The 55147-nt window shown below is 61.7% G+C and carries 56 protein-coding genes; 26 read left to right on the top strand and 30 right to left on the bottom strand.

Going from position 1 to position 55147, the window contains the following annotated elements; all coding sequences use genetic code 11:
* Positions 1-80 precede the first annotated feature (80 nt).
* Both Q1K29_RS15360 and Q1K29_RS15355 read left to right on the top strand, forming a co-directional pair.
* Positions 81-1433: a mechanosensitive ion channel family protein gene (locus tag Q1K29_RS15360; protein WP_300395965.1), complete on the top strand. Its 1353-nt coding sequence runs from the start codon at positions 81-83 to the stop codon at positions 1431-1433.
* 45 nt (positions 1434-1478) lie between these two features.
* A complete protein-coding gene (locus tag Q1K29_RS15355) occupies positions 1479-2090 on the top strand; it encodes a trimeric intracellular cation channel family protein (RefSeq protein WP_300395964.1) in 612 nt (203 codons plus the stop codon).
* Positions 2091-2161: 71 nt separating this feature from the next.
* On the opposite strand, the gene ctrA is transcribed toward Q1K29_RS15355, so the two are convergent.
* The 12 genes from ctrA to Q1K29_RS15295 form a co-directional block, all read right to left on the bottom strand.
* Complete coding sequence (gene ctrA / locus Q1K29_RS15350; RefSeq protein ID WP_300395963.1) at positions 2162-2881, bottom strand: response regulator transcription factor CtrA; 720 nt, start codon at positions 2879-2881, stop codon at positions 2162-2164.
* 124 nt (positions 2882-3005) lie between these two features.
* Positions 3006-3857 (bottom strand): AAA family ATPase, encoded by an 852-nt coding sequence (locus Q1K29_RS15345; protein ID WP_300395962.1) that lies wholly within the window; start codon positions 3855-3857, stop codon positions 3006-3008.
* Between the two features lies 1 nt (position 3858).
* A complete protein-coding gene (locus Q1K29_RS15340) occupies positions 3859-4866 on the bottom strand; it encodes a flagellar biosynthesis protein FlhF-like protein (RefSeq protein ID WP_300395961.1) in 1008 nt (335 codons plus the stop codon).
* 139 nt (positions 4867-5005) lie between these two features.
* Entirely contained in the window at positions 5006-5266 is a 261-nt protein-coding gene (gene fliN / locus Q1K29_RS15335) for a flagellar motor switch protein FliN (protein ID WP_300395960.1), read from the bottom strand.
* 95 nt (positions 5267-5361) lie between these two features.
* On the bottom strand, positions 5362-5715 hold the full coding sequence (locus Q1K29_RS15330; protein ID WP_300395959.1) for a hypothetical protein: 354 nt from the start codon (positions 5713-5715) through the stop codon (positions 5362-5364).
* Positions 5712-6656 (bottom strand): FliG C-terminal domain-containing protein, encoded by a 945-nt coding sequence (locus tag Q1K29_RS15325; RefSeq protein ID WP_300395958.1) that lies wholly within the window; start codon positions 6654-6656, stop codon positions 5712-5714. The genes Q1K29_RS15330 and Q1K29_RS15325 overlap by 4 nt, the downstream gene beginning before the upstream one ends.
* On the bottom strand, positions 6653-7237 hold the full coding sequence (locus Q1K29_RS15320; RefSeq protein WP_300395957.1) for a hypothetical protein: 585 nt from the start codon (positions 7235-7237) through the stop codon (positions 6653-6655). Before Q1K29_RS15320 ends, Q1K29_RS15325 begins: the two co-directional genes overlap by 4 nt.
* A gap of 228 nt (positions 7238-7465) precedes the next feature.
* Positions 7466-7741 carry a DUF1153 domain-containing protein gene (locus Q1K29_RS15315; protein ID WP_300396079.1) on the bottom strand — a complete coding sequence of 92 codons (276 nt, stop codon included), beginning with the start codon at positions 7739-7741 and terminating at the stop codon, positions 7466-7468.
* A 209-nt stretch (positions 7742-7950) separates the two neighbouring features.
* Positions 7951-9129 carry a tRNA 2-thiouridine(34) synthase MnmA gene (gene mnmA, locus Q1K29_RS15310; protein ID WP_300395956.1) on the bottom strand — a complete coding sequence of 393 codons (1179 nt, stop codon included), beginning with the start codon at positions 9127-9129 and terminating at the stop codon, positions 7951-7953.
* Between the two features lie 92 nt (positions 9130-9221).
* Entirely contained in the window at positions 9222-10631 is a 1410-nt protein-coding gene (locus tag Q1K29_RS15305) for a tetratricopeptide repeat protein (protein ID WP_300395955.1), read from the bottom strand.
* A 75-nt stretch (positions 10632-10706) separates the two neighbouring features.
* Entirely contained in the window at positions 10707-11321 is a 615-nt protein-coding gene (locus Q1K29_RS15300; RefSeq protein WP_300395954.1) for an HAD-IA family hydrolase, read from the bottom strand.
* A 71-nt stretch (positions 11322-11392) separates the two neighbouring features.
* Positions 11393-12121, bottom strand: coding sequence for a hypothetical protein (locus Q1K29_RS15295; RefSeq protein WP_300395953.1), 729 nt, complete (start codon positions 12119-12121; stop codon positions 11393-11395).
* Positions 12122-12272: 151 nt separating this feature from the next.
* Here Q1K29_RS15295 and Q1K29_RS15290 point away from each other — a divergent pair, with 151 nt between their 5' ends.
* From Q1K29_RS15290 to Q1K29_RS15275, 4 genes are all read left to right on the top strand, one after another.
* A complete protein-coding gene (locus Q1K29_RS15290) occupies positions 12273-13703 on the top strand; it encodes a cytochrome ubiquinol oxidase subunit I (RefSeq protein WP_300395952.1) in 1431 nt (476 codons plus the stop codon).
* An 11-nt stretch (positions 13704-13714) separates the two neighbouring features.
* Positions 13715-14749: a cytochrome d ubiquinol oxidase subunit II gene (cydB, locus tag Q1K29_RS15285; RefSeq protein ID WP_300395951.1), complete on the top strand. Its 1035-nt coding sequence runs from the start codon at positions 13715-13717 to the stop codon at positions 14747-14749.
* Entirely contained in the window at positions 14742-14900 is a 159-nt protein-coding gene (locus tag Q1K29_RS15280; protein WP_300395950.1) for a hypothetical protein, read from the top strand. Before cydB ends, Q1K29_RS15280 begins: the two co-directional genes overlap by 8 nt.
* Positions 14901-14994: 94 nt before the next feature.
* Positions 14995-15330: a YegP family protein gene (locus Q1K29_RS15275; RefSeq protein WP_300395949.1), complete on the top strand. Its 336-nt coding sequence runs from the start codon at positions 14995-14997 to the stop codon at positions 15328-15330.
* A gap of 9 nt (positions 15331-15339) precedes the next feature.
* Here Q1K29_RS15275 and Q1K29_RS15270 read toward each other — a convergent pair whose 3' ends face one another.
* A complete protein-coding gene (locus Q1K29_RS15270; RefSeq protein WP_300395948.1) occupies positions 15340-15927 on the bottom strand; it encodes an NUDIX domain-containing protein in 588 nt (195 codons plus the stop codon).
* Positions 15924-16820: an acyl-CoA desaturase gene (locus Q1K29_RS15265; RefSeq protein WP_300395947.1), complete on the bottom strand. Its 897-nt coding sequence runs from the start codon at positions 16818-16820 to the stop codon at positions 15924-15926. Before Q1K29_RS15265 ends, Q1K29_RS15270 begins: the two co-directional genes overlap by 4 nt.
* A 195-nt stretch (positions 16821-17015) precedes the next feature.
* Here Q1K29_RS15265 and Q1K29_RS15260 point away from each other — a divergent pair, with 195 nt between their 5' ends.
* Positions 17016-17555 (top strand): cupin domain-containing protein, encoded by a 540-nt coding sequence (locus Q1K29_RS15260; protein ID WP_300395946.1) that lies wholly within the window; start codon positions 17016-17018, stop codon positions 17553-17555.
* Between the two features lie 70 nt (positions 17556-17625).
* A complete protein-coding gene (locus Q1K29_RS15255; RefSeq protein ID WP_300395945.1) occupies positions 17626-18849 on the top strand; it encodes a hypothetical protein in 1224 nt (407 codons plus the stop codon).
* Here the strand turns inward: Q1K29_RS15255 and Q1K29_RS15250 are convergent.
* From Q1K29_RS15250 to Q1K29_RS15225, 6 genes are read right to left on the bottom strand one after another with little or no spacing between them, the layout of a single operon-like run.
* Positions 18846-20255: an FAD-binding oxidoreductase gene (locus tag Q1K29_RS15250; protein ID WP_300395944.1), complete on the bottom strand. Its 1410-nt coding sequence runs from the start codon at positions 20253-20255 to the stop codon at positions 18846-18848. The genes Q1K29_RS15255 and Q1K29_RS15250 overlap by 4 nt on opposite strands.
* A complete protein-coding gene (locus Q1K29_RS15245) occupies positions 20252-20857 on the bottom strand; it encodes an FMN-binding negative transcriptional regulator (protein WP_300395943.1) in 606 nt (201 codons plus the stop codon). Before Q1K29_RS15245 ends, Q1K29_RS15250 begins: the two co-directional genes overlap by 4 nt.
* A 10-nt stretch (positions 20858-20867) precedes the next feature.
* Positions 20868-21803, bottom strand: a complete 936-nt coding sequence (locus Q1K29_RS15240; protein ID WP_300395942.1) for an L-threonylcarbamoyladenylate synthase — start codon at positions 21801-21803, stop codon at positions 20868-20870.
* 21 nt (positions 21804-21824) lie between these two features.
* Complete coding sequence (locus Q1K29_RS15235; protein WP_300395941.1) at positions 21825-23036, bottom strand: cytochrome b/b6 domain-containing protein; 1212 nt, start codon at positions 23034-23036, stop codon at positions 21825-21827.
* An 18-nt stretch (positions 23037-23054) separates the two neighbouring features.
* Positions 23055-23804, bottom strand: coding sequence for a YceI family protein (locus Q1K29_RS15230; RefSeq protein ID WP_300395940.1), 750 nt, complete (start codon positions 23802-23804; stop codon positions 23055-23057).
* Between the two features lie 32 nt (positions 23805-23836).
* The gene (locus Q1K29_RS15225) at positions 23837-24475 is read right to left on the bottom strand and encodes a YceI family protein (protein WP_300395939.1); all 639 of its coding nucleotides are present in this window, start codon (positions 24473-24475) and stop codon (positions 23837-23839) included.
* Positions 24476-24592: 117 nt separating this feature from the next.
* Here Q1K29_RS15225 and Q1K29_RS15220 point away from each other — a divergent pair, with 117 nt between their 5' ends.
* Together Q1K29_RS15220 and Q1K29_RS15215 are read left to right on the top strand one after the other, a co-directional pair.
* On the top strand, positions 24593-26356 hold the full coding sequence (locus tag Q1K29_RS15220) for an acyl-CoA dehydrogenase (protein ID WP_300395938.1): 1764 nt from the start codon (positions 24593-24595) through the stop codon (positions 26354-26356).
* 19 nt (positions 26357-26375) lie between these two features.
* Positions 26376-26858, top strand: coding sequence for an Imm26 family immunity protein (locus tag Q1K29_RS15215; protein ID WP_300395937.1), 483 nt, complete (start codon positions 26376-26378; stop codon positions 26856-26858).
* On the opposite strand, the gene Q1K29_RS15210 is transcribed toward Q1K29_RS15215, so the two are convergent.
* Positions 26855-28075: an MFS transporter gene (locus tag Q1K29_RS15210; protein WP_300395936.1), complete on the bottom strand. Its 1221-nt coding sequence runs from the start codon at positions 28073-28075 to the stop codon at positions 26855-26857. The genes Q1K29_RS15215 and Q1K29_RS15210 overlap by 4 nt on opposite strands.
* 106 nt (positions 28076-28181) lie before the next feature.
* Here Q1K29_RS15210 and Q1K29_RS15205 point away from each other — a divergent pair, with 106 nt between their 5' ends.
* Positions 28182-29702, top strand: coding sequence for an AMP-binding protein (locus Q1K29_RS15205; protein WP_300395935.1), 1521 nt, complete (start codon positions 28182-28184; stop codon positions 29700-29702).
* Here Q1K29_RS15205 and Q1K29_RS15200 read toward each other — a convergent pair.
* Positions 29699-30328 carry a nitroreductase gene (locus tag Q1K29_RS15200; RefSeq protein WP_300395934.1) on the bottom strand — a complete coding sequence of 210 codons (630 nt, stop codon included), beginning with the start codon at positions 30326-30328 and terminating at the stop codon, positions 29699-29701. The genes Q1K29_RS15205 and Q1K29_RS15200 overlap by 4 nt on opposite strands.
* 185 nt (positions 30329-30513) lie before the next feature.
* On the opposite strand from Q1K29_RS15200, the gene Q1K29_RS15195 reads away from it, so the two are divergent.
* Genes Q1K29_RS15195 through Q1K29_RS15185 form a run of 3 tightly spaced genes read left to right on the top strand, consistent with a single transcriptional unit; the run spans position 30514 to position 35501 of the window.
* Positions 30514-31176: a TetR/AcrR family transcriptional regulator gene (locus Q1K29_RS15195; protein WP_300395933.1), complete on the top strand. Its 663-nt coding sequence runs from the start codon at positions 30514-30516 to the stop codon at positions 31174-31176.
* A gap of 14 nt (positions 31177-31190) precedes the next feature.
* Entirely contained in the window at positions 31191-32366 is a 1176-nt protein-coding gene (locus tag Q1K29_RS15190) for an efflux RND transporter periplasmic adaptor subunit (RefSeq protein ID WP_300395932.1), read from the top strand.
* A gap of 6 nt (positions 32367-32372) precedes the next feature.
* Entirely contained in the window at positions 32373-35501 is a 3129-nt protein-coding gene (locus Q1K29_RS15185) for an efflux RND transporter permease subunit (RefSeq protein ID WP_300395931.1), read from the top strand.
* A 14-nt stretch (positions 35502-35515) separates the two neighbouring features.
* Here Q1K29_RS15185 and Q1K29_RS15180 read toward each other — a convergent pair whose 3' ends face one another.
* Complete coding sequence (locus tag Q1K29_RS15180; RefSeq protein ID WP_300395930.1) at positions 35516-36772, bottom strand: TadE/TadG family type IV pilus assembly protein; 1257 nt, start codon at positions 36770-36772, stop codon at positions 35516-35518.
* A 192-nt stretch (positions 36773-36964) separates the two neighbouring features.
* On the opposite strand from Q1K29_RS15180, the gene Q1K29_RS15175 reads away from it, so the two are divergent.
* Positions 36965-37504 carry a hypothetical protein gene (locus tag Q1K29_RS15175; protein WP_300395929.1) on the top strand — a complete coding sequence of 180 codons (540 nt, stop codon included), beginning with the start codon at positions 36965-36967 and terminating at the stop codon, positions 37502-37504.
* 3 nt (positions 37505-37507) lie between these two features.
* On the opposite strand, the gene Q1K29_RS15170 is transcribed toward Q1K29_RS15175, so the two are convergent.
* Positions 37508-39151 (bottom strand): choline dehydrogenase, encoded by a 1644-nt coding sequence (locus Q1K29_RS15170; RefSeq protein WP_300395928.1) that lies wholly within the window; start codon positions 39149-39151, stop codon positions 37508-37510.
* A 155-nt stretch (positions 39152-39306) separates the two neighbouring features.
* Here Q1K29_RS15170 and Q1K29_RS15165 point away from each other — a divergent pair, with 155 nt between their 5' ends.
* The 7 genes from Q1K29_RS15165 (at position 39307) to Q1K29_RS15135 (ending at position 44138) form a co-directional block, all read left to right on the top strand.
* On the top strand, positions 39307-39909 hold the full coding sequence (locus Q1K29_RS15165) for a PilZ domain-containing protein (protein WP_300395927.1): 603 nt from the start codon (positions 39307-39309) through the stop codon (positions 39907-39909).
* A 75-nt stretch (positions 39910-39984) separates the two neighbouring features.
* Positions 39985-40788: a serine O-acetyltransferase gene (gene cysE / locus Q1K29_RS15160; protein ID WP_300395926.1), complete on the top strand. Its 804-nt coding sequence runs from the start codon at positions 39985-39987 to the stop codon at positions 40786-40788.
* 64 nt (positions 40789-40852) lie between these two features.
* A complete protein-coding gene (locus Q1K29_RS15155) occupies positions 40853-41230 on the top strand; it encodes a hypothetical protein (protein WP_300395925.1) in 378 nt (125 codons plus the stop codon).
* A gap of 74 nt (positions 41231-41304) precedes the next feature.
* Positions 41305-41514 (top strand): DUF3126 family protein, encoded by a 210-nt coding sequence (locus Q1K29_RS15150; RefSeq protein WP_300395924.1) that lies wholly within the window; start codon positions 41305-41307, stop codon positions 41512-41514.
* A gap of 19 nt (positions 41515-41533) precedes the next feature.
* A complete protein-coding gene (locus Q1K29_RS15145; protein ID WP_300395923.1) occupies positions 41534-42304 on the top strand; it encodes an ABC transporter ATP-binding protein in 771 nt (256 codons plus the stop codon).
* Entirely contained in the window at positions 42301-43860 is a 1560-nt protein-coding gene (locus Q1K29_RS15140) for an ABC transporter permease/substrate-binding protein (RefSeq protein ID WP_300395922.1), read from the top strand. Before Q1K29_RS15145 ends, Q1K29_RS15140 begins: the two co-directional genes overlap by 4 nt.
* A 47-nt stretch (positions 43861-43907) precedes the next feature.
* On the top strand, positions 43908-44138 hold the full coding sequence (locus Q1K29_RS15135; protein WP_300395921.1) for a DUF1413 domain-containing protein: 231 nt from the start codon (positions 43908-43910) through the stop codon (positions 44136-44138).
* On the opposite strand, the gene Q1K29_RS15130 is transcribed toward Q1K29_RS15135, so the two are convergent.
* On the bottom strand, positions 44135-44935 hold the full coding sequence (locus tag Q1K29_RS15130; RefSeq protein WP_300395920.1) for a PhoH family protein: 801 nt from the start codon (positions 44933-44935) through the stop codon (positions 44135-44137). The two genes, Q1K29_RS15135 and Q1K29_RS15130, sit on opposite strands and share 4 nt — an antisense overlap.
* Positions 44936-45180: 245 nt before the next feature.
* On the opposite strand from Q1K29_RS15130, the gene Q1K29_RS15125 reads away from it, so the two are divergent.
* Positions 45181-45711, top strand: coding sequence for a gamma carbonic anhydrase family protein (locus tag Q1K29_RS15125; protein WP_300395919.1), 531 nt, complete (start codon positions 45181-45183; stop codon positions 45709-45711).
* A gap of 3 nt (positions 45712-45714) precedes the next feature.
* Here Q1K29_RS15125 and Q1K29_RS15120 read toward each other — a convergent pair whose 3' ends face one another.
* Positions 45715-46263 carry a PAS domain-containing protein gene (locus tag Q1K29_RS15120; RefSeq protein WP_300395918.1) on the bottom strand — a complete coding sequence of 183 codons (549 nt, stop codon included), beginning with the start codon at positions 46261-46263 and terminating at the stop codon, positions 45715-45717.
* A gap of 202 nt (positions 46264-46465) precedes the next feature.
* Here Q1K29_RS15120 and Q1K29_RS15115 point away from each other — a divergent pair, with 202 nt between their 5' ends.
* On the top strand, positions 46466-47422 hold the full coding sequence (locus Q1K29_RS15115) for a hypothetical protein (RefSeq protein ID WP_300395917.1): 957 nt from the start codon (positions 46466-46468) through the stop codon (positions 47420-47422).
* Between the two features lie 220 nt (positions 47423-47642).
* Positions 47643-50174 (top strand): TonB-dependent receptor, encoded by a 2532-nt coding sequence (locus Q1K29_RS15110; RefSeq protein ID WP_300395916.1) that lies wholly within the window; start codon positions 47643-47645, stop codon positions 50172-50174.
* A gap of 56 nt (positions 50175-50230) precedes the next feature.
* On the opposite strand, the gene Q1K29_RS15105 is transcribed toward Q1K29_RS15110, so the two are convergent.
* From Q1K29_RS15105 to hfaA, 4 genes are all read right to left on the bottom strand, one after another.
* Positions 50231-50632: a DUF4345 family protein gene (locus Q1K29_RS15105; RefSeq protein WP_300395915.1), complete on the bottom strand. Its 402-nt coding sequence runs from the start codon at positions 50630-50632 to the stop codon at positions 50231-50233.
* Between the two features lie 100 nt (positions 50633-50732).
* Positions 50733-51974, bottom strand: a complete 1242-nt coding sequence (gene hfaD, locus Q1K29_RS15100; RefSeq protein ID WP_300395914.1) for a holdfast anchor protein HfaD — start codon at positions 51972-51974, stop codon at positions 50733-50735.
* Between the two features lie 39 nt (positions 51975-52013).
* Positions 52014-53012: a holdfast anchoring protein HfaB gene (gene hfaB, locus Q1K29_RS15095; protein ID WP_300395913.1), complete on the bottom strand. Its 999-nt coding sequence runs from the start codon at positions 53010-53012 to the stop codon at positions 52014-52016.
* Positions 53009-53428, bottom strand: coding sequence for a holdfast anchoring protein HfaA (gene hfaA, locus Q1K29_RS15090; RefSeq protein WP_300395912.1), 420 nt, complete (start codon positions 53426-53428; stop codon positions 53009-53011). The genes hfaB and hfaA overlap by 4 nt, the downstream gene beginning before the upstream one ends.
* Before the next feature lie 246 nt (positions 53429-53674).
* Here hfaA and Q1K29_RS15085 point away from each other — a divergent pair, with 246 nt between their 5' ends.
* Positions 53675-54103: a CBS domain-containing protein gene (locus tag Q1K29_RS15085; RefSeq protein ID WP_300395911.1), complete on the top strand. Its 429-nt coding sequence runs from the start codon at positions 53675-53677 to the stop codon at positions 54101-54103.
* Positions 54104-55147: the final 1044 nt, after the last annotated feature.

The raw sequence follows: 55147 nt of genomic DNA, 5'->3' as shown, positions 1-55147 counted from the left end.
GCCCCGCAACGACCTTGCGGGGCGCCTTGCTATCAGCCCGGGCCATTCCTGATCCGGGCCATCAGATTTAGGGGCTGGTCATGGACTCACTTCAGGAATTCGGGATCGTCTCATCCCTGCGCGATTTCTGGGCGCAGATGGAAAGCGTTTTCACCACGGGCTTTCTCGGCCAGCCCATTGGCAAGGGCGTTCTGGCGCTTGGCATTCTTGTCATCGCCTTCCTGCTGCGCGGGCTGATCGCGAAACTGATCGCGGTCTCCATCGGCAAGCTGGCGGGCAAGACGGAAACCGACTTCGATGACCAGCTTGTCGAAGCGCTCAAGAAGCCGCTGACTCTGCTGCCGATTGCTGCCGGCTTCTTCTTCGCCGCCCAGGCGCTCGGAGCTTCGGGCGAGGTCGATGACATTGTCGCGAACATTACCCGCTCCATCCTGATCATTGCAGTGTTCTGGGCCCTGTTCAGGATCATCCGGCCCTTGCTTGGCCTGCTGAAGCGCATGCGCCGGGTCTGGGGTGAGACCTTTCTCGACTGGATGACGCGTATCCTGAAGGCGGTCGTCTTCTTCATCGGCGGCGCAGCGGTCCTGGATGTCTGGGGCGTGCCGGTCCTGCCCTTCCTGGCTTCGCTGTCTCTGCTCTCTGTGGCTGTGGCGCTCGGCGCGCAGGACCTGTTCAAGAACCTCATTGCGGGCATGACGATCATTGGCGAGCGCCGCCTCTCCAAGGGTGACTGGGTGTTCGTCGATGGTGTCGTGGAAGGTATTGTCGAGGATGTGAGCTTCCGCTCGACCACGGTGCGCCGGTTCGACAAGTCGCCGGTCTACGTCCCGAACGCCAAGCTCGCCGACAACCCGCTGGTCAACTTCTCGCGCATGACGCATCGCCGGATTTACTGGAAGATCGGTCTGGAATACCGCACGACCGACGAGCAGCTGACCAATGTCCGCAAGGCGATCGAGGACTACATCGCCGGAAACGACGATTTCGCGCCTGCCGCCGATGTCTCGACCTTCGTGCATATCGACGAGTTCTCCGACAGCTCGGTCACCATCATGGTCTACTGCTTCACCAAGACCACGACCTGGGGCGAATGGCTGGCCATCAAGGAGCAGCTCGCCTTCTTCGTGAAGAAGACGGTCGAGGAAGAGGGGGCAAGCTTCGCCTTCCCGAGCCGCTCGCTCTATTTCGAGAAGATGCCGGACGGCTTTGCGCCGGAAGACTTCCAGCCGCCTGCCAATGACGGCGAGGACGATGAAGAGGGCGCTGACGAGGTCGATCAGGGCGATATTCCTGACAAGCATGAAAGTGCCAGCACAGAGGCTTCCAGGAAACGCGGCGCGACCGGTCAGCGCGGACCACATCCGCATGGCCGCGGTCAGGAAGCCGAAGGGGGCGACAAAGGGACCGAAGCCGGAGACGGGGAAGGGGAGTAACGCGGCACTGGTCAAGCCACCTGACCTGTCGCATCAAGGCGTCTGATGTCGCTCGAATTCCTCCTCTTCTTCGCAGACCGCATCGGCGTGTTTGTCTTCGCCATTTCGGGCGGCGTCCTTGCTGTGCGCAAGCAGATGGACATGTTCGGCGTGATCGTACTCGCCTTCCTTCCGGCCTTTGGCGGGGGAACGCTGCGGGACCTGCTGCTCGACCAGCCGGTGTTCTGGCTTGATGATGCGCCGGCCATCCTGCTCGCCATTGCGGGTGGCCTGACGGCTTTCTGGTTTTCCCGCCCGCTCAATGAGTTCAAGCCACTACGCTGGGCAGACGCCTTCGGGATGTCGCTCTTTGCGGTGTCCGGGGCCGCGAAAGCCGCTGCGCTCGATTATGGCGTGATGGTCGTCGTCATCATGGGCGTCATGACGGCAAGCGCGGGTGGCCTGATGCGCGATGTTGTCGCCAATGAAGAGCCGCTTGTCCTGAAGGAGGGCGAGCTCTACGCCACAGCGGCCTTTGCCGGCACGCTGGCCTATTGGGGCCTGTCCTGGCTGGCAGCGCCCGAACCGGTCTGCTTCCTCGCCGGACTGGCCACCGCTTTCATCCTGCGCGGAATGGCAATCATCTTTGGCCTGAAGCTCCCGATCTCGAAGGCCTGAGACGTGGGCCAAAGAAAAACCCCGGCACGAGGGCCGGGGCTTTCCATGAGTGTTCGGTCGGTTGAAGCGGATCAGGCAGCGATCGCATCTTCCTTTTTCTTCGGGTCACGCAGCACATAGCCTCGGCCCCAGACGGTTTCGATATAGTGGTCGCCACCGGGGTTGTCGGCAGTAGCCGTCGCCTTGGCGAGCTTCTTGCGGAGCTTGCAGATGAAGACGTCGATGATCTTCAGTTCCGGCTCGTCCATGCCGCCATAAAGGTGGTTGAGGAACATTTCCTTGGTCAGCGTCGTGCCCTTCCGAAGCGAAAGCAGCTCGAACATCTGGTATTCCTTGCCGGTGAGGTGGACGCGATCGCCTTCCACTTCGACAGTCTTGGCATCCAGGTTGACCAGGATCTCGCCGGTGCGGATGACGCTCTCGGCATGACCCTTGGAGCGGCGAACGATTGCGGTAATCCGTGCAATCAGCTCGTCCTTGTTAAACGGCTTGGTGAGGTAATCGTCAGCACCATAACCGAGTGTCTTAACTTTCGCCTCGATGTCCGGATTGCCGGACAGGATCAGCACCGGGGTGTTGATACGCGCCATGCGCAGCTGCTTCAGCACTTCGTAGCCGGAGATATCGGGCAGCGAAAGGTCGAGGATGATGATGTCGTACTCGTACACTTTGCCGAGGTCGACGCCCTCTTCACCGAGATCGGTGGTGTAGATATTGAAGCCGGCCGCTTTGAGCATGAGCTCTATGCTGCGGGCGACCGAGTTGTCGTCTTCGATTAGAAGAACTCGCATGTCTTTGCTCCCGAATCACTCTAGCGACAAACCTAGCCGCCCCGTTAACCAATGTGAATCTACGGGCCGTTAATTACCAAGAGTTTAACGTGGATAACTCTGCGGCCATTTTTGTTCATACCTCTTAACAGTGCAGGTCTTCGCTGCGTCCCGATCCGATAAGAGTCTGGGCGATGGCAATGGCATCCTGAACCGGCTGAGCCGACGGATCCGTCGAAATCAGTGTGCGCTGGCTACGGATCGCTTCACGGACCTTTTCGTCGCGCATGACAATCCCGGCGAGGTTCGGGCGGAAGCCCAGGAACTGCTTGCAGGCCCGTGCAATCGCCTCATAGGTCTGCTGGCCCATGGCGCGGGTATTGGCCTGGTTGATGATGATGCCCTGTTCGACATCCGGCGCATAACCGCGCAGCACCTTGATGAAGGCGTAGCCGTCGGTCATCGAGGACGGGTCATCGGTAATCACCATCATGGCCTTGTCCGCTGCACGTGCCAGTCGCATGCAGTTGGCCTCGATTCCGGCCCCGAGGTCGAGGACGACCTTGTCATATTGCAGGGCAAGTGCAGAAAGCCCCGCAGCGAGGCGGGCAACTTCTTCAGATGAGAGTTCGGCCAGTGCACCGGAGCCAGACCGGCCCGGCAAGACGTCAAAGCCGCCCTGTCCGGCGCCGCCATCGACGTTGATGACCGCGTCCTCAAGCTCGATCCAGCCGGCGATAACGGCCGCCAGGTCGGTCTCGGGGGCGATGCCAAGCTGGACGTCGACATTTGCGAGACCAAGGTCCCCGTCGACAAGGAGTGTCCGCTGCCCGGCCTGCGCGAAGGCGCTGGCGAGAGTGATTGACATAAAGGTCTTGCCGACGCCGCCCTTTCCGGACGCGACAGCAATAATCTGACCAGGCTCAACACGCCGGCGCGGGACTTTTCCCTGCGAGCCGGTGGGCCGGTCCATGGATTTGGGGAGCATGAAGCTCATATCAGGCAGCTCCTTTCAGCGCGATATCTGCTGGAGCTTCTTCCAGCAAAATTCTGGAGAGACGCCCCGGTGCAGCCGGAACGAGACCGCCGCCAATGAAGGGTGTGACGGCGAGGTGGGCGAAGGCAATGCCAGCCGCCGAGAGGGCGGACACGACACCTCCGCGCCGTCGCGTAACATCGAGTTTGGTGACGATGGCCCGGCGCACGCCAACAGAGGCAAAGGCGCGCGCGGCTTCGGCAAGGTCGTCGGGATGGCCTTCTGCAGACATCACCAGGACCGGTTCGGCGTCAATCACCGCGATCAGATCCTTGAGGCTGGCCATGTCTTCCTCATCGAAGGGAACAATCGCCGGAAGGTCGATTACGCAGCGATAGCCATCGGTCCGGGATTGCTTGAGAAGGGAGAAGAGATCGTCAGGTGTGCTCGCCGCGCGGATCTGGCGCTGCTCGAGCTCGAGATAGGCTGCAAGCTGGGCGCCGCCGGCGGTCGAATCGAGGTCAGCGGCGACGGGCAGGATTTCGTGTCCGGTCACGGCGGCCCTGCGCGTCATCTTGGCGGCGGTGGCCGTGCGGCCATGTCCGGGCGGACCGACAAGCAGCACGTCGCGCGTCGGCATGGCCGGGATCGGATCGCAGGTAATCAGGGCATCGAGACCGGAGGCCATGATCTCAGCCGGGTCTTGTGTTCTTGAACTTATCGGCATGCCGGCGTCGGCGACGCGTTCGGCGAAGCGCTCGGGCGCGCCATGCCAGATCAGGGCGTCGCGGACGCGATTGCGCAGGGGATTATCCTGCGGACGGGCGGGGCCGGTATTGCGGTTCAGGCGAGCGACAAAGCGCGGCTCACTCGGGACCATGCCCCCGCCAAGCTTGTCAGTCGCAGCGCGAACCTCGACACCACCCGGAACTTCCCGCTCGGAGAGGATAATAGCATCCTCACCCATCTCGGCAAAAATCATCGCCTTGGCGGCCTCGAACGTCTCAGCTGCGAACATTTTCATGCGCATGGGCAATTCACTCCACTTCCGGAATCACACCCTCGCGCGAAAAGGTTAACGAAATCTGTTAATCTGTTAGGGATTGAGAAATCCCTTGTGAATGATTGCGGTTAATGCCGGTTAGCCCTGCCTGCGGCAGCGGTGGCGCTCAGGCGGCGCGCTTCTCGTCGACGATTTCCGAAAGCTTTACGCCCAGCTGGCCATCGGCCACGACGAGGCGTCCGCGTGCCATGAGGCGGTCGGAAACATAGATGTCGATCGGCTCGTTTGTGCGCTTCTGGAGCTCGACAATCTCGCCTTCGCTGAGGTTCAGCAGCTCTTCCACCGGCATGCGGGCCTCGCCCAGAACAACGTCCACGCGGACGGGCACATCGAAGAGTCCGGTGTCGGGCGTGCGATTGTCGGCCATCAGGTCTACTCCACGAATCGGGTGGCGAATCAGCAACCTCACCCGGATTGGTTTCCGAGAAATGAACGCGCGGGGCGGGGGTCGGCTGCGAGCCTCTAGCTCTGGAAGAGATTGCCCTGTCCGTCAATGAGTTCTGCGGCAACCGCGCGGACACGGTCCACAGCTTCGTCCCGGGTCTCTTCGGAAAGGGTGGAAGATTCAAGGAGTTCGGCCAGTTCAACGATCTGCCGAAGCGCTGCCTTAAGCGATTCCGCGGAGTCGCGCATGGCGTCGGCCTGCAGCTTGACCTGCTCGTCACGGAGCATCTCTGCGGTGGAACGGCGCGCATCGTCGAGCAGGGCGGCCAGCTCGCTGACGGTCATCGTGACCTGGCTCTCATTCGGTGCTGGTGTATCGAAATCGCTGCGGAAGTCGAAGGGTGTAACCGAACTGACAGGCTTGCGGCTCATTCGATCAACTCGTCTTCCGGATCGTCCTGGGCGAGGATGTCACCTCGCCGCGCAAGGGTGCGAGCGATCGTAATGACCTGCTGGCGCGCCTTCTCGATTTCGGACCGGCGCACGGGGCCGAGACCGCTGGTTTCGGCGACCAGCATCTCGCCGGCACGCTTCGTCATATTGTCGAGGAAGACCTGGCGAACGGATGCTTTCGCCCCCTTGAGCGCGACCGCCAGATCGGCCCGATCGACGCGTGAGAGGATGGTCTGGATCGCGGCCGGACCGAGGGCGGCGAGGTCGTCAAAGGTAAACATCAGCGCCCGGATGCGGGCGGCAGATCCCGGGTCGTCCTGGTCGAGGGAGGACATCAGGCCCTGCTCCAGGCGGGGGTCGAGCTGGTCGAAAATGCGGGCGACCGATTCCAGGCCATCGCCGGACTGACGGCCAGCCTTGGAGGCGACCAGGTCCTGCATGGCGGTCTCGATGAGGCTGAGCGTATCAGGCCGGATCCGGCCAAGCGTCATCAGCCGCTTCAGGGCCTGGGTGGCCAGCTCGCGCGGCAGGGCGCGAACGGTCTGGGCGGCGACCTCCGGAGACAACCGCGAGAGAATGACGGCGATGAGCTGTGGGTGCTCGCACGTGATCGCACGGGCAAGCATGGCGGGTTCGAGAACGTCCAGCTGCGTCCAGATGGAGGCGGTCTTCTGATGTCCGCCCTGATCCGGCCGATGAAAGTCGGACAGGAAGGCAGATGTCTCGTCGTCAGCCCTGGCGGGTGTGACATCCGGCTCAGGGCTGTCCATCACCTGGGCGAGGCGGTCGGCTTCGTCAGGGCTGAGCTCTGCCCACACGGCTGCGCCGGCGGATCCGAGAGAGCGCATCAGCCGGGCGGCGCGGCGCGTGCCGGGCGTGGCCTCGACCATGGGCTGTTGAGCGAGGGCAGGGAGGCTCATGATGAACCTCCATCATTCATCCAGCTGCGGATGATCTGGGCGGTCTGTTTCGGATTTTCGCTGGCAAGACGCTGGGCATCGGCCTGACTGGCCGGGACAGGCGCTTCATCCGGCACGGCGCGCAGGTGCGTCGGCGCAGCGGGGGCTTTCGGCAGCGGAAACGGTTCCGTTGTGCCCGATTGGGCGGGAAGCGGTTGAGCGGCCGCCGGCGCAAAGGCGAGGAAGCCGAGAAGGCCCGTCAGCAGCACCATGGCACCGAGTTCCAGCATGTCTGCCTGCGCGAGACCGCCTGTCGTCCCGGGCGCAAAGGCAAAGGGCTGGATCTGCAGGCTGTCGCGCGAAGGATCGAAACCGGTCGCGGCGCTGAGGATCGTCTCGATGCGATCGCTGGTCTCGGTATCAAGATGAAAGCGGGCTTCAGGCGTATCGACGAGAATGAGGACGCTACGAGCACCGTCATCGCCAGTATGAGAGGCAAGACGGAAGGAATTCTTGCCGAGCACGGGATCGAGCAGAGCGTGAAGCGCAGGGTCGCCTTTGGCGGCGGCGTCGGCCGGTGTTTCACTGGAAAGGAGGGTCATGCCCCGCCAGGCCAACAGGCACGCGGCCAGTGCAAACGCAATTAGCGCCGCCTGCCGCGTGCCCCTAGGCATATTGGACTTGGGTGCTGACATCGCCTCGCCTTGCTTCAGGAACGCCATGTGAAATGCATGGCGCAGACCTCAGCTGGATAGGCTGGTCAGCGTAAACGGCGCTTTAACGATGGTGGTCAGGGGCGCCGATGATGGAGTGCCAGATGCCGAGTTCTGTCAGTTGGCGCGGTACTGCTGGAGGCGCGTGGTGCGCAGTCCCTTTGTACCATGCTGGTCGTAGAGCTTGTCCCAGCCATTCAGCTCTTCTTCCGTGAGCGAATAGCGGTCGCAAGCCTCTCTTCGGGATAGCAGGCCCCCCCGGACCGCTGCGACGACCTCAGCCTTTCGGCGGGTCACCCAACGGCTGATACCGGGGGGAGGAAGGTCGTCCCGAGTCATCGGTCGGCCATCCGGGCCTTTTATACTCAATGTCTTCGCATTCTGCTGCGCCATGAGATCCACCATTATTAGCGGTTGATGCATTGAACGCTTCTGCGTCCGTGGAACCATGTCTACAGCAGGCATCTTAAATCAGCTTTCAGCGGCACCTGTGAGTTTTCATGAAAATTGAAAACGTTCTCCCCAGCGCTGTTAAGCCGGTGTTCGTGAACCTGTCCCGGCATGGGTCAAACTGTTCTGAAACTGCACATTTTTCTGCGATTTCAGGCGGAAATGCGCTCATCGGCGGGAATCGTCGACGAAATAAATCCGCCCCCCATTACACGAGTTTCATGTGAACTTTCGTACAGGACACAGGCTTGCCCCTTTGCGACGCCTTCCTCTGGTATGGAGAAATACACCGCGGGTTGATTTTCGAGCCAGCCAAGCGTTGCGGGAAGCGGCTCGCGGGTCGAGCGGACGCGCGCCAGAACGGCCCGGCCTTCATCGCAGGCGGCTTCCAGCGAACCGTCTCCCAGCCAGTTCAGCTCTTCCATTGTCAACCCGGCTGTCAGCAGCGCTTCGCGCGGGCCGACAATGACCCGGCGGGTGGCGGCATCGATCTTCACGACGAACAGGGGCTCACCCGTCGCGATGCCGAGGCCGCGGCGCTGGCCGATCGTATAATGGATAACGCCATTGTGCTCGCCCAGCACCCGGCCATCGAGATGCACGATCTCGCCGCCGCGCCCGGCCCCCGGGCGCAGTTTCTTGACCACGTCGGCATAGGAGCCGCTTGGCACGAAGCAGATGTCCTGGCTGTCGGGCTTGGCCGCCACAGGCAGGTTGTACTTCTCCGCCAGCTCACGGACGTCCGTCTTCGGCAGGCCGCCGAGCGGGAAGCGAATATAATCGAGCTGCTCGCGCGTCGTGGCGAAAAGGAAGTAGGACTGGTCGCGTGAATGATCGGCCGCGCGGTGAAGCTCCGGTCCGCTGTCGCCTTCGGTGCGCTGGATATAGTGGCCGGTCGCCAGGCAATCGGCGCCAAGCTCCTTTGCGGTGGCGAGGAGGTCGGAGAACTTGACCGTCTGATTGCAGCGGATGCAGGGGATGGGCGTCGAGCCGGACATATAGGTGTCGGCAAAATCCTCCATCACCTGCTCCTTGAAGCGGCTCTCATAGTCGAGGACGTAATGCGGGATGCCGATCCGGTCGGCGACATTGCGCGCATCATGGATGTCCTGACCCGCACAGCAGGCGCCCTTCTTCTCGATGGCGGCGCCATGATCGTAGAGCTGCAGCGTGATGCCGATCACCTCATAGCCTTCATCAGCGAGCATGGCGGCTACGACGGAGCTGTCGACGCCACCGGACATCGCAGCCACGACACGGGTTTCGGATGGGGGCTTGGCAAATCCAAGCGAGTTCAGCCCGCCACGGCTGGCGGTCTTCAGGTCAGTCATTTTCGTCCTCCAGCGGGTTCAAGGCCCGAAGCAGAAAGCTTTGTGAAGCGCGCTACATAGTCGATTGCGCGCAGAATGTCAGGAGTGGGTGTTCAGCAATACCTGTTGCCAGCGGAGCAATTGGTTGCCGAGCCATACGTTTCGATGCGGCTGATCATCTCGTTGAATTGCAGATTGTCGCGATAGGCATTGCTCTGCGAGACCTGATTGTAGCTCGTCGATGGCGGTGAGTAGCTGCCATAGCTCGTGGAATAGCCCCCACTCGAAACGATCTGGCCATAGCCGACCATGGCGTCGGCGAGCGGGGCCAAGGCCTTGTCGATGGCGCCCCAGATCGTCTTCTTCTCCGGCTCGCGAATCCAGCCCTTTGCGCGGCCCTCGGCATTGAACATGTCGGTGAAGGGCCCGCAGGCCTTCTGGTAGCCATGATTGAAGCAGGCCTGTGCCAGCAGTTTCTTGGCGCCTTCATAATCGCCCATATCGAAGCGGGAGTAGTATTTCATGTAGGCGAGATTGTAGCAGAGTGCCTGGTCGCCAGCGTCGCAGCCATCCTTGTAGCGATTGGCGGCCATTTGCACGTCGCCTGGTGCGAATGGGCCTGGCGAAAAGATCACGGCCTCAGCGAGGTAGCTGCAGGCGTGCTTGTAACTATGCTCGCACGGCAAGCGGAGATCTGCCATCGCGCGCTGCGGATCGCGGGCAACGCCATACTTGCCGCGCAGGCGGTAGGTGCCGGCATGATAGCAGGCGCGAAAGACGGTGAGACCGCACAGCTCATCGAGGATGGCGATGCCGGTCGCCGTGTCGCCAGCTTCGAAAGCGGCTGCGGCGCGTTCGCTATTCGTTTTGTAGAGGTCATAGTTGAAATCGCGGGCATAGGGCAGGCCGGCCTGATAGGCCTTTGCGTAATAGTGCGAGGCTGTGGTGATGCTGGGAGAGACGCCGATCCCTTTTTCATGAATCCAGCCAGCCCCCAGCAGGGCCTCTGGCGGCGCGTCGTTAGCTTCAGCGGCCATCAGCAGATAGCGCGCGCCTACGGTCTCATCAGCGGTGACACCGTCGCCAGTCAGAAGGAGGTGGGCGGCATTGTAGGCCGACTGCGTATCGCCGGCGTTGGCCGCGCGCTTGTAATAGGAAAGCGCTACGGGACGGTCCTGCACTGTGCCGAGTCCGCGGTCGTTATAGAGGGCGACATGATAGAGCGCCCTGGCATGGCCTTGGGCGGCCGCTTTCTCGAACCAGGCAAGCGCGGTCTCCTTCGACATCGGTACGCCGAAGCCATTGGCGTGGAATATAGCCATATTGTACTGGGCACGCGCATTGCCGGTTTCTGCGATTGGGCGGAAGAGGGCCATGGCGTCGGCATAGCGCCCGGCATTGCCGGCGGCGGCCGCCTCGTCGAGCCGCGTATCCACACTTTCGGAAATCGGCGCGGTCTGTGCGGCTGCGCTCATGGGCAGGCAAGTGGCAAGAATGGCAAGTGCAAACGCTCTGATGATCATGGCAGACGTCCCCTTCCGCGCTGAGAGCCGGGCGAGCCTATCGCGTCCAGACGGGCGGAGACAAGCGGCTGGAGGTCAGAGGCCGATCGCCTTGGCAACCTCGTCGTGATTGTCAGGGGTGAAGAGATGTGCATCCCAGCCGTGGCGGCGGGCGGCTTCGACATTCTCCTCCATGTCGTCGATCAGGATGACGTCACGGCCGCGATATCCGAGCGCCTCCTCGATATGGCGGAAGTAGGCAAGGTCCGGCTTGGCCAGGCACATGCGACCGGCGGCGAACACATCGTGCATGTGTTCGCCAAATCCCATCTCCTCGATCCAGTCGGCACGGTAGACTTCGTTATTGGTGGCGATGACGTTGATTGCCCCCGCCTCACGGGCGTGCCGGACCAGGGAGAGGGTTTTCTCGTCGGGGATGTGATCCTTGTCGAACCAGTAATCGAGCACTTCGCCGGCCCGGTGCGGGACGCCTTCGGCCTCGGCCCAGCTGCCGACAAGCTCGTGCAAGTCCGCCTCGCCGACCATGGCTTGCTGAAAGCGCCCGGAAAAGAGGTATGAGGCCAGCGACTTTATCGAGAGGCCGGTATCTTCCTCGAAAGTGGTCATCCAGAGAAAGATGCCATCGCGCACATTGGCGTTGAGCACACCGTCAAAATCCCAGGCGATGACCTTGTGCTTGAGTTGCGGCATATCCGGGCACTCCTTTCCGGCCTGTAGAGATAAAAGCCTAGCTGGATCGGGACGGGTTTCCAGCCGTGACGCTACGCGAAAGCGCTGTCTTTCAGCCGGGTGGCCAAGGGATTGCCGGGCGTCCTCGGCCACTGGCCGATGATCTCCTCGGGGTCGTAGAGAGACTGGAAATATTCGAAGGTGCGATGGCTGTAATTGGCGCGGATCGCTTCCTCCATGGGCTCGTCGACATAAAGCAGCGTCCAGACGAGGTCGGGGCTGAAGACCGTTTTCACGGTCTCGCTGTCCACGGCATCATTCCGCGCAAGCCGCGCCATCTTGTGAAAGACGTGCACGAAGCGGCGGCGCGCTGAATCGAGGCGCTCGAATTCTTCCTGTTCCTCGTGCGTGCGGTCAGGATTGTGGCGCAAGTCGCGATAGCGCCCGAGCGTCCCGGCGCGCTCATATTCCGCCAGGATGTTCGAGGCCTGCCGGAACTCTTCCGAGGCGATATCATCCATGAAAGGCATGACGATCTGCAGCGTCAGGGCCTGTCGCTGGTTTTCCTGCATACGGGAGAGTTCGTGTTTCTGAAGCCGAAGCGCTTCCATCTGGGCACGCGTGCTGAGCAGGATGCCGATCAGCGCAAACCCCGAGAAAAAGGCGCTGGCGGCGCCAAACATGCCCCCGAAGTGAGAAAAACGGGTCGTGGCCTCGTCACTGAAAACACCGAAGATGCCGAGCGCGATGGGCACGAGTCCGAACAGGATCCAGATGACCAGCGCGCCCAGCGTCAGCCTGAACCAGGGTAGTTTTTCCATGAGGTTTCAATACCTGATTTTCGAGCCACGTCACCTGCGAAATCGCGATCCTCATCTCCTTGCCAAACTGACGCGCGGCGGATTGGAATGTTTTGAATGTTGCGTAAGGAATCTATAAGCTGCCCTTAGAAATTATTCAGGAGAGTGACTGATGGAACTCGACGCATTGATCCTGTCGCGGCTTCAGTTCGCGTTTGTCGTTGCGTTTCATATCCTGTTTCCCGCTTTCACGATTGGTCTCGCGGCCTTTCTCGCTGTTTGCGAGGGCCTTTGGCTATGGACGAAGCGGGATGTGTTCAAACGGCTCTACCTGCACTGGATCAAGATCTTCGCGCTGGCCTTTGCGATGGGCGTCGTTTCCGGCGTCGTCATGTCCTACCAGTTCGGCACCAACTGGTCGGTCTTCTCCGACAAGGCCGGCAGCGTGATCGGGCCGTTGCTCGGCTATGAAGTGCTGACCGCCTTTTTCCTCGAAGCGACCTTCCTTGGCGTGATGCTGTTCGGCTGGAAGCGGGTCGGCAACAAGCTGCACTTCATCTCGACGCTGGCGGTCGCCATCGGCACGACGATTTCCGCTTTCTGGATCCTGTCGGCAAACAGCTGGATGCAGACGCCGGCCGGGCACGCGATTGATGCTGAAACCGGCAACTACTATGCGACCAATTTCTGGGAGGTGATCTTCAATCCGAGCTTCCCGGCCCGCTATGTCCACATGATGCTGGCTGCCTTCATCACGACGGCGGCCGTCATTCTGGCAGCCGGGGCCTGGCAGGTGATCCGCGGGCATTCCACGGAGCCGACACGCTGGCAGATCCGTATGGCCGCCGGCACGCTTGCTGTCTTGATGCCGTTGCAGATCTGGGCCGGTCACTGGTCTGGCGAAATCGCGCACAAGCATCAGCCTGCCAAGGTCGCTGCGATCGAGGGCTGGTGGGAGACGGCGGACGTGCAGGGCACCGTCCTGTTTGCGCTGCCCGACGAGGAGAATGAGCGCAACATTGCCGAGGTCACCCTTCCTGGTACGAGCCCGTACCTGTTCTCCAGCAAGGAGCCGCTGCAGGGGCTGAAGGCATTTGCCGAGGAAGACCGCCCGCCGGTCTGGATTGTCTTCTGGGCGTTCCGCATCATGGTCGGCGCAGGGCTTGTGATGCTGGCGCTCGGTGTCTGGGGCTGTGTGCTGTGGTGGCGCGGGCGTATCGACAAGCCGGGTTTCTTCCACTGGATCTCTGTTCCGGCCGGTGCGCTTGGTTTCATCTCGGTGGTAACCGGGTGGGTCGTCGCCGAAGTCGGCCGCCAGCCCTATACGGTCTATGTCACCGAGGGCGTGCCGGGCCTGCGGACTGAGGACAGTGTCGCGCCTGTCGCCTATGGCCAGGTCGCCACCTCGCTGCTGGTCTTCATGATCGTCTATGCGATCATCTTCACAGCAGGCACGATCTACATGGCCCGGATCGCCACGCGCGGCTTCGAGGATGATGCGCCAGAGCCGCCAGAGTACGAGCATCGCCCGCCAGGCTGGTCACTCGGCGCCGTCGATGAGCCGGCTGAGGTACCGTCCAGCAAACCGAAACCAGCCGAATAGAGGAGGGGACTATGGATCTGCCGCTTATCTGGTCTGTCCTGATCGCAACCGCGGTCATGCTCTATGTCCTGCTTGACGGCATGGACCTTGGTGTCGGCATCCTGACCGGGCTGGCCAAGACCGACGAGGAACGCAACCTGATGACCGCCTCCATCGAGCCGGTCTGGGATGGCAACGAAACCTGGCTCATCCTTGGCGGGGGCGGCCTCTTCGCGGCCTTTCCGCTTGCCTATGCGATCCTGATGCCCGCCTTCTACCTGCCCGTGCTGATGATGCTGGCAGCGCTGATCTTCCGGGGTGTCGCCTTCGAGTTCCGCCACAAGGCGGTGCGCAAGCCGACAAAACTGTTCTGGAACGGAGCCTTCTTCGGCGGCTCACTCGTGGCCGCGCTGTCGCAGGGGCTGATCCTTGGCGGCTTCATTCAGGGCGTAGAGGTGGAGGGCCGCAGCTTTGCAGGCGGTGCCTTCGACTGGCTCTCACCCTTTACCATCCTCGTGGCGATCTCGGTGGCCATCGGCTACACGCTGCTCGGGGCTTGCTGGCTCGTGCTGAAGACCGAAGGCGAGGTGCAGGAACGTGCCCGCAAGCGGGCGCTGCTGGCGCTCGTCGGGGTCGCCATCTGCTTTGCCGCTGTCAGCCTCGCCACCCTGTCGATCGATCCGCGAGTGACCGAACGCTGGGGCTTTACCATGACATCGGTCAATCCGGCCAAGCTCCTGCCGCTATCGCCCATCCCGCTGATTGGCATGGCGCTCGTGGTTTTGACCGCGCGGGATCTCATGATGAAGGTCGGCGCGCCCGAGTGGCGGCCTTACGTCTTTTCGGCCGGCATCTTCCTGACCGGTTATCTCGGCCTCGCCGTCAGCCTTTTCCCGGTCCTTGTGCCGTTCGATATCGATATCTGGGAAGCGGCCGCGCGCGACAATGCCCTGATGCTGATGCTTGTCGGTGCGGTGATCATGCTGCCGGTCATCCTGATCTATACCGGTTATGTCTACTCGCTCTTCTGGGGCAAGGTGGACCCGGATGAGGCTTATCATGACTGACCTTTTCGAGCCGGAAGGCCCGGACGAGACGGGGCGCGGTGCCGGCCCCGTATGGCGGCGCCTGGCCTGGTTTGCCGGTCTGGCCCTGATGAGCCTCGCCGTCGTCGCCGTCTTCGCTTACGCGTTGCGCGCATTGCTGTTCGTGGGATAGCGACAGATCGCTCATCTGCTTGACATTGGGGCCTCGCGAGGCAACCAAGAAAGGGTCGCTGAATTCTTCGCGACTGTAGCAAAAGGGACAGGATATGGCCGCCAAATTCGAACTCTATAATGACAAGGCCGGTGAAATCCGGTTCCGCCTCAAGGCTGGTAATGGCGAGACCATTCTGAGCAGTGAAGGCTACAAGCAGATGGCCAGCGCGAAGAACGGCGTCGAGTCCGTCAAGAAGAATGCGCCCAAGGACTCCCGCTACGAGAAGAAGGAAACCTCTGCAGGCAATTTCATGTTCAATCTGAAATCCACCAACGGCCAGGTGATCGGCACATCGCAGAGCTACAAGAGCGAATCCGGCCGCGATAATGGCGTGGAGTCAGTGAAGAAGAACGCGCCGGATGCGACCGTGGTCGACCTCACGGAATAACGCTGTCGCTTAGCCGAGAGACAGTTTCACGTGCTGGATGAGGGCGATGGTCTTTGCGTCGCGGATATCGCCTGATCTCACGAGGCCAAGGGCCTCGTCGAGCGGCATTTCGAGCACCTCGATATCCTCGCCCTCATCGGCTTTGCCGCCGCCGTCCGAAACCTGGTCGGCAGGCGTGTAGCGGGCTGTGAAACAGGTGATACGCTCGGTCACGCTACCGGGGCTGACATAGAAACCGAAGGCGCGTTCCAGGGCGTGGAGGCGGTAGCCGAGTTCTTCTTCGGCTTCCAGGCGGATGCGGTCTGCCGGATCGGTCTCGTCCAGCATACCCGCGCATGCTTCGATGAGAGCCGTCTCCCCGCCTTTCAGATAGCCCGGCAGACGGAACTGACGCACCAGCAATACTGTGCCGCGTCCGGCATCATAGGGTAGGACAGCCACACCATCCTGCCGGTCATAGATTTCGCGGGTCTGGCTGTCCCACTGGCCGTCTGACTGGCGGAGATCGAAACTATACCGCGTCAGCCTGGCCCAGGCGTCAGACAGAACCGTGCCTTCGAGATTGCGAACCTTGTCTTTCTCAGGCCCGTCCGTCACGCGAATTGCGGAGCGATCTTCAGGTTCCGCACCCAGCCAAGCTTCTCATAGATGAGCAGCATGGTGCCGTTATAGTCCACGATACGGTTCCAGACGCCCTTGCGCGGACGGTGAAGGGCGGAGACAGGCTGATCATGGTGGTGATCGTGGAAAGCCTCACCACCGGTCAGAAGGGCGATCAGATGGTCGACCCATTTCGGCGTCGGCAGGTGCCCGAGGACGTTGATGCCGTAATTCGTCGCGTGGAACTGGATGGCGCGGCCGATCACGACGCTGGCATGGATGATGGCGGTGAGCACGAGTGAGCCACCGGCAGCCCAGACGATCAGGTAGATCGCAGTCGGGATGACCAGGTGAATGACCAGCGAGATGGAATTGTAGAAGCCATCCATCCAGACCACGATCGGATGGGTTTTCATCCACATCGGGACCGGACGCATCAAATCCTTGCGGTCGCGGAAGAGGATCCAGCCAACCCAGGCCCAGCGCTTGGACTCGAACGGGTTGTGCGGGTCGCCCGGGCCGTCTGCAAAGCGGTGATGCTGGGAGTGATAGTTCACCCAGTCCTTCACATTGCCCTGCATGGCGATCATCAGGTTGAGCATGGTCAGCACCTGGGCGGGCCAGCGCATCTCGCCGGCGCGGTGCTGGATGAGCCGGTGGAGCGGGCCGATCCCGGCATTGCAGACGAAGATGGTCAGCGCGATCACGCCAAGCGACAGCGGCAGGTACCAGAGTTTGAGTTCGATATGGGTCAGCGCGAAGCCGAGCGCGACCATGGTGATCAGAAGGGCCAGCCCGAGGGCGGGATACAGGATTGCGGCGAAGAAGCTCGCAAAGTTGAACGTTTTCCAGGTTTTGGGAATCGCAAGCGAGCGCGGGATTTTAGGCATCAAGTCCTCCGGAAACAGGCAGCCGGAACCATTCTGGATGGCTCTGCCTATCAGACTATTAAGAACGATTTTCATGTCGGAAAAGAGGCATTCTGCCCGCGCCGCTGCATTCGTCGCGTTTTTGCCGCTTTCGGTGGCGTTTGGCGTCCGCTCACGTCTATCCTGCGCGGAAACGTAAAAACGGGAGGAAAGAGAATGTCAGCAGGATTTGAATTGCGCAGGGTGGTGACCGGAGAGACTGGGGAGGGCCAGTCGAAGATCGTGCTTGATGGCGCGCAAGCCGCCGAGTTCCGCACCGGCGATCTGGGCGGTCTGTTCGAGATCTGGACCGATACGACGTCTGGCGAAATCGACACTGGAGACGAGACCGACCGCGGCGCAGGCAAGCCGCAGCTCTCGCCGCCGAAGGGTGGGGTGAAGATCCGCTGGTTCGCCATTGAGCCGGCGCCGGAAGGCGTGCCGCCGGAAAAAATGCGTGAGATCACGCGGGCGGCGTTTGTCGAAATGGGCGCGGGCGATCACCAGCCGGACACATCGCGCCATCCCGCCATGCACAAGACCGATACGCTGGACGCCATCATCCTGGTGAAGGGGCGGGTGCGCCTGCTTCTTGATGAGGACGAGACCGTGATCGAGCCAGGCGATGTCGTCGTGCAGCGCGCGACGAACCATGCCTGGGTCGTAGAAGGTAACCAGCCAGCGCTTTTCGTCGCCGTTCTCGTCGACAGGTCTTGACTTAATTCCTGTTTTGTTCTGTTAGTGTTCTGCTGGTGATCATGAATTTCAATGAGCAGGGCGCAATTTCATGGAAGCTATTCAGCAACGTACAGGTGAGCTGTGGGCGCTGCTTGTCGCCCATGGGTTCGAGGAGGCCTTCGGGGAGGGGGATGTTGCGCGCGTCGAGTGCCCCGCCTGCAATGCGCCAAGAGCGCTGAAGCTCAGCCTGGCGAACGGTCAGGCGCGGTGCACGAGTTGCGGCGTCTCCGCGCCGATCCGCACCTATCTGAGTGAGCTTGATGGGGCCGAAATACAGGCTGAGCCGGATGTCTATACCGAAGCCGAGATCATCCCATTGCGCAGGGAGACACTGCCGGCTGTGCGGCACGACGTCTGTCCTGCGAGTGAGGAAGAGGTTGAGACCTGGCGGGCCGAACTCGTGGATGAACCGCTGGCAGAGACTGCAACGCCGTTTGAGACGAACAGGCCGTTGCCGGGTGAGGCGCCTCAGGCGGAACAGCCCGATACCCTGGCGAATGCGCCGCGCAGCCGCGGTGTCTTCGAGGCGCTGATCATCATTCTTCTGTCGTTCATCTTTCTGGGCGCGGGGCTGGCGGCGGCCGGCCTGTCGGCCTTTGCGAACTACCAGGCTTTCAGCGCAAGCGTGACAGAGGATGTCCAGGGACAGATCTGGGGCTGGGCCGGTGTGATCGCCTCGGTCTGCTCCTTTGGCGGGTTCACCTTCTTCTGGTGGCACGTCTCCGGCGGGCGCCGGAAAGAAGGCGCGCGATCACTGGCTTTTGCCTTGGCTGGCGCGGCGACCAGCGTACTCGGCACGGCCATGTTCATGCAGACCAATCAGGATGCGCGGACCAGCTCTGCCGAAGCCGCCGCAGATGCCCGCTCGGTGATCGAATCTCAGATCGCGGACTATCAGCGCCAGCTCGATGGCATCCCGCCCGAAACGCGTTCGGTCGAAGGGCTGAAAGCCTATCTGCGCGGGGTCGAGGAAGTCGGGCGCACGCACCAGAAACCCTATCGAGATGCCCAGAATGAGCTTGGCTTGGCCAAGCGCCGTGCCGAGCTGGAAGCGCGGATCGAGACCGCGCGGCTGAGCCTGCTCGGTGAAGGGGGACCAGAGGTTCTAAATGCGGACGGGCCGTCACGCGGCCTGCCGGCCTGGTTTTTCGCGGTGATGCTGGAAGTCTTTTCCTCCCAGGCAACCAGCATCGCGCTTGTGGCCCTGCTCGTGCTTGCCGCCGGACGCGGGCGGGGCCGATTGCGCGGCGATGGTGTGCCAGCTGCCGCCTAGACGCTGACGACCCGGCCCGGATTCATGATGCCGAGCGGGTCGAGCGCGGTCTTTATGGCGCGCATCGTCTCGGTCGCAGCCTTCGGGCGGATGCCGGCCAGCTCGTCGCGCTTCAGCCGGCCAACGCCATGCTCGGCACTGATCGAGCCGCCAAACTTCATCGCCTGTTCGTGTACGATGCGGGTGATCTCGCCAGCATGGTTGGACAGGATCGGCTGGTCGACATCGACCGGCTCGCAGGCCGAATAATGGAGATTGCCGTCGCCGACATGGCCGAAGGCCACGATCTCCGCCTGCGCGGCGACCTTGTGGATCTCCGCTTCGGTCACATCGAGGAACTCCGGAATGGCCGAGACGGGCACCGAGATGTCGTGATTGATCGCGGTCCCGAAGGCGCGTTTCGACAGCGGGATGGTCTCGCGAATGTGCCAGAAACTGTCGGCCTGGGCCTGACTTTCGGCAATGATGACATTGTCGGCGAGCTCTTTCTCGATCGCTTCACCGAGCGCCTCCATCAAGGTCTCGCGGGCCTGGTCCTCGCGCGACATGGAGACCTCGACCAGCACCCGCCAGGGCAGGCCGGAGGGCGCCGGGTCACGCGTGTCGGGCACATCCGCCTGGACCATTTCGATGGCGCGCGCGGGAATGATCTCGAAGCTTGTTACCGTGTCGCCGGCATGGTCGCGCACCAGCGCAAGCAGATCGACGACATCGCTGGCAGACTTGCAGATCACCCAGCCCGTGGCCTTCGCCACTTTCGGGAAGAGCTTCAGTGTCGCCGCCGTGATCAGGCCGAGTGTACCTTCCGCACCGGCGAAAAGGTGTTTCAGGTCATAGCCTGTATTGTTCTTGCGCAGGCCCGAGAGCCCGTCCCAGATCTCGCCCGAGGGCAGAATGACTTCCAGGCCGAGGATCAGGTCCCGCATCATGCCATAGCGCAGCACGGCCACGCCCCCGGCATTGGTCGAGATCAGCCCGCCAATCGTCGCCTGGCCTTCCGAGCCGAGCGAGAGCGGGAAGAGGCGGTTGGCCTCTTCGGCGGCCGCCTGCGCATCGACCAGCGGCGCGCCGGCCTCGATGGTCAGCGAATTGTTGCGCGTGTCGACATTGCGGACCTGCTTCATCCGGCGCATTGAGACGGTGATTTCGCCATGTGGCGTGCCACCATCGACAAGGCCTGTATTCCCGCCTTGCGGAACCAGCGCGACCTTGTGTTTCGCGCAGAGCTTTACCAGTCCTGCGGCGTCTTCGGTTGAGCCGGGCATGGCGAGAAGGGGGGTCTCACCGGGCCAGGTGCCGCGCCAGGGCGTGGCGGCTTCTTTCAGCTTGTCGGCGTCCTCGCTCCAGCCTTTGTCACCAAGGAGGGCCTTGGCGTCTGTCAGGAAATCATCGCTCGGGCGGGTCATGTGTCGCGCTCCATCATGGCTGAAATGGTCGGGTCTCCGCCTCTTGCTTTCAAGGCTGCGCCCGCACGTTTTCGGACCTCGGCAGGCTTGTTCTGGCCGATTTTGGTGGTCCCTTCCAGACGTTCGGGCAATAGGGAAAACGCCGTAATGCCGTTCAGCATGGTCTCGAATTTCCCGGGCGACATCTTGGCCCGCGTCCATTCCGGCTTGGGCAGGAGTTCTTCCTCGAAGCGCGCCGAAAGCCGGTCAAGAACGTCTGCGGCACCGGTATTGTCGAGCGCCGTGACGGCCCCTTCGGCCTCCACCGACAGGTAATTCCAGGTCGGCACCTGATCGGCCTGACCATACCAGTCCGGTGAGATATAGTCGTGTGGACCGGAAAAGACGATGAGCGCGCGTCCGGTCTCCGAGATGGCGCGGCAGGCGGGGTTGGCGCGTGCAAGATGGAAAAGAAGGGTGCCGCCTTCACCACGGATGACCGGCGTATGGGCGACATGGGCGCGGGCATCCATCACACCAACGATCAGCGCAAAGGGCCAGGCTTCGATCCGCCTCAGGAGCCGGTCGCGATCAGTGTCCAGAAAGGCCGGGGCCGGGTGCATGCCTGCTGTTTTAACGTCGATTGGCGGCGCGGACCAGACGGTCGTTTATCGCCGCGCCGAGCCCTTCCATCGGGATGGGAGCCACCGCGATCCGGTCATGGGTGCGGTCGAGTGCGCGGAGCATGGCAAAGAGGTTGGCAGCCGCCTCGGCCAGGTCGCCGGTTGCCGAGAGGTTGGCCGTCGCTTCGCCGGGACCGAAGCCGAGAAAGGCTTCGCCCGGCTCCGGCGCATCGGCATTCAGGCGCAGTGCGGCGTCGGGCGCATAGTGGCGTAGCAGCTGGCCGGGTGAGACGGGCCGGCCCTCATCACCGCCCTCGGCGAGCCCTGGCCAGACGGTTTCGATCTGATCGGGCGTGATGGTCCCGCGGCGAAGGAGGACGGGCGTCTCTCCGCGGGCATCTATGACGGTGGATTCAATGCCCTGCTCACAGGCTCCGCCATCCAGGATGAGGTCGATTTTCTCGCCCATGTCAGTGGCGACGTGTTCGGCGCGGGTCGGGCTGATCCGGCCTGACGGGTTGGCGGAGGGCGCGACCAGCGGGCCGCCGAACGCTTCCAGCAGGGCCCGTGCGATGGGATGCGCGGGAACCCTGAGCGCCAGCGTCTCCAGACCTGCCCGGGCGAGATCGCAGACGGTCGTCTGCGCGGTTGCATTCACCACGAGCGTGAGCGGGCCGGGCCAGAAGGCTGCGGCAAGCGTCCTGGCCTTATCAGAGAAGTCGCCCTGCGCGAACGCGGCATCCTGTGAGGCGACATGCGCGATCAGCGGGTTGAAAACGGGGCGTTCCTTTACCGTATATATGGCGGCGACAGCGTCAGGATTGGCCGCGTCAGCCGCCAGCCCGTAAACCGTCTCGGTCGGCATGGCCACAAGCCCGCCGGCCCGCAGAATGGACACTGCGTTTTCAATCGCCTCGGGGACGGGGAACAGGACAGGGGCCGTCATGGCCGCCCGGTTAGCACCCATTCAGTCCGCGCGCGAGGCCCGGACTTCAACCTCGATCGAGACCTGCTCGCCGACCCAGTCTCCGGACGGATCGGATTTCTGGCCGAGATTGAGCGGCGTGCGCTCCACGGTTGTCGCGCCTTCCATGCGGGCTTCATCACCATCGATCTCAAGGTCGAAGTCGAAGGGAACGGTGACGGAGCTATCCTTCAGGTTCAGCGTTGCGTCGGCTGTGTAGCTCTCCTCGCCGGTCTGGCGGAAGTTGGTGAGGTCGACCGTGGCTTCGGGATATTGAGACGGTGCAAGCCATTCATCAGACTTGAGGCTGTCGGTATAGAGCTTCTTGCTGGCCTCCGCCGAGCCGGTGCGGATGGAAACCTGCACGCGGGCATTGTCGAGATTTTCAGGATCGAAACGGATATCCGCCGACCAGTCTTCAAACTCGCCGCGATACTCGCTGCCATCATGGGACCCTGAAAATTCGATACTGGAGGCGTCCTGCTCAACCTCCCAGTTTGCCGTAATCGACTCGCCGGACGTGCCGCCGCCGCTTGCTGCTTCTGGTGCAGGACGCGCCGGGCCGCTGCCGCCGAAGATAACCGGCGCACCGGCGATCAGCACAAACACACCAAGCGCCGCGCCGAAGGAAGCGATAAAGGCCATGGGGGGCGGGCTGGGCCGGCCAGTCTTGCCGAACAGGCCCGGGATCATTCGCTTCAGCACGCCTTCCTCCGCAGAGATCTCATGCTTGACCGCGCCTGCGACGTGCAGACCAAGCAGGACAATCGCGACCCAGGCCAGTTTGGAATGGACGAACTCGACGGCCTCATGGCCGCCTTCATTGGCGAGAAAGCCGACACCCGGAATGTCCGGCCAGCTCACAAGGCCGTAGAGCACCGTCGGAATGTCGAAATTGTAGGCGGTCGAGACCAGCAGCCAGCCAGTGAGCGGCATCAGCAGCATCAGGCCGTAGAAGGCCAGGTGCACGGCGTGGCTCGCCATTTTTTCCCATGGGTTCATGCCCGCTGGCAGGGCCGGTGGCGGGTTCAGCAGACGCCACACGATACGCGCGACCGTCAGCAGCAAGATGGTGATGCCGACGGATTTGTGCAGCTGGAACAGGCTTTCGCTGTCCTCCATGTTCCAGCCGAGCAGGATCATGAAGATGATGCCTGCGGCGATCAGCCAGTGAAGGGCGATCGCCACAGCGGCGTAACGATGGGAATAGGGCATGGTGCGGTGTCCTGGAACTTACTCCGCTTCTTCCTGAATGAATTCTCCCGAAAATGCCACGGTAACCTCGTCGGAAATGACACCAGCCATCGACTCCTGGCCGAATTCGGACCGGTTGAATGTCGTCGTGGCGTTGAAGCCGATCAGGTCACGCTCTCCTGTCCAGGGCGTGTTGGCCGTGCCGTTATAGGTGACATCCATGGTGACGGGTTTCGTCACGCCAAGGAAGGTCAGGTCGCCGGTGACGGTGCCTGTATAGTCGCCTGTGCGTTCGGCGCTGGTGGAAACGAAGGTGATCTCCGGATACTCGCCCGCCTGCAGGAAACGTTCATCTTTTGAGAGTGCTTCCGGCCAGGTGGAATAGGGGCTGTCAGGGTGGCCAGCCTTGAAGTCGGAGGGATAGTTCACGTTCAGGCCCATCGGGTCGATCATGACCTCGATAGAAGACGTTGCGGGCTCATCGGGATTGAAGTCCAGAGTTGCGTCGAAATCGGTGAAGTCGACCGTGTATTCCGACACGCCGCCATGGGTGACGGTGAAGGACAGGAAGGCGTGTGTCGGTTCGAGCTCGTAAGTGGCGGTTGCGACGCCCTGGAGTTTTTCCGCGCGGTCGGACTCTTCGGCAACGTCGGTTGCTTCGCCCTCCGGCGTAGTCTCTGCCTCGTCGACCGCCGTATCGACGTCGGTGTCGTCGCTGCCGGTCGCCGGGTCACAGGCGGTGATAAACAGCGCACTGGCGCCGACGAGAAGGATCTGGGTCAGTTTCATGGTGGTCAGCCCCTTTTGAACTGGTTGTCTGCTTATTGGTCCTGAAGGAATTCGCCGGAAAATTCGATCATGACCTCGTCTGAAATCATGCCGGCAAGCGATTCCTGACCGAATTCCGAACGGCTGATCGTGGTCGTTGCCGTGAAGCCGATCGTGTCGCGGCCATCATACCAGGGATAATTGGTGACGCCATTATAGGTGACGTCCATGGTGACCGGCTTTGTGACGCCGAGGAAGGTCAGATCGCCGGTAACGGTGCCGGTCGTGTCCCCGGTCGTCTCGGCGCCGGTGGAGACGAATTTGATCTCGCCATATTCGTCGCCATTGAGGAACCGGTCATCCTTGGCCAGCGCCTCGTTCCAGCTTTCGAAGCCGCTGTCGGGATGGCCAGCCTTGTAGTCGCCCGGATAGTTCGTTTCCACTTCCATCGGATCAATGGTGACCTCGATGGAGGAACTGGCCGGGTCTTCCGGATTGAAATCCAGGTTCGCGTCGAAATCGGTGAAGTTGACCGTATAGTCGGAGAGGCCATTATGAACCACGGTCCAGGTCAGGAAGGCGTGGTTGTTATCAAGCGAGTAGGAGCCGGCAGCCACATCCTCGAGAGACTGGGCAGCTGCAGGCGCAGCAAGAATGGCAATGGCCGCTGCGGGCGCGATGATGGAACGCATGGACGAACTCCTTTGAATAACCGATGTTTTCAGACGACAAACTAGATCCTATTCGTAAGCGATCCAGTAGCACCTTGGAACGACTGTTACATAGCACATATCCCGGAGCCACATGATATGGCCTACCACGCCCCCGTCGAGGAAATGGAATTTGCGCTGAGAGAGGTGGCAGAGCTCGCCCGGATCGAAGGCAGCGGGTTTCCCGAATTCGACATGGATCTGGTCCGCCCGATCCTTGAAGAAGCCGGCAAGCTCGCCAACGAGGTTCTCGCGCCGCTAAACCAGCCAGGAGACGAGCAGGGCGCGCAGCTGACCGGACAGGGCGTCGTCGCCCCGCATGGCTTCCGCGAGGCCTATCAGGCATTTGCCGAAGGTGGCTGGATGGGGCTTGCCGCGCCGACTGAATGGGGTGGTCAGGGTCTGCCCAAGACACTTGCCAATGTCGTGCTCGAAATCATCCACGGGGCGAATATGAGTTTTGGCCTCTGCCCGATGCTCAGCCTCGCAGCGATCGAGGCGCTGGTCGCCCATGGCACGCCGGACCAGCAGGCGCGCTACCTTCCGAAGCTCGTCTCCGGTGAATGGACAGGCACGATGAACCTGACGGAGCCCCAGGCCGGCTCGGATGTCGGAGCGCTGAAGACGAAGGCCGTGCCGAACGGTGACGGCAGCTACGCCATCAGCGGCCAGAAAATCTACATCACCTGGGGCGACCACGACATGGCGGACAATATCATCCACCTTGTCCTGGCCCGCCTTCCGGATGCACCGGCCGGATCGAAGGGCATATCCCTGTTCGTGGTCCCGAAGGTTCTGGTGAATGAGGACGGCTCGCTAGGCGACCGCAACGGGGTCCACTGCATCGGGCTGGAGAAGAAGATCGGTATCCACGCCTCGCCCACCTGCGTGATGGAATATGATGGCGCGAAAGGCTGGCTCGTTGGCGAGGAAAATAAGGGGCTGGCCTGCATGTTCACGATGATGAACTCCGCCCGCCTGAATGTCGGCCATGAAGGTGTCGGGGTCGGTGAGGCGGCCTACCAAACGGCGTATGAATACGCGCAGGAGCGCAAACAGGGCCGCGTGGAAGGCGTGGATGGGCCTGCGCCGATCCTCCACCATGCCGATGTCCGCCGGACCCTCACTACGATGCGGGCCAATGTCATGGCGGCCCGGGCGATCTGCTACGCCTGCGGTGTTGCTGCCGATCTGGCAGACACGGCGGAGGGGGATACGCGCGAAGCAGCCCGGCTGCGCGAGGATCTGCTGACACCGATCGCCAAGGCCTGGTCGACCGATATGGGGGTTGAGGTGGCAAGCCTTGGCGTCCAGATTCACGGTGGCATGGGCTTCATGAACGAGACATTGGCCGCCCAGCTTTATCGCGATGCCCGTATCGCGCCGATCTATGAAGGCACCAACGGTATCCAGGCAATCGACCTTGTCGGGCGCAAGCTTGGTATGGCTGATGGCAAGGCCATGGCCGACATGATCACGGACGTGCGCGAGACGGCCCAGTCGGCCCGCGAGACGAATGATCCCCAGCTCGTCTACATCGCCGACCGCCTGAAGGCCGCCGCCGAGGCGCTCGACGAAGCGACGGTCTGGATGAGCGAAGCGATGAAAACGAAGCGGGAAAAGGGCCTTGCCAGTGCGACGGCCTATCTCAAGCTTGCCGGTGATGTCATTGGCGGCCATTTCCTGACGCAGGGCGCCATCGCGGCGCGTGCTGATGGCGGCGTCATTCGAGGCCGGATGACGGCGCTTGCGGGCTATTTCGCCGAAACGGCCCTGGCGGAGGCACCGGGTCGCGTCTCGGGCATTACCCGGGGTGGCGACAGCTTCATGAGTGAAAGCGAAGCCCTGTTCGGGCTGTCCTGATTAAAACGACGGGAGTGAGATGAGTAGACCGAAGCCCGGCGACATCCTGCAGCTGGACCTTGGCGAAGGCCGGAAGGGCTATGGCCAGCTTTCCGACGATGGCCTGCTGATCACGTTCGACTTCGTGACGACGGCAGACCTGGCGCCGGACGTGCTGAAAGACCTGGACGTGGTCTTTGCTGTGCGTGTCCGCGAAGATGACCTGAAACGCGGGCGGTGGCCGGTGATCGGGCATCTGGATGTGCCGGATGATCTCAAGGGGCATCCGCTGATGTTCCGCCAGGACGCAAGCACCGGGCGGCTCAGCGTGCAGCATCCGGACCTGCCGGGCGGCGAAAAGCAGGCGACCCTGAAAGAGTGTATTGGTCTGGAGTGTGCCACCGTCTGGTCGGCCGCTGCCGTGGAAGAGCGCTTGCGCGACCATGCAGACGGGCGCGAGAACCGCTGGCTGCAGGAGCTGTCCATCGACCTGCAGCGCGTGCCGGAAGACCAGCTACGCTAGGTGCTGTGTGCCGTGGTGCGCGCGACGAGCCGGGGCGAGATGAAACCGAGCAGGACACAGGCGGCCAGGCACCAGACGCTCATCCAGGCCAGCTGGACTGGCAGCTCAATGCCAAGGTCGATCAGCGCACCTGTGACGCCAGGCCCAAGCGCCGTCGAGAACACCATCGCGGCCACGATCACGGCCCGGATCGCGCCGAGATGCTTGATCCCGTAAATCTCCGGCCACAGCGCACCGACGAGCGTCGAGGTGAAGCCGTAGCTTATCCCGATCAGGAACATGAAGGCGTAGACGCCCCAGACCGGCGTCAGGAAAGCCGCCGTTGCACTCGCGACCGCGAGCGGCAGCAGGAACCAGGGCAGCAGCCGTGAGGCGCCGAAACGGTCGACCAGCTGTCCGCAGACCAGGGCAAAGACAACGGTTGTGGCCGCCTTGATCGGGAAGGCGGCTGCGAAAGCCAGCGGTGTGTAGCCGCGCAGCTCGACCAGATAATCCTGATGGAAGAAGATGGTCGTTCCGATGAAGGGCGGCGCGAGTACGCAGGCGAGCAGCGCGTAGAAGATCGGGTCGCGCAGCACCTCGCCGCGCGTCCAGTCGCGGGCGGTGCGCTCGGACGGGCCGTCCTCGGCATTCTCGCCGGGCACGCGCTCAACGCGCCAGAGCACATGGATTGCGGGCAAGGCGACGAGCATCAGGGCGACAATCGCGCCGATCCAGGCCATCTGCCATCCGGCCAGCGCCGCCACGAGCGCGAAGGTTACCGGCAACAGGGCCTCACCAGCCTGATGGCCCGGCACGACCATGGAGGTCGCCCGGCCCCGATTGGCGGCAAACCAGCGGCCTGTCTCAGTCAGCGCAATATGTGTCATCATCCCCTGGCCGAACAGGCGCAGCAGGTAGAGCGCAACCACCATGACGGCGACATTCGGCGCATAGGCAATCAGCAGGCAGGCCGCCGAGAGGCACGGGATCACGAACCAGGCAACGTTGCGGCCCGGCATCCTGTCGAGGATGCGCCCGATGAAGGGCAGGGTCGCCGCACTCGCCAGCGTTGCGAACATGTAAGTCAGTCCGAACTCACCATCGGTAAGGGAGAACTTCGCGCGCAGCTCCTCACCCGACAGGCCGATGAAGAAGGTCTGCCCGAACGATGAGAAGAAGGTGAGCAGGAAGCCGCCGGCGATCCAGCGGATATTGGCGCGAAGGAAACGGAGCATGGGCGCGTCATGACCCGAAATGCGCTGCGGTGAAAGGCGTATTTGCGCATACGTCCTGCACGCGATAGCAGCTCGCCCAAAGAATGAGCACACCAAGGAGGCCTGAATGGCGACAACATATGTGGACCTGATCAATCGCGGCGGCCTGACCGCGCCGGAGAAGACGGCGATCGTCTTCGGCGAGGAGAGTCTCAGCTTTCGCGAGGTCCGCAAGGTCACCAATCAGCTTGCCAATACCATGGCCGCCCAAGGGCTTTCGCGCGGCGACCGGCTGAGCCTGCTGGTCAATAACAGCCTCTACAGCGTGCCGCTCGACTTTGCCTGCGCCAAGGCCGGTATCAATCGCGTGCCGCTGAATGCGCGCCTCTCGGTGCCGGAGCACGCCCGGATGCTGGCCGATACCGGGTGCGAGACGCTGATCTACGGACCGGATCTTGAGGGGTCGGCCATGGCGCTGAAGGAAGAGGTGCCCGGGCTGACCTGCCTGCCGCTCGGCGACGCAGGGACGGGCCTGCTCGCAGAGGCGGCGTCTGCAAGCGATGCCGATCCGGGTGTGACTGTTGCTAATGATGATGTCGTGCTCACGCTGTTTACCTCAGGCACGACCGGCACGCTGAAGGCGGCCCAGCACACACAGGCCTCTTATGCTGCGATTTGCCGGAATGTGCTGCTCAACCTGATTAGCGTGGAGCCGGATGATGTGATGTTGCACGCCGCCTCGCTCATCCATGCGAGCGGGGTGTTCGTCCTGCCCTTCTGGCTGCGCGATGCCAGGACCGTGATCATGAGCCATTTCGAGCCGGCCACCTATCTCGACATGATCCACGCGCATGATGTGACGGCGATCAATCTCGTGCCGACCATGCTCCAGATGCTGCTCGGCCAGCCGGGTTTCGAAGCGGTGGCCAACTCGAAGCTGAAACAGGTCATCTATGGCGCCTCGCCGATGCCGCGCCCCGTGATCAAGCAGGCCATGGCCGCGTGGGGGCAGCACCGCTTCTGGCAGTATTACGGCCAGACAGAATGCCCGCTCGCCGTCGCCGTGCTTCGCCCTGAGGACCACGAAGGAGACGCGCTTGGGGCGTGCGGGCGGCCCTCGCTGGATATCGGTATCCGGCTGGTCGACGATGACGGCAAGGATGTCGCTCCCGGCGAAATGGGGGAAATCGCGGTCAAGGCGCCATCACGAATGCTCGGCTATCACAATGCGCCGGCCCTCAATGCGCAGATGTTCCTTGAGGATGGCTGGATGCGCACGCGTGATGTCGGTCAGTTCGATGCGCGCGGCCTGCTTCACTTGAAGGACCGTACCTCAGACATGATCATCACCGGCGGTTACAATGTCTATCCGCGCGAGATCGAGGACGTTCTGATGGCGCATCCGGCTGTTGCTGAATGCGCCGTGGTCGGCGTGAAGGACGAGAAATGGGTCGAGGCCGTGACGGGGGTTGTCGCGGTGAAGCCGGGCGAAGCCGTGGATGCCGACACGCTGATCGCATTCGTTGGTGAGCGGATCGCTTCTTACAAGCGCCCGCGGTCCATCGTCTTCGCCGAGGCCATCCCGAAGACCGCCGTCGGCAAGATCAATCGCAAGGCCGTCCGCGACCAGCTGAACAGCCGGGACTAACCCTCCCAGCGGGAGATGAGCGATCCTGCATCGGAACGGGCCCGCTCCTGCGGGTCCATTGTCGCAGTGCCGAGATAGAGGAAGCCGGCCACGCGTTCACCATGTTCAAGCCCCAGCACCTTGTTGATGCCGTCTGAAAAGCTGATCCATTCCGTCAGCCAGCAGCCGGCCCAGCCAGCTGCATTGGCAGTCAGCAGCAGATTGTAGCAAAGGGCCCCTGCCGACAGCTCTTGCTCCCAGACCGGTGTCTTGTTGTCGTCCTTCGGGCTGGAAATGACCGCCACGACGACAGGCGCCCGCATCAGCAGGCCCTTGGTTGTCTCGAGGGCCTTGTCGTCAACCAGGGGGGCTTCGTCTTTCTGGACCTGGGCGGCTGCTTCGCCAAAGCGCTGGCGGGCCTCGCCTTCGAATACGATGAAGCGCCAGGGAGACAGGCGGCGGTGGTCTGGAACACGGGTGGCGGCGGCGAGGATTTCGTCCAGCTTGTCTGCGTCAGGACCCGGGGCGCCTATCGCGGCCTTGTTGGCAGACCGGCGCAGCGAAAGGAACTCGCGGACCTCTGTAGACGGACGGACCGCCACCATGGGCTCGCCAACGGCTGGCGCGTTTGGAAAATTCTGTGTCATGTCCGCTAGATAGGCCGGGTTTCGGCGAAATTACACCATGAATTTCCAGATTTTGCATATAAGACTTATTCGCAATAAGGCGGAATGAAGAGAATAAGTAAACGGTGTTCACAAAATGAACACCCTTTTCTTCGAGTCTGATTCGCTGTATACGAGCGGCTGGTTCGGGAGCGCATGAAGTCCCCATGGAAGACGATCTTCACACCCCTGCAGAGCGCCGGCGTATACGCGTGCGTGGGGCCATCCTTGAAGCTGCCGAGCGTGTGTTCGCGGTTGAGGGGGAGGCAGGGCTTTCCATTCGCCGGATTGCCGACGAGATCGATTATTCACCGGCCGCGATCTACAAGTACTTTGGCTCAAAGGATGAGCTCATCGATGAGCTGAAAGAGGCGTTCTTCGGGCGCATCCTCGAAAGCGTCAACGAGATTGCCGATCGCAGCGAACCGTTCCCGGGGCGTGCCCGCAAATGCGTGGCCGGCTACATCCGCACAGCCCTGCAGAAACCTCACCACTATGTTGCAGCTTTCTCCGGCATCGCGCCAGCTGAGCCGGCCCTGCCCGAGAGTGGTGATTTCAGTGACTCCAACCGCGCACGCGCCTTCGCCATCCTGACTGATATGGTGGCCGAGGGCCTGGAGGCCGGCTGTTTTCGCGCTAACCTTGGCAGGGATAATGCGGCCAAGTCCGTGTGGGCCTCGATGCACGGGCTCGCCATGATGATTGCCCATTTCAACGATTTCCCGTCCATGGCCACCATGCCGAGCGGCATGAGCCAGGACGAATTCATTACTTTTCACGCAGACCTTGTCATTCGAAGCCTGGAGAAAACTCCGGGTGACAGGACGTGAGTCAGGAGCCGCCCATGTCGGACCCGTATGTCGAAGAGCAGAGAATGCCGCGACCGAGCTTCCTTAAGGGGGTGCTCTTCCTGATCGTGCTTGCCCTCGCCGTGACAGGGCTGGCTGCCTTTGTCCTGTCACAGCGGTCCAGCGAAGGGCCGCTTGTCATCTCCGAAGCGCCGGCTCCGCTCAGCGTTGATGTGATCGAGGCGCACCTTCAGCCTTCGCTCGATCTCGATGAGAAGTTCAGTGGTCTCGTCGCCGCCAAGCGCACCAGCCAGCTCGGTTTCCAGAGCGGTGGACGGATCGCGGCGCTGAATGCTGACGTCGGAGACCGGGTGACGGGTGGCCAGACGCTAGCCGTTCTCGATACACGGTCACTTCGCTCGCAGCTTGTCTCGGCGGAGGCGCAGGTGGCGGAGGCGGTGGCAAATCACTCGCTCGCCATGTCGACGGTCGAGCGCCAGCAGACACTCCTGAACAAGGGCCACGTTGCGCCGCAACGCCTGGATGAGGCCGTCGCTCAGGCCTCGACAGCGCAGGCCCGGATCGATGCGGCAAGGGCGCAGGCGGAATCGCTGCGTGTCCAGATCGACCTTTCGCGCATCGCGGCGCCCTTTGCCGGTGTGATCACCGAGCGCAGCTATGATGAAGGCGCGATCGCTGCACCGGGCGCCCCGGTTTTCGAACTGGTCGAGACGGGCGCTCTGGAGGCTCGTATCGGGCTGCCGTCCACGCTCGCCGCCGAACTTGAAACAGGCGAGACCTATACGCTGAGCGGTGATCGTGGGCCGGTTGATGCGCGGCTGCGGTCGGTCACCGGTGTCATCAACGCCGGGCGGCGCACGGTCACAAGTGTCTTCGATATTCTGGATCCTGCCGCCGTGTCGGTAGGGGCTGTTGTCCGTCTGCAAATGGCGCGCGAGGTCAATGAACCAGGGCTCTGGATACCGGTCTCGGCGCTGTCGGAAGGCCAACGCGGGCTCTGGTCGCTGTATATTGCAAAGCAGGAGAGCGACGGCTGGCGGGTGCGCCCCGGCCTGGTCGAGATTATCCAGAGCGAAGGGGACCGGGCCTATGTGCGCGGCGCGGTCTCGGACGGCGACCGGATCATCGTTGACGGTCTGCAGCGCATCGCGCCGGGCCAGCGTGTCAGCCCGCGGCTCGACCAGACGGCAGCCGCTGCGGATGAAGGCTGACACGCCATGAAGTCGCTTTTCTACAGGCTCCCGCGGCTCAGCATCCTCTTCATTCTCGTCGTCATTGCTGGCGGGATTGGCTCCATCCTGACGCTTGGCCGGCAGGAAGATCCGACCCTTGTCGAACGGTTCGGCTTCGTCCTGACCACCTTGCCGGGCGCCGATGCCGAACGGATCGAGGCGACGGTTACCGACCCGATCGAATCCGCCATCCTGGAATTGCCGGAGGTGGAAGAGGTCCAGTCGGTCTCGCGGTCCAATGTCTCCCAGGTCTCCATCCGGATCGACGAGAATCTTACCGAAGCCGAGGTGGACGATGCCTGGACCCTGGTCCGGGCAAAGGTCGACAGTGCGAGATCCGACCTGCCGTCAGGAACCAGCACGCCGGAGGTCACGCGACAGTATATCGGGGCCTCCACCATGCTGGTCGGGCTTGTCTGGGAAGGGGAGGGCGAGCCGGAACTGGCCGTCATGTCGCGCTATGCGCGCAACCTGTCAGACCGGTTCCAGAACCTTGCCGGCACGGAAGAAACAGAGACGTTCGGCCTGCCGCAGGAAGAAGTGCGGGTGGTCATGGATCCGCAATCCCTTGCCGCCGCAGGGCTGTCCATGGCGGAGGCCGCCCAGCTCATCTCCTCGGCCGATGCCAAGGCGCCAGCCGGGCAGGTGCGTGGCGAACGGTCGAATGTCGGGCTTGAGGTTGGCGGCGCGTTTGACGGCATTGCCCGAATCCGGTCGGTCCCCCTCGTGCAGCGTGATGACGGGACGGCGCTTCGCGTCGGTGACATCGCCGAGGTTCAGAAGGGGATAGAGGACCCGGCCTCGGTGATGAACTTCACCGACAACAAACGCTCGATCCTCGTCGGCGCCTTCATCCAGCCCAATCAGCGTGTCGACAAATGGGCAGAAACCGCGCGTGGCCTGGTGGCTGAGTTCGAAGCGAACTCACCGGATGAGATCGATGTCCGCATCGTTTTCGACCAGAGCCAGTACACGGAAGCCCGGCTTAACGGCCTGGCGCAGAATCTCGGTTTCTCCGCGCTGATCGTCTTCCTTGTCCTGTTTCTTGTCATGGGGTGGCGGGCGGCCTTTGTCGTTGGCTCAGCCCTGCCGCTGACCGTGGCGCTTGTACTGATCCTGTTCAACTTGTTCGGCTACCCGCTTCACCAGATGTCGGTCACAGGCCTCGTCATTTCGCTCGGCCTGCTGATCGACAACTCCATCGTTGTTTTTGACGAGTACGATCAGGAGCGTGCGCGCGGCCATTCCATCATCGATGCGATCGACATCTCCATCGGCAAGCTCTTCGGGCCCCTGTTCGCCTCGACCCTGACGACGGCGCTGGCCTTTGCGCCGATTGCCTTCATGCCGGGGTCTGCGGGCGAGTTCATCGGGATGATCGGGGTGTCGGTGATCTTCTCGGTCTGCACATCCTTCCTGCTCGCCATGACCATCACGCCTTTCATGGCCGGCCGCCTCGACCGCAAGCGCAAGCCGCATGAGAAGAAGAACTGGTTCCGGGACGGCATCTCGATCGATGCGGTGACAGACGGCTATCGCTGGACTGTCGGGGCCGTGTTGCGCTTTCCGCTGCTCGGCATCCTGATCGGTCTCGTGCCCACCGTCGCCGGTTTCGTCCTGGGGGGTAGCCTGCCGCTGCAATTCTTCCCGCAGACAGAGCGCGACCAGTTCCAGGTGGAGATTACGCTGCCGCCGACGGCAACGATCCATGAAGCGCGCCGCGCGAGCGCACGGGCAACAGAGCTGCTCTACTCATACCCCAACGTCGAGCTGGTGAATTTCACGCTCGGGGAGTCCGCACCGCGCGTCTATTACAACGCCTTCAACAACACGCAGGGCGTGCCGGGCTTTGCTGCCGGCTGGGTTCAACTCAAGGACACTCAGTCGACGCGGATCATGGTGCGCGACATCCAGGATTCCCTGCGTCAGGAATTTCCTGAAGCGCAATTCCTCGCCCTGCCTTTCGAGCAGGGCCCGCCGGTTGATGCACCGATCGAATTCTTCATCCGCGGCAACAATCTGCAAACGCTGAACGAGCTTGGAAACGAAACCCGCCAGACCCTCTCCGGTGTGCCGGGCATCACCTATACCCAGGCGAGCCTGCAGCTCGGGGCCCCTGTCATCACCATCCGCGCCGACGAAGCCGCAGCCGCCATGTCTGGCGAACGCCTGGCCCAGCTTGCCAACGATCTGCGGGCTGAACTGGAAGGGGTGCCGGCCGGCTCGATCCTCGAGGGCATCGAGGAAGTGCCGGTGCGTGTCATCGCCCCGCCGGAGCGGCGTTCGCAACTTGCGGACTTGCGCGCCAAGACGATTGGCAATGGGCCAGCGGGCACAGGCGCGCCTATCGCCTCGCTTGGAGAGATCACGCTCGATCCGCAGACCGCCGTTATTACACGGCTCGATGGCAGACGGGTGAACCAGATCTATGGCTTCACCGAACCCTATTCGCTGCCGCCGCCCGTCATGGCGAAATTCCAGGCGGCGCTGGAAGAGTCCGGTTTTGAGGCGCCCCCCGGATACGACATCATCATTGCCGGCGAAGCCGAAACCCGCAGTGAAGCCCTGACCAATCTCGCCTCGCTCGCGGTGCCGCTGATCCTGATCATGGCGGGCGCAGTGGCCCTGGTCTTCAATTCCTTCCGGATGGCGCTGCTTATCCTGCTGACAGGCGGAATGTCGGTCGGGCTCGCCTTTGGCGGCGTGTGGATGTTCAACCTGCCGATGGGCTTCAACGCGATCGTTGGTGCGCTAGGCCTGCTTGGCATCTCGATCAACAGTTCGATCGTGGTCCTGTCGCTGCTGCAGGGGAATGAGGCGGCGCGCCGCGATGATGTGATCGCGCAACGCGAGGTCGTCGTGGCGGCCACCCGGCACATCGTGGCGACAACGCTGACCACCATGGGCGGCTTCGTGCCGATCATTCTGACAGGCGATGTCTTCTGGTTGCCGCTGGCGACGGCGATTGCTGGAGGAGTCGGCGGATCAGCGATCCTCGCACTCTATTTCACGCCAGCGGTCTACCGGATCATGACAATGAAGCCCGTGGTTCGCTCATGGCGGATGATGACCGGACGCGGCTGGCGCCACCCGCACGCCCAGCCCGCTGAGTAGGCAGCGGTCCGGCCTTAGCTGGAAATCCGCAGCTCGCCGGTATCGTTGCCCCAATTGGCCTTCGATTCCACGCCGGGCGTCAGATCCCAGTTTGTCTGGTTCAGCTTCAGCGTATTGACCACGAAGGTAAACTCGCGGGCCCGCCAGATGGAGTTGGCATTGTAGGTCGTGTCGCGGCTGGGGAGGTAGACCAGGCCTTCGATCTGGAAATCTTCGGAATCGTTGAAGATGAAGTTCGATTTGGCGAGACCCGGGGCTTCGAAGAACATGATGTCCTGATATGGCCCGCTGGCAGGCGGGGTGAGCACCGAGGTCACCGCGCTATTGAACTGGATGCCGGAGGATCGGGTGTGGAAGTAGAAGCTCACCCCTTCGCCGTCCCATTCACCGCCATTCACATTCCACTTCGACCCGTTGAGCACATAGAGGCCGGGCAGGAAGGTCACATTGGTATTGTTGTTGAAGTTGATGCCGCCGCAATAGGTGCCGGGATGCAGGGTGACATTGCCGCCATTGAAATTCTTGCTGCCATAGTCGCAATCGCCCGGAGCGACGGCGGGCATGCTGGCGGTAAACGGTTCCTGCTTCGGCTCGCATGAGGTACGCAGATTGTCGATCGGCCCGTAATTGTTCGTGACGCCCGGACCTGCGATGCAGATATCCGAGAAGTAGATGTCGATGTTCGAGTTGAAGACGGCTGCGGCATTGTTCATGGAATTGACCTGGACGGCGCAATCCGGGGCCACGACCTTGGCTTCCGAGTTGAAGGTGAGGGCGTGGTTGGCGCTCTCATCTAGGACCCAGATGCAGGTGTCGCCGATTTCCCTCGGTTCGGTCACTGAGGCGGTCATCGACAGCGGAATGCTGTTGATGCCGAGTACGGAAGCGAATGTGGTGCCGACCTCGGCGGTCGCGGTGCCCTTGTAGACGGTGCCAGCACTTGTCTTGCTGGTGGAAAACCGGGCGCTCGGCTCGAGCTTCGACAATTCGTTGAGGTTCGAGTCGAAATAGGCATTCGCCGCCGTCAGAAAATCATCCTCGCCGGCCTTGGCCGCAGACAGCAGGGTTGCGTCGAGCGTCGCGCGCAGCGCCGATTTCGCATTGGACGTGCGAACCATATCGATCGAGAAACCGACCATGCCGACAACGGGAACGGTCAGCAGGGCAAAGATCATCATCGTCCCGCCGGCCTGACATTGTGCCAGGGCGCGGCCACTGCGTGACAGGACTGAAGACAGACTCGGAACGGACTTTGAGAATATGGGTGACATGGCAGCTCCCCCTGAGTGCTGGAACTCATGGCAAGCTATGGCCGGGCCTCTAATGGGAGGGAAAGGGGAAGTGGGAAATTTCCTTCAAATTCAATTGTTCATGCACAGCGGCGATGTGAGTTCTTAACCGGCTGCTCAACAATTTCGGTAAGGGTAGGCATTCGCATGTTTTTGCGGCCGGAGCCTTTGCGCATGTCCACCGATGACGCCCTGAACCTTTCCGACATCGACCCGCCCGTCTGGCGGGTGCGCGTCAGCGGGGCGGATTACGGTCCCTATACGCTCGGCCAGATGAAGACCTTTGTCCATGAACACCGCGTGAGTGCTAACAGTCTCGTAGCGGAAGGCGAGACCGCGCCGTTTCTTCCCGCAGCTGATCATTCACCTCTTCGGGCCATGTTCGAAACAGCGGGCAAGTCACAAGAGGATGCGGTCGCCGAACCGACCAACTATCTCATCATCGCGAAACTGGCCGGAACAGGGCAGATGCAACTCATCGGTGCGCTTAACCGGCTTGGCCGCTTTGCCGAGGTCATGCCGGGCGTCTGGGCGCTGCGCTCGAAAGCACGTCAGGCGAGGGTGCGCGACCGCTTGCAGGCGACGATCACATCCGGCGATCAGGTGATGATCGCCAATGCAACGACTGGCCGTCTCGCCTGGCTCAACCTCGGCCCCGAGGCGGATGTCCATATCCGCCGTATCTGGGATGCCGAGCTCGACGAGACGGCCTGATTATCAGGCGGGTTCGGCGATTTCTTCAGGTGCAGGCGCTGCCTTGCCGAGGATGAGATCAGCGGCCTTTTCCGCAATCATGATGGTTGGAGCATTCGTATTGCCACCGATCAGGGTCGGCATCACGGAGGCATCCACCACGCGCAGGCCCTCGACGCCGCGAACCTTGAGGTCCCCATCGAGGGGAGCGGCATCGTCAATGCCCATGCGGACCGTGCCGACCGGGTGATAGATCGTTTCCCCGGTCTCGCGAATGAAGGCATCGATCTGCTCGTCTGTCTTCACCTCGGCGCCGGGCATGATCTCATCGCCGCGCATGGGGGAGAAGGCATCCTGCCCGGCAATCTCGCGGCAGATTTTCACGCCCTCGCGCATGGCCCGGCGGTCTTCCTCGGTCGCGAGATAATTCGGGTCGATCAGGGGATGGTCGAACGGATCGGCGCTTGCCAGCGAGACCGTACCCCGGCTTTCCGGGCGAAGCTGGCAGGAGTGGATTGTGAAGCCGTCGGATTTGAACTCCTGGCGGCCATGCTCGACCATGATCGCATTCACATAGTGGAGCTGCAGATCGGGCCGGTCGAGGCCCTCGCGGGATTTCAGGAAGGCGCCCGCCTGAAGGAAGTTGTCCCGGCCGGGGCCTTTCTTGCGCAGCAGGTAATTGAGCCCGACGCCGATCTTCTTCAGCCCCGCCTGCTGGGAATAGGCCGACAATTTCTGAGTCATCTTGTGGACGACGGTGACGTCGAGATGGTCCTGCAGGTTACGTCCGACTTCCGGGCGATCGGCGATGAGCGCAATACCGTGCTGGCGAAGTTCATCGGCCGGGCCGATGCCGGAGAGTTTCAGGATCTGCGGCGACTGGACGGCGCCTGCACAGAGGATGACCTCCTTGCGCGCCCCGATCCGTTCCGGCTCGGCGCCCTTTTTCGGCACGATTTCAACACCGCTTGCCCGGCCACCCCTGAAGGTCACCTTGCTGACAAGGGCCGTGGAGCGCACCGTCAGATTGCTGCGTTCGTCCACGATCGGGCGGAGGAAAGCAAAGGAGGCGCTCCAGCGCTCGCCGTCATTGATGGTGCGCTGGTAGGGGCCCATCCCTTCCTGCTGGGCGCCGTTAAAATCGCTGGTGACGGCATGGCCGGCCTGTTCACCGGCCTTGATAAAGGCGTCGTAGGACACTGAATCGAGGGGGCTTTCTTCCACAGCAAGCGGACCATCCGTGCCATGATGGATGGAGGCATCGCCACGGTAGCCTTCCGAGCGGCGGAAATAGGGAAGCACGTCGCCATAGCCCCAGCCTGTCAGGCCGGACTGGCGCCACTGGTCATAGTCACGGGCATGGCCGCGAATATAGATCATGCCATTGATCGAGGAGGAGCCGCCCCAGCCCTTGCCGCGCGGCCACCAGAGCTTGCGATTGTTCATGTGCTCCTGGGGCGTGGTGTAGAAGCCCCAATTGTGCGGGTTCACATCCTTGATAAGGCTGCCCACACCGGCCGGCATCCGGACCATAAGGCTCTTGTCCTTGCCGCCTGCCTCGATCAGGCAGACAGATACGCCCGGATCGGCACTCAGCCTGTTGGCCAGGACGCAGCCCGCGCTGCCCGCGCCCACAATGACGTAATCATAACTCTCATTCCCTGACATGGCCGCTGCTTCCTCCCCGGATATTCGGCATTTGCATTCGTGACGATAGTGTCAGTTTTGCACAAAGCTTCAACCATTTATGAACAAGCCCGCCATAACGTCGCAGACTGGCGGATCCTCCGAAGCCAGGCCAGGAGCCAAGAATGGAGAGCGACGTGCAGACTCGCTTGAAGCTCAAAGAGCAGGTGTCCCCGCGGTTCGATCTGCGTAAGGACAGGCGGTCCAATGTTCGCGTCGATCTAGCGCTGAACGGCCGTTTTCTTTTTGATGGTGCCGAAGATCACGGCTTGCTGACTCGCAACATTTCCTGTGGCGGCGCGGAAATCGTCGCGCATGTCCAGCCGGAAGTGGATGCGCAGCTGATCTGTTATCTCGATGATCTCGGGCGGCTGGAAGCCGAGGTGGTCCGCCGGACCCCGCAAGGCTTTGCAGTCAGGTTCAAGCTCACACCGCGAAAGCGTGACAAGATCGCAGACCGGCTGACATGGCTGCTCAATTACAAGCAACTCGGGTTGAGTGATGAACGCGAGGCGCCCCGTTACGCCGGAGGCGGCCCTGCGCTTGTGAGCCGCGCAGACGGGCGTGTGCTTCAATGCCGGACGATCGACATCTCTCTTGCCGGCGCCGCTTTCGAGGCCGACGGCCCACCACCCCCTTTGGGCGAGATTGTGACGGTCGGGAACTTGCGAGGAGAAGTCGTGCGCACGCTACGTAATGGCTTCGCGATCCGCTATATTCCCCGGGGTGAAGCGTCCTGAAAATATCGAAAGCGCCTTGATCCGCGCAGGGCGGCTTGCCATTTCAGCCTTCCTGGCGACAAGGAGACCGCCCTCATGGTCGACAATCCGGACATCGGCGCACCGCCGCCGCCATGGAAACGGCTGCGGTTTGAGGCCAAGGCGGCTGCCGCCGACGAGCCGGCGCTTGCCAGCTATATGGACGCCGCGATCCTGTCGCACGACACGATCTGTCAGGCACTGGCCTTTCACCTGGCCGAAAAACTGGCGGGCCCGGAAATGGGCGCCCAGCAGATCCGCCACATCATTGCGACGGTCTATGATCATGAGCACGAGATGGTCGAGGCGGCAGAGCTCGACATGCAGGCTGTCCTCGAACGCGATCCGGCCTGCCGCGGGATGTTGCAGCCCTTCCTCTTCTTCAAGGGCTTCCTTGCGTTGCAGACCCACCGCGTCGCCAACCGGCTCTGGCGCGAGGGGCGGGAAACGCTGGCTTTCCACTTCCAGTCACGTGCCAGCGAACTCTTCGGCGTCGACATCCATCCAGCCGTGAAGATGGGCAAGAGCGTCATGCTCGACCATGCGTCCGGTATCACCATTGGCGAGACCGCTGTGGTGGGGGATGGCTGCTCCATCCTGCAGGGCGTGACGCTTGGCGGTACTGGCAAGGAAGTCGGCGACCGTCATCCGAAGATCGGCAAGGGCGTGCTCGTCTCGGTCGGTGCGAAGGTGCTGGGCAACATTACCATTGGCGACGAGGTCAAGATCGCGGCCGGCAGTGTCGTTCTCAAGGATGTCCCGGCGCGCACGACAGTCGCTGGCGTTCCTGCGAAGGCCGTCGGCGGCGAAGGCAGCCAGCCCGCGCGCAACATGGACCAGACGATCCCCGAGGCAAAATAGTCCCGCCTTGGCTTGGGGCGCGCCTTTCGACTAAGGTCTCCCCGGTCGCAAAAGGGGTATAGCCATGTGGAAACTGCTTGGCGGGTTTACGCTCGTCTCGTCGAAGATCGTCGCGACCTTTTTTATGGTCATCTTCCTGATGCTGCTCGGCTTTGCCTTCTTCCCGGACCAGCTCAACAGGATGCAGGACTTCACCAACTGGATCGAAGGCCAGATCCGCGATCCGAACATGGATGAGCGCGGGAAATTCCTGTTTCGCACACTGGTCAATGAGAACACTATCTTCGGTATTGTCATGACGCTGATCGCCCGGGCGGTGATCGAATTCATCTTCTGGATCTGCGCTGTGCTGTGGCGACTGGTCAATCCGCCGGAAGAGAAGACGCAGGAAGCGCCACCCCAGCCGGTGGCCGATGCCCCGCCCACTTATTACGGCAACTGAGGAATTTTTCCGTCCCGGCATTTAAGCCGCGCATCAATTGCCGTAAGGCCGACCGGAACTGACAGGAGAGATTCATGGAAAAAGAAGAAACACTGCGTCTGGAGTCCTATCTCAAGGAAAAGCTCAATCCCGGTATCCGGCTCGTGGCGCGCACCCAGACTGACGATTCCGTCGAAGTCTATCTTGGTGCGGAATTCATCGCGGTCATCTACAAGGACGTCGATGAAGGCGAGGTGTCCTACCAGTTCCAGATGACGGTTCTTTCGGAAGACATCAGAGGCTAATCGCGCTAGCGTTTGCTTCATGTTGCTACGCGCCGAACGGCTGACAAAGAGCTTCGGCGAAACCCTTGCCGTCGACCGGGTGAGTTTCAGCCTTGCTGCGCATGAGACCATCGCCCTTATCGGTCACTCCGGTTGCGGCAAGACCACGACCCTGAAAATGCTGAACCGCCTGATCGAACCCGACGAGGGTGAGGTTGTTCTGGGGGGTATGAGCGCGTTTGACATGCCCGGCCATGAATGGCGCCGCCGGATCGGCTTTGTCATCCAGCATGCCGGGCTTTTTCCGCACATGACGGTCGGCGAGAACGTGCTCGTTACCCCCGCCTTGCTTGGCTGGGACAAGGCGCGGCAAGCGGAGAAGCTCAACAGCCTGCTGGATATGGTCGGCTTGCCGGCATCCGATTATGCCGGGCGCTACCCGTCCGAGCTCTCGGGCGGCCAGCGTCAGCGCATAGGCCTTGCGCGTGCGCTGGCGGGCGAACCTGAAATCGTCCTCATGGACGAGCCCTTCGCCGCGCTCGACCCGCTGACCAAGGATGGACTGATCGAAGATATAAAACGGCTGAAAAGCGAGCTCGGCTTTGCTTCTGTGCTCGTGACGCATGAATTCTCGGAAGCCTTGCGCCTTGCCGACCGTATTGCCGTGATGGACGCTGGACAAATCGTCCAGATCGGACCGGCAGAAGAGCTGATCCAGTCGCCTGCCGGTCCCATTGTCGAGGAGCTGCTGAAGGCTCCAAAGGCCATGGCTGACAGGATCCGTGGGGCGTTCGGAAAGGGCTGGTCGTGAGCGGGCTGTTTGCAGAGGAATGGGCAGTCTTTCCCGGCCACTATGCCGGGCACCTGAGACTGGCCCTGGGTGCCCTGCTCATGGGGTTGCTCGTCTCGGTCCCGCTCGGCATCCTTGCCGCCCGGCGGCGCAGCCTGGCCGGACCGGCGCTTGCGACGGCAAGCGTTGTGCAGACTATTCCGGGGCTTGCCCTTCTGGCTCTGATGGTCCCGCTGATGGGCGGTATGATCGGCTTCTGGCCGGCCTTTGCGGCGCTGTCTCTCTATTCCATCCTCCCCATTCTCAGAAATACGATTGTTGGCCTGCAGGGCGTTGCGCCGGATGTTCGCGAAGCGGCGCTTGCCGTCGGGATGACCGCCAATCAGCGGCTGCGTCAGGTCGACCTGCCGCTTGCTGCACCGGTCATCGTGGCGGGCCTGCGCACCGCTTCCGCCTGGGTTGTCGGTACCGCAACGCTCTCGACGCCGGTCGGAGCGAGAAGCCTTGGCAATTACATCTTTCAGGGACTGCAGACGCGAAACTGGGCGATGGTGCTGTTTGGCTGCCTGATTTCCGCGGCCCTGGCGCTGGCGCTCGACCAGGTCATCGCGCAGTTCGAGAAATCCGCGCAGAAGCGCTCGCGCCTGCATGCCTTTGCGGGTGTGGCCGGACTGGTTCTTGTCATGCTGCCCGCCCTGACGGTGTTTGCGTCCGGGGCAGGCGGGCAGGGCGGGACATCAGGGGGCGAGGGCCCAGCCGCAGTCGAATCGCTCGAGGGCCAGACCATTGTCGTCGGATCCAAGGGGTTCACCGAGCAATACATCCTGGCTGACCTGCTGAAGCGCACGCTGGAAGCGAAAGGCGCGCGGGTCGAGATCCGGGATGGCCTCGGCACGACGGTCGCCTTCGATGCGCTCGCAAACGGATCGATAGACGTCTATGTTGACTATACCGGCACGATCTGGGCGGCCTTGATGAAGCGCGAAGATCCGGCGCAACGCTCAGCCATGTATGCGAAAGTCACCGCTTGGCTGATGAATGAGCGGGGCGTGCTGGCCGCTGGCAAACTCGGCTTCGAGAATGCCTATGCTTTTGCGACGAGTCCTGAAACGGCGGAAGAGTACGGGCTTGGGACCATTGGTGATCTCTCAGGTCTCGACTTGTCCATTTCCAGCGATCCGGAATTCTTCGGGCGGTCGGAATGGACCCGCACCCGCGATGCCTATGGCCTGCAGTCTCTCCGCACCCGCAGCATGGATTCCGCCTTCATGTACGATGCGGTGAAGGCCGGGGAGGTCGGGTTGATCACGGCTTACACGACCGATGGGCGTATCGATGCCTTTGACCTTGTCCTGCTGGAGGACACGCGCTCTGTTCTGCCGCCGTATGACGCTTTCCTGCTTGTGTCTCCGGAAGCCAGTGAAAACACCGCGCTGCTCAATGCGCTCGAGCCCCTGCAGGGCGCGATCGATACCGCGCTGATGCGGGCTGCGAATTCGAAAGTGGATATTGAGCGCCAGAGTGTCGGTGAAGCGGGCGCGTGGCTTTATGAGCAGGTGCTGGACCCGAGCGAGTAGCAGGCCGGGCGGTTTTGCAGGGCCACGGTGCTTCCTACGTTTCAGAGATGGACAAGATCGACATCAACCGCCTTCTCGAGCGTCTGAACAGGCGAGAGCCCGGCGAATTCTATTTCCCGGACCTCTACGGCTCAGGATGGGACGATCTCTTCATCGGCGACAAGGTGAAGGCAGGCCGGAATTTCATGGAAGCGGTTCGTGCTGGCGAGGTGACCGGCGTGGAAGACACCGGCCGCAAACAGGGTCGCGGCCGGGTCTACAGATGGTCGGGTAATTAGAGAACGTCGAGCATCTGCGCGACGAGCGGATGGCGGACGATGTCCTTGCCTTCCAGGTAGACGACTTCCGCATCTGCTAGGCTTTCGAGCTTCGAGGCTGCCTGCCCAAGGCCGGAGAGTTCCGGCAGGAGGTCGGTTTGCGCCGGGTCGCCGGTCACCGCCATGGTCGAGTGCCAGCCAAGCCGTGTCAGCAGCATCTTCAGCTGCGTATAGGTGCAATTCTGCGCCTCATCGATGACCACGAAGGCGTTATTGAGCGTGCGCCCGCGCATGAAGCCGATCGGGGCAATCTCGATCAGGCCTTCGCCCATCATGTGCTTGAGCTGCTGTGGCGAAAGCCGGTCAGCCAGCGCATCGTAGAGCGGGCGGAGATAGGGGGCGAGCTTGTCTTCCATTGCGCCGGGCAGGAAGCCAATCTGCTCACCGGCCTCGACAGCCGGGCGGGAGAGAATGATGCGCGCGACCTTGCCTTTCTGGAGGGCTTCCACTGCCTTGCAGATGGCCAGATAGGTCTTGCCCGTACCGGCCGGGCCGAGCGCGCAGACCAGCGACTTGGTCTCGAGCGCGTTCATCAGCCGGGCCTGGTTTTCCGAGCGGGGCTTGATGTTTTTCTGGTAGCGCTGGTCGCGGGGTGTGTTGGGGTTACGGATCTTGTCGGCATCGTCTGGATGCCATCCCCCCTGAATGGCATATAGCCGAGCCTCGTTGCGCGATTTTCCTCCCATTTCCTCGAAGAAGCCCATGGCTTCCATTTCTGCAGTGGCTTTCTGACGCTTGGCAGAGGCTCTTTTACCCATGTGTGGATCTCCATTTTGGGTACAAAAAAACCGCCGGGCGAAAGCGCGCGGCGGTGGCGGGAAAACGGGAAGAGGAGGCTTCGGGCCCGGTCATGGGGCCGGGCGGTGTTCCTGGCAGAGACGGTCTTGGGACCATCGGCACTTGCCTCCCGAATCTCTCAACCATTAGAGGATAGCAGGGTTAAGCGTGGATTAACCAGATAATTCCGCTTGCGAAATATTTGTGACAGGGAGAGATTTGAAACATGGCACTTTATGAACTCGATGGCGTCAAACCGGTCACGCCGGACAGCGGAAATTTCTGGGTCGCTGACAATGCGACCGTGCTCGGGCGGGTGATACTCAAGGAAAATGCGAGCGTGTGGTTCAATGCGGTCCTGCGCGGTGACAATGATCCGATCGAGATCGGCGAGAATTCGAACATCCAGGATGGCAGTGTGCTGCACACCGACCACGGCGTGCCGCTGACCATCGGCAAGGATGTCACCGTCGGTCACATGGTTATGCTGCATGGCTGCACGATTGGCGACGAGACGCTGATCGGTATTGGTTCGACCATCCTCAACCGCGCGAAGATCGGCAAGAACTGCATCATCGGGGCGCATTCGCTGATCCCCGAGGGCAAGGAAATCCCGGACAATTCGCTTGTCATGGGCGCGCCCGGCAAGGTCGTGAAGGAGCTCAAGCCTGAACAGGTCCAGCTCATCAAGGGCTCGGCGCAGGTCTATGTCGAAAACTGGAAGCGCTTCAAGAAGGGCCTGAAGCCGATCGCCTAGGGCCTAGTCGTTGCTGGCGACCAGTTTCACGCGTGGTTCAGCCTCGCGGACGTCGGGCGGGAAGATGGCGGTGAGCCGGTGGCGCCACACGGGGCGGCCTTTCAGATGATAGTCGCCGCCCAGCGTCTGGTAGAGGCCGAGCATGCGGGCGCCGCCTTCCATATGGGCAGGCTGCACGAGCGGGGCGAGGATGATCTCGACATCCACGCGTTCGCCCGTCAGGTTTTCCGCGCAGGCCCGCACAATGGCCGGCTTGCGCTCCGACTGGACGGATTTCAGCAGCATGCCAAGCATGTCCCGATCCGGACCTGTCCAGAAACCCAGGAAATTGTAGTCGGCCAACTGGCGGCCGAGACACGTTTCGATCTGGGCGCCGGCGGTGCGAAAGGCCCAGTCATTCGACCCTGCATCCTGTATAACGAACAGCCGCGCAATCAGGTCGGGGTGGTCCCGCGTCTGCGGACCCGGAATCGTGTCGTTCGAGACCGCGTGCATGCGTTGCCACGCCGATAGCAGTGTTTGGCTGTTAGGATGTAGTGTGGTGTCCAGCATTCGGTCGTACTCTTGTTACTTGCATATTCCGTTTTGCCGACGGCCCCTCCGCTGGCGTTCCAGCACCTTCGCAAGCCCCGGGCCAGCTGGCTTCTCCTGTGAGGCGAGACGATCTCCCTTTCCACAAATCATTTTTCCCGGCTCAAGGGAGAAACGGCACGGAAGATGCATCCTGACAGGCGAAGAGCCACGGAGACTTCTCATGCGCGTTTCAACACGGAACATTCTGGCCGCCGGTGCAGGCCTGGCTGCTCTGGCGACAGTGGCCGGTGCGGCCTTTGCAGGTGGCGGCAGTGGCTGCAATACCTGCAACACGCCCCCGCCACCGCCCAGCTACACCCCCAAGGACAATTCGGGCTGCTGCAATCGCGGCAAGAGCCACGGCGTTATCGTGCCGGGCGTGAATATCGCCGGGCCGAACATCTCGATCACCGGCGCCAATGTAAATGTGGGTGGCGGCCGGCTGAACTTCTCAGGCGAGACCTATCTCAATGTCGCGGCAGGTGCCTCGGCTTCCAGTGAGGTCTTTGCCTATGCTGGCGGCGGGGGCGGTTTCTCGGGACCGGCCCCTGTGGCGACGACGTCGATCCAGGGCCTCAATGTCGTGGGCGGCGGGGAGACCTATACCGAGACTGTGACCGAAGAGGTCCCGACCATAGAAGAATACTGTGTGGACGAGATCAGCTATCATACCGTCTATGAAGCAGTGCAGGCCGTGTGCCTTGATGATAGCGGTTCACCGCACCCGGCGTCGCAGGTTCAACCCGGCCAGTCGGTTGCCGGCGATTATCGCGGCGAACTCTTCCGCTGCATGGCCGGCACTCGCATGCAGGTCACGCTTGGTCAGGTGGAAAATGGCGAGCCCAATTTCGATCACGGCCAGACCATGGCATGTGCGAAAGGGGAAGCGCTTGTCCACGGGGCGGGCGGCGACCTCGTCTGCGAGCCGCAGACGCCGCAACGCAATTGTAACGAGCGGTCGCTGCTGCGTCGTTATGGGCCAGGTATCAAAGTCATCAAGACCAAGGCCGCAAAGAAGGTTTGCATCCCGCAACAGCGCACGGTCATGACATCTGTCACGCGTCAAGTCGAACGGGTGAAGGAGAGCAAATCCAAACCGATGGTATTCGATGGCGGCGTAGGCCAGGGCGTCTACTGATCCAGCAAGGGACGACCAAGTCTTTCTTCAGTAACCGAAAACACAAAAAGCCCCTGCCGAAAGGTGGGGGCTTTTCAATGTCTAACGTTGATAGGGATTGTGCCTATTTGCTGTGTGACAACTTATCCGTCTTGCGTAACTGCATGGCTTTGTTACACCTCAACGAGAGTATGTCAAAGACTCGAATAATAACAAAATATACACATTAGGAGACGTGAGAATGAAGTTAGCTCCCAGAGCTGCGAACCCTTTTTGTTCGCTGAAAACCGCCTTGTGCCTCAGTGTCGGCCTGAGTGCCGTCATCGCTGCTGCACCGGCTGCGATCGCTCAGGCCCAGGATGAGGAAGGCCAGGAAACCCAGCGCCGCCTGAACTCTGTCGTCGTCGAGGCGACCCGCCGCGAAGGCGTCACCGTTCAGGACGTTCCCGTTTCGGTAACCGCGTTTGATTCGGCATTGCTGGAAGATTCCGGCGTAACCCGGCTCAACGATATCGAACAGCTCGCCCCGTCTGTGCAGATTTCACAGACCGAGTCGGCGGCATCCGGCACGAGCATTTCCATTCGCGGTGTCGGGACAGGGTCCAACAATCCAGGCTTTGAGCCGGCTGTCGGCGTTGTGATCGATGGTGTCTTCCGCACCAAGACCGGTATCGCGCTTGCTGAAATGCCGGAGCTGCAGAGCCTCGAAGTCCTGCGTGGTCCGCAGGGCACGCTGTTTGGGCGCAACACGTCGGCCGGTGTGGTCTCGATCAACACCGCAAAGCCGCAATTCTCGCCAGAAGGTTACGTGAAGGTCGGCGCCGGCAACTACAACATGTATGATGTCGAGGCGATGGTAACCGGCCCGATCGCCGACAATGTCGCCGCGCGGGTGGATGTGCTTCGTCGCGCGCGTGATGGTTACATCGACGACGTGAATTCCGACCGCGAGTTCAACAATCTCGACCGCTTCCTGATGCGTGGCCAGCTTCTCTTCGAAAAGGACGAGGCCAGCCTGCGCCTGATCGGCGACTTTGCGAAGACCAATGAGGATTGCTGTGTCGGCGTGAACTTCAATCCGGGCCCTCTCGGTGCCGCAGTGAATGCGGGTGCGGGCATGGCCGGCCTGATCGGTATTGCCGATGCTGACCCTGAAGACCTCAAGGTCGCGATTTCGCCCAACCGTGACGTTTCCGACGATGTCGAGGAGTGGGGCGTGTCCGCCGAGTACCGCAACGAATTCTTCGGCGGCGCGAACTTCGTGTCCATCACATCCTATCGTGACTGGGATGCCCTTCGCGACCAGGATATCGACTTCTCCGGTATCGACCGCGCTTATCGCGACGGTACGACCATCGGCGACAAGACCTTCACCCAGGAAGTCCGTCTGCAGGACACCTATGGCATGGTCGACTGGCTCGTCGGTGCCTTCTACATGAACCAGGAGACGACCTATACCGACACGATCCGCGTTGGCACGCAGGCAAATCTCTACACCGACCTTGTCGCCTTCGGCGCGGCCGGCGGCCAGGTGTTTGGCAGCCTCGACCCGACCGGTACGGCCGTTCCGTCCCTGCTCGGCAATATCAATCCGCTGACCGGTACGCCCGTGCCGCCCGGAACGCCGGGATCTGTGCCCTTCTTCATCCCCGGTTTCCAGGATGGGCAAGGCCAGAACAGCGATAACTGGGAGCAGACGACGAATGCCTTCGCTGTTTTCACCCACAATGAGATCGCGCTCACGGACCGTCTTACGGCCACGCTCGGTCTTCGTGGCAACTATGAAGAGAAGGAAGTCCAGTACGATCTCAACGGCACGGTCACGCCGTGCAGTTTCTTCGCTGCCCAGCCCGGCGTCGCCCAGGCCCTTGGCCAGCTGGCGCTGCTCGTCTGTAACCCGGCGATCAATACCGAGTTCAACGGTACGGACACCGGCAGCTTCGACGACACGCAGCTCACCGGTACGGCCAAGCTCGCCTATGAGTTCACGCCGGACTTCATGAGCTATGCGTCCTATTCGCGGGGCTACAAGGCTGGCGGTTACAACCTCGACCGTCAGGGCTTCGACAGTGTCCTGTTCGGGGGTGATGGTGCGCAACCGTCGGATCTTCAGTTCGAGGGTGAGACCGTCGATGCCTACGAACTTGGCTGGAAGGCCAGCTTCCCGGATCTTAGCGCAACCCTGAACGGCGCAATCTTCTATCAGGAAGTTTCCGACTTCCAGGAGAACCTGTTCAGTGGCTCCAACTTCCGGACCTTCAACTCCGATGTTGAAAGCTACGGTCTCGAACTCGACAGTTCCGTTTCGCCGATCGAGGGTCTGACCCTTCAGGCGGGTTACGCCTATACGAAGGCAGAACGGAAAGAGGCGATCCTGGCGCCGGATGGTGTCGGTGGCTTCAGCGAACTTGCCGCTGGCGGTGTCCAGCTGGTCAACGTGCCTGAGCATGTCGTGACGGGGACCGGGACCTATCTGTTCGGGATCACCGATTCCCTTGATGGTCTCTTTCACCTTAATGCGCGCTATAACTCCGAGGCCGCTCTTTCGGAGACTTCGCGTGGCGTGACCGATAATGACGGCTACGTGCTCGTCGGTGCGCGTGCAGGTGTCCAGTCGGCGGATGGCCGCTGGGAGTTCTCCATCTTCGGTGAGAACATCACGGATGAAAACTACAACATGGCTGCCTTTGGCGTGCCGGAGCAGACGGGCACCAATGCCGTCTATCCGGGAATGCCGGCCATGTATGGCGCTGAACTCAAGGTCAATTTCTAGACCTTGCAACACGTCTGAACGGAGAAGCCCCGCCAGCCGGCGGGGCTTTTTCTTTGTCAGGCTTGCGGGCGGTTGCTGGCGCGAAGCGCGAGGCCGGCGAGCAGGAAGCTCAGCACTTCAAACCCGGCGAAGATCCAGCCGCTGGATGTGGCGCTGTCGCCGAGGATGAGCGAGATCAGCCGCGAGAGAGTATACCCGCCCATATACGCCAGTAGAAAATAGAGCGCCGGACGCTGGAAACGGGACGGGTTGATCGCCCCGGCAGCGGTCAGCGTAGCCGCGCCCAGACTGACGCCACCGAAAACACCGCGCATCTCGAACGCCGCACTTGGCCCGCCGACGGTAACGCCGAGCTGGCTTGTCATCCCAATCGGATCGGAAATCGACCACAGGCCGAAGGCAACAAAGAGGATGGCAATCAAAGCAAGGAAAAGTCGTATCAACATGCTGATGGACATAAACCGCAGCCTGCAGAGGTCCAGAGACAAAAAAAGCCCCTGCCGCTTGCGAGGGGGCAGGGGCTTTCCTGGATCGGCAGATCCACAACCGGAGGGCTGACTAATCCCCGGCTGATTGGATGGTGGCCGCGTTACCGATAGCTGTCGCCGATCCTGTGATCGCGTTGCCATAGGTGCTGCTGGCCTGGCCGTAGGCATAGACCTGGCCATTGTTCGTCTGGTTGACCCGGCCGCCGACAGCCGCATCGCTACAATAATTGCAGACGGTCGCTGTGGCGGCGTTGCCGATGGAGGTTGCCGCGACGCTGCCGGTGCCGCCCGTCCATGACTGGCCGCTGAAGCTCGCCTGGCTGCCCACCGTGCCATCATTGGTCTGGTTGGCATACATGACTGTGTCGGAACCGACATTGGAGATGAGCGCGGAGTTGCCGACGCCATAAGCCGAGGAGGTCGCATAGCCCGACCACTGGTCGAGCGTCACCCAGCTCTGGGCGTCCACATCGGCTCCATTGGTCTGCTCGGTCGGCGCGCCTTCCTGGCCGAGCGTGGCATAGCCCCACTCATTGTTGACCGTCGCGGAATTGCCGAAGGCATTGGTCACCGAGCTGACATTCGTGCCGTCCTGCATATAGACATCGGTTGATGCCTGGACGGTCGAGCCGGCGGCTGTCGTCTGACGGGCGCGATTCGTGCTGGTGCTGGTATAGCCGGTGGCCGAGGTCGCATTTGCGCCGGCAGTCGTTGCGAAGCTGGCATAATAACCGTTGATCGCCATGTCGGCATCGGTCTCGGCGCTGACATTGGCGGCGCTCTGCTGGACCTGGTCGGTGTCGCTCTCGCCGAAATTGTTATCGGTGCTTGAGACGTTCGCGATGGCGGTCGTTGCGGCGGCGCCGTCATAGGCACCGGCGAGTTCGACTCTTGTCTGCGCATCGATGCTACCGGCGGCGTTCTGCTGCGCGCGGTAGGTATTGTTGCCGTAATCGGTGCCGCCGGAAGATGCGTTACCATAGGCCGTCGTCGTGGCGAGGGCCGTGCCGGCTGCATAGCCGCGCAGGCCGTTTACGGCAGATGCACTGGCATCGAAGTCCTGCGAAATCTCGCTGGATACGTCACCGGAGATGCGAAGCGCAGCTGCATTGTTACCGACAGCGGTCGAGGTCGAAGCGGCCTGTCCGGTATATGCCGGGACATAGACGTCCATCTCGGCCCAGACATCGTTGAGCTGGACCTGGTCGATCGTACCGGCATTCGGATCGCTGTCCTGGGCTGCCGCCACCGCGCCGGAGACGGCAACGGAAAACGAGGCGAGGAGGGCGATTTTCGAAGTGGACCTGATCATGTCAAACTCCTGTGATGTGGGACGGGCCTGAAGGGCGGCCTAGTTGCGGCCGCGCAGGACGGGGTCGCGCTTGTCGTGCCAGGCGGCGACCTGCTCACGCGAAGGGCCATTATAGTCCTCGAGGGAGCCGCCGAACGGTTCGAAGTCACCGGTCGTGCCATTCGTCGAGATGGCGCCCCTGGTGGCGTCGCAAACATCGCTGGACGGGACGGCATAGAGATTCGCCATCATTTCCAGAACCGCGCGTTCGACGACGGAGCGAATCGCGAGCTGGATTGGCTCCTGCGCGCGTCCCCCCACACCAACGTCGAAAACGTTGCCATTGGCGAAGTCGAAGACACCAAGCGAGATTTCGCGGCCGATGATCTGCTTCTGGTAGGAGATCACGTCGACGACCTCGAGCGATTCGGTATCGACGAGGCGAAGGTCCAGGCCGACATTGATGACGTACATCTTGCCGCCAATGGAGCCCTTGGTGTCCAGTGGATCGAGATCGCCAGCGAAGACATCGGCGCCGATAGAGCGAATATTGTAGTTCAGCTCCGTGATGCCGCCGACGAGGTAGAAGTCGGAGCCCGGAATGGAGCCGGCCGTGATCTTGCGGAAATTGTCCGGCTGCTCGTCGCCGATCAGCTTGTTGTTGGCATATTTCAGCTCAAGCTCGGAAACGGACGTGTCAAAACGTTCGACAAGACGGGCTCCCGACTTTGCGAAAGCGGAGATGGCCATCAGCGAGGCGCCCTGTGTGACGCGGCGGCCACCTTCGAGGTCAGCCTTGCCGGTATAGTCGAGGATGCGACCAACAGCGATCTTCGGAGCGCGGTAGCCGGAGGTCCGGGCATAGTGACCCATGCAGACCAGGCCTTCGGAATAAGGCGTCGGGTTGGGGGTCACCGGAGCGTTGCCGATCGGCTTTGCGTACTGTCCGCTCGGCCCGGCGACCGGGGTCACACAGCCAGCTGCGAGGAAAGCGGCCGAAAGCGCGAAAGCGATAGCGCCGTTACGCTTTGCTTTTTTCTGGGTTGCAAAGGTCTTCATTGGAGGTCGAGCTCCCCATTCAGGACGACGTCCTGGTTGCCATTGTTGATCTGCGTGGAATCGATGATCACCGTGTTGTAGTTGCCGTTGGTGATCACATTGAGCTGGTTGCCGATGGCAGTGCCTGTGCCGATCATGCCGGAAGCGCCGTCAGTCTGACCCCAGCCGGTATAGAGGCTGGTGTCGAGGCCCGTGCCGCCTTCGATCAGGCCGTTGATGATGACGCGGTTGCCATTGGCATCACGTCCACCGCTGGCGGAGTAGGGCTGCTGCTCCTGGCCATAACCAAAGCCATAAGGACGTTCGAACTCCGAGACGCTGGACGCTGCCTGCGCATTGGCCGGAGGCGTAACCGCGACCGCGGTCAGGGCTGCCAGGCCGCCGAGTCCTATAAGAATGTCAGTTCTAAGTTTCATCTGCCGATCCCTTTTGGGGTTGTTGCAGGAGGTGTTTGCAATGCGCATGCCAGATCAGGAGAGCGCGCTGACCCATTTTCGCGCGTATGGGGAACAGGCATCCGCCCCCCGGCTGCGGCTTCAGCAGCCAAGCCGTGCCGGTAATGTTTCGAAACGAGACGGCCTTTGGCCTGTTTTCGCCACGCCTTCGCTCACGCGCACACGTGTGATAGAGTGCCGCAACAATGATAAACAGGGAGGATGTCGATGCTGATTGAGCAGATCCTGAAGACCAAGGGCGGTGAGGTGACCACCATCGATGCCACGAAGACGCTGGCAGAAGCGGCCCGTTTGCTGGATGAAGCCAAGATTGGCGCAGTCGTGGCCGTGAATGGCGACGGGCTTGCCGGCGTGCTCTCCGAAAGGGACATCTTGCGCCAGGTGGCCCGCCACGGCGCGGATGCGCTTCAGATGACTGTCGAAAATTCAATGACGCGTGGCGTGATCACGGCCAACCCGCAGGAGACGATCGACCAGTGCCTCGGGCGGATGACCGATCGCCGGGTCCGGCACCTGCCGGTCATACGTGACGGGAGTTTGGCGGGCATCATCTCCATTGGCGACCTCGTCAAATGGAAGATCGAGGAACACAAGGCAGAGGCCGATGCCATGGCGGAGTACATCAAGGGCGGCTAAAAATCCCCGCTCAGGCGACATTTCCGCTTGCCAAAGACCCCGAACAGATTCTATATGGTCGTTTCCATCTGAAACGCCTCTGTCTGCACGGGGCCGACAAGTATCGGCTCGGTAAGGCAGCGTTTTGCGCGTAAATTGTGGGATAGGGCCTTTGTGCCATTGTTCTGCAAGGAAGTGCAGAAGGGTTGTTGACGGAGGGCAGGGCGGCGAATAGAAGCCGCACTCCTTCTGGAGAGACCCACCGGAAAAACGGGGTTTATAACAAACCTCGCCGATCCGGTTTGTGCTTTTAAAACTGCGGTTTCGGGGCTTCTGCCCAAGAGCTGCAGGGAAGTGCAGAAGGGTTGTTGACGGGACAGAGCGTGGCCCATAAAAGCCGCCTCTTCTTGGAAACGACCCGCCAGAGCGAAGGGATCTTAAGTGTCCCGGAGTGACGGTTTGCGCTTCTATATTCTGCGGTATTTTCGGCTTCCCGCCGGCTGCTGCAGAAGGTGCAGAAAAGGGTGTTGACGAAGATCGGACGGCCTCATATATGCCGCCCCTCTTCTGAGACGCTCACCTGGTTGAGAGAGTGCCTTGAGGCACTATTCGAAAGCCCGGTTCTGCGCTGAAAATTGCAGGTTTCGCGGTTCGCTGCGATGTTCTGCAGAAAGCGCAAAAAAGGGTGTTGACGAGGAAAACGGTGGCCCATATAAGCCGCCACTTCCGACGCGGGGCACACGGTTCCGCTGACGAGATTTTAAGGGCTCCGGCCCGGCTGTTTGACATCGCAGGAATTAGGAAGAGAAACGCAGGCGGCATGAATTGCTTGCGGAGCCTCAGGCTCCACGACGATCATGACGAATGCGTTTCAAGGAAATACCTTTTCATAATGTGTCCGGTTTCGGCCGGTCAGTTTGTGATTAGGGTTTCCCGTCAAAACGCAAATTGCAATCAGCAATTCCTGTCCGGTTTTCCCCGGACAGATTTTCGTCAGAGATCGGACACTCAACCTGAGAGTTTGATTCTGGCTCAGAACGAACGCTGGCGGCAGGCTTAACACAT

Source organism: Henriciella sp., from assembly GCF_029937755.1.
Taxonomy (GTDB): domain Bacteria; phylum Pseudomonadota; class Alphaproteobacteria; order Caulobacterales; family Hyphomonadaceae; genus Henriciella.
Note: the sequence above shows the minus strand (reverse complement) of the source record. Positions and strands in the feature narration are given on the sequence as shown.

Excerpts from the sequence above, each read along its gene's own strand:
- Q1K29_RS15215 (WP_300395937.1), top strand. The coding sequence starts at position 26,376 with ATGAGTAGACCGAAGCCCGGCGACATCCTGCAGCTGGACCTTGGCGAA.
- Q1K29_RS15175 (WP_300395929.1), top strand. The coding sequence starts at position 36,965 with ATGTCCACCGATGACGCCCTGAACCTTTCCGACATCGACCCGCCCGTC.
- Q1K29_RS15315 (WP_300396079.1), bottom strand. The coding sequence starts at position 7,741 with ATGGCGCAGCAGAATGCGAAGACATTGAGTATAAAAGGCCCGGATGGC.
- Q1K29_RS15290 (WP_300395952.1), top strand. The coding sequence starts at position 12,273 with ATGGAACTCGACGCATTGATCCTGTCGCGGCTTCAGTTCGCGTTTGTC.
- Q1K29_RS15105 (WP_300395915.1), bottom strand. The coding sequence starts at position 50,632 with ATGTCCATCAGCATGTTGATACGACTTTTCCTTGCTTTGATTGCCATC.
- fliN (WP_300395960.1), bottom strand. The coding sequence starts at position 5,266 with ATGGCCGACAATCGCACGCCCGACACCGGACTCTTCGATGTGCCCGTC.
- Q1K29_RS15280 (WP_300395950.1), top strand. The coding sequence starts at position 14,742 with ATGACTGACCTTTTCGAGCCGGAAGGCCCGGACGAGACGGGGCGCGGT.
- Q1K29_RS15255 (WP_300395945.1), top strand. The coding sequence starts at position 17,626 with ATGGAAGCTATTCAGCAACGTACAGGTGAGCTGTGGGCGCTGCTTGTC.
- Q1K29_RS15240 (WP_300395942.1), bottom strand. The coding sequence starts at position 21,803 with ATGACGGCCCCTGTCCTGTTCCCCGTCCCCGAGGCGATTGAAAACGCA.
- Q1K29_RS15135 (WP_300395921.1), top strand. The coding sequence starts at position 43,908 with ATGGACAAGATCGACATCAACCGCCTTCTCGAGCGTCTGAACAGGCGA.
- ctrA (WP_300395963.1), bottom strand. The coding sequence starts at position 2,881 with ATGCGAGTTCTTCTAATCGAAGACGACAACTCGGTCGCCCGCAGCATA.
- mnmA (WP_300395956.1), bottom strand. The coding sequence starts at position 9,129 with ATGACTGACCTGAAGACCGCCAGCCGTGGCGGGCTGAACTCGCTTGGA.
- Q1K29_RS15195 (WP_300395933.1), top strand. The coding sequence starts at position 30,514 with ATGGAAGACGATCTTCACACCCCTGCAGAGCGCCGGCGTATACGCGTG.
- cysE (WP_300395926.1), top strand. The coding sequence starts at position 39,985 with ATGGTCGACAATCCGGACATCGGCGCACCGCCGCCGCCATGGAAACGG.
- Q1K29_RS15085 (WP_300395911.1), top strand. The coding sequence starts at position 53,675 with ATGCTGATTGAGCAGATCCTGAAGACCAAGGGCGGTGAGGTGACCACC.
- Q1K29_RS15220 (WP_300395938.1), top strand. The coding sequence starts at position 24,593 with ATGGCCTACCACGCCCCCGTCGAGGAAATGGAATTTGCGCTGAGAGAG.
- Q1K29_RS15265 (WP_300395947.1), bottom strand. The coding sequence starts at position 16,820 with ATGCCTAAAATCCCGCGCTCGCTTGCGATTCCCAAAACCTGGAAAACG.
- Q1K29_RS15300 (WP_300395954.1), bottom strand. The coding sequence starts at position 11,321 with ATGCCGCAACTCAAGCACAAGGTCATCGCCTGGGATTTTGACGGTGTG.
- Q1K29_RS15125 (WP_300395919.1), top strand. The coding sequence starts at position 45,181 with ATGGCACTTTATGAACTCGATGGCGTCAAACCGGTCACGCCGGACAGC.
- Q1K29_RS15150 (WP_300395924.1), top strand. The coding sequence starts at position 41,305 with ATGGAAAAAGAAGAAACACTGCGTCTGGAGTCCTATCTCAAGGAAAAG.
- Q1K29_RS15355 (WP_300395964.1), top strand. The coding sequence starts at position 1,479 with ATGTCGCTCGAATTCCTCCTCTTCTTCGCAGACCGCATCGGCGTGTTT.
- Q1K29_RS15225 (WP_300395939.1), bottom strand. The coding sequence starts at position 24,475 with ATGCGTTCCATCATCGCGCCCGCAGCGGCCATTGCCATTCTTGCTGCG.
- hfaB (WP_300395913.1), bottom strand. The coding sequence starts at position 53,012 with ATGAAGACCTTTGCAACCCAGAAAAAAGCAAAGCGTAACGGCGCTATC.
- Q1K29_RS15235 (WP_300395941.1), bottom strand. The coding sequence starts at position 23,036 with ATGCCCTATTCCCATCGTTACGCCGCTGTGGCGATCGCCCTTCACTGG.
- Q1K29_RS15305 (WP_300395955.1), bottom strand. The coding sequence starts at position 10,631 with ATGATCATCAGAGCGTTTGCACTTGCCATTCTTGCCACTTGCCTGCCC.
- Q1K29_RS15180 (WP_300395930.1), bottom strand. The coding sequence starts at position 36,772 with ATGTCACCCATATTCTCAAAGTCCGTTCCGAGTCTGTCTTCAGTCCTG.
- Q1K29_RS15120 (WP_300395918.1), bottom strand. The coding sequence starts at position 46,263 with ATGCTGGACACCACACTACATCCTAACAGCCAAACACTGCTATCGGCG.
- Q1K29_RS15190 (WP_300395932.1), top strand. The coding sequence starts at position 31,191 with ATGTCGGACCCGTATGTCGAAGAGCAGAGAATGCCGCGACCGAGCTTC.
- Q1K29_RS15330 (WP_300395959.1), bottom strand. The coding sequence starts at position 5,715 with ATGAGCCGCAAGCCTGTCAGTTCGGTTACACCCTTCGACTTCCGCAGC.
- Q1K29_RS15200 (WP_300395934.1), bottom strand. The coding sequence starts at position 30,328 with ATGACACAGAATTTTCCAAACGCGCCAGCCGTTGGCGAGCCCATGGTG.
- Q1K29_RS15145 (WP_300395923.1), top strand. The coding sequence starts at position 41,534 with ATGTTGCTACGCGCCGAACGGCTGACAAAGAGCTTCGGCGAAACCCTT.
- Q1K29_RS15110 (WP_300395916.1), top strand. The coding sequence starts at position 47,643 with ATGAAGTTAGCTCCCAGAGCTGCGAACCCTTTTTGTTCGCTGAAAACC.
- Q1K29_RS15260 (WP_300395946.1), top strand. The coding sequence starts at position 17,016 with ATGTCAGCAGGATTTGAATTGCGCAGGGTGGTGACCGGAGAGACTGGG.
- Q1K29_RS15115 (WP_300395917.1), top strand. The coding sequence starts at position 46,466 with ATGCGCGTTTCAACACGGAACATTCTGGCCGCCGGTGCAGGCCTGGCT.
- Q1K29_RS15210 (WP_300395936.1), bottom strand. The coding sequence starts at position 28,075 with ATGCTCCGTTTCCTTCGCGCCAATATCCGCTGGATCGCCGGCGGCTTC.
- hfaD (WP_300395914.1), bottom strand. The coding sequence starts at position 51,974 with ATGATCAGGTCCACTTCGAAAATCGCCCTCCTCGCCTCGTTTTCCGTT.
- Q1K29_RS15320 (WP_300395957.1), bottom strand. The coding sequence starts at position 7,237 with ATGACCCTCCTTTCCAGTGAAACACCGGCCGACGCCGCCGCCAAAGGC.
- hfaA (WP_300395912.1), bottom strand. The coding sequence starts at position 53,428 with ATGAAACTTAGAACTGACATTCTTATAGGACTCGGCGGCCTGGCAGCC.
- cydB (WP_300395951.1), top strand. The coding sequence starts at position 13,715 with ATGGATCTGCCGCTTATCTGGTCTGTCCTGATCGCAACCGCGGTCATG.
- Q1K29_RS15170 (WP_300395928.1), bottom strand. The coding sequence starts at position 39,151 with ATGTCAGGGAATGAGAGTTATGATTACGTCATTGTGGGCGCGGGCAGC.
- Q1K29_RS15205 (WP_300395935.1), top strand. The coding sequence starts at position 28,182 with ATGGCGACAACATATGTGGACCTGATCAATCGCGGCGGCCTGACCGCG.
- Q1K29_RS15130 (WP_300395920.1), bottom strand. The coding sequence starts at position 44,935 with ATGGGTAAAAGAGCCTCTGCCAAGCGTCAGAAAGCCACTGCAGAAATG.
- Q1K29_RS15245 (WP_300395943.1), bottom strand. The coding sequence starts at position 20,857 with ATGCACCCGGCCCCGGCCTTTCTGGACACTGATCGCGACCGGCTCCTG.
- Q1K29_RS15340 (WP_300395961.1), bottom strand. The coding sequence starts at position 4,866 with ATGCGCATGAAAATGTTCGCAGCTGAGACGTTCGAGGCCGCCAAGGCG.
- Q1K29_RS15345 (WP_300395962.1), bottom strand. The coding sequence starts at position 3,857 with ATGAGCTTCATGCTCCCCAAATCCATGGACCGGCCCACCGGCTCGCAG.
- Q1K29_RS15185 (WP_300395931.1), top strand. The coding sequence starts at position 32,373 with ATGAAGTCGCTTTTCTACAGGCTCCCGCGGCTCAGCATCCTCTTCATT.
- Q1K29_RS15360 (WP_300395965.1), top strand. The coding sequence starts at position 81 with ATGGACTCACTTCAGGAATTCGGGATCGTCTCATCCCTGCGCGATTTC.
- Q1K29_RS15155 (WP_300395925.1), top strand. The coding sequence starts at position 40,853 with ATGTGGAAACTGCTTGGCGGGTTTACGCTCGTCTCGTCGAAGATCGTC.
- Q1K29_RS15275 (WP_300395949.1), top strand. The coding sequence starts at position 14,995 with ATGGCCGCCAAATTCGAACTCTATAATGACAAGGCCGGTGAAATCCGG.
- Q1K29_RS15325 (WP_300395958.1), bottom strand. The coding sequence starts at position 6,656 with ATGAGCCTCCCTGCCCTCGCTCAACAGCCCATGGTCGAGGCCACGCCC.
- Q1K29_RS15250 (WP_300395944.1), bottom strand. The coding sequence starts at position 20,255 with ATGACCCGCCCGAGCGATGATTTCCTGACAGACGCCAAGGCCCTCCTT.
- Q1K29_RS15295 (WP_300395953.1), bottom strand. The coding sequence starts at position 12,121 with ATGGAAAAACTACCCTGGTTCAGGCTGACGCTGGGCGCGCTGGTCATC.
- Q1K29_RS15230 (WP_300395940.1), bottom strand. The coding sequence starts at position 23,804 with ATGAAACTGACCCAGATCCTTCTCGTCGGCGCCAGTGCGCTGTTTATC.